The organism is Serratia ficaria (genome assembly GCF_900187015.1).
In the GTDB taxonomy this organism is placed as follows: Bacteria; Pseudomonadota; Gammaproteobacteria; order Enterobacterales; family Enterobacteriaceae; genus Serratia; species Serratia ficaria.
In genome coordinates this window covers 230130-287800 of record NZ_LT906479.1, presented here as the reverse complement: position 1 = coordinate 287800, position 57671 = coordinate 230130, and the positions used below count along the sequence as shown (strand labels likewise).

Here is a 57671-nt window from a genome sequence, read left to right as displayed (position 1 = left end):
CGCCGATGGCCTCGCCTTTGTTGATGATGTGGCCACGTGCCAGGTCGCGACCGTAGCAGTTTGCACACACACCAAAGTCGGTTTCACAGCTAACTACGGAACGGACTTTAACGCTGTCGACAGAATTCTCTTCCAACAGGTCACAGGTCTTCTCGTTCAGCAGGGTGTTGCGCGGCACCAGGATGTCAGCCGTACCCGGCTTGATGACATCTTCTGCAGTCACACGACCCAGAACGCGTTCGCGCAGCGGCTCTTTAACGTCACCACCTTCGATAACCGGAGTCATCAGGATGCCGTTGTGAGTGCCACAGTCGTCTTCGGTCACTACCAGGTCCTGCGCCACGTCAACCAGACGACGGGTCAGATAACCGGAGTTTGCCGTTTTCAGTGCGGTATCCGCCAGACCTTTACGCGCACCGTGCGTGGAGATGAAGTACTGGAGTACGTTCAGACCTTCACGGAAGTTCGCGGTGATTGGCGTTTCGATGATGGAGCCGTCCGGCTTCGCCATCAGACCACGCATACCGGCCAGCTGACGAATCTGAGCGGCGGAACCACGCGCACCGGAGTCGGCCATCATGAAGATGCTGTTGAAGGAAACTTGCTGTTCCACTTCGCCGTCACGGTTAACCACGTCTTCTACCGACAGGTTTTCCATCATCGCTTTGGCAACGCGTTCGTTCGCCGCAGCCCAGATATCGATCACTTTGTTGTAGCGTTCGCCGGCGGTAACCAGACCAGACTGGAACTGCTCCTGGATCTCGGCAACTTCGGTTTCCGCTTCTTCGATGATCTCCGCTTTCTTGGCCGGGATAACCATGTCGTCGATACCTACGGAAGCGCCTGAACGGGCCGCATAGGCAAAACCGGTGTACATGATCTGGTCGGCAAAGATAACGGTCGGCTTCAGGCCCAGGATGCGGTAACAGGTGTTCAGCATCTTGGAGATCGCTTTCTTGCCCAGAGGCTGGTTAACGATCGAGTACGGCAGACCTTTAGGTACGATCATCCACAGGATGGCGCGACCGATAGTGGTGTCGATAATGCTGGTCTGGGTCGTCCACTCGCCTTCTGCGGTTTTGACGTCTTCGGTGATACGCACTTTAACGCGCGCATGCAGCGACGCCAGACCGGCACGGTAAACGCGCTCGGCTTCTTTCGAACCGTTCAGCACCATGCCTTCGCCTTTGGCGTTAACACAGTCGCGGGTCATGTAGTACAGACCCAATACAACGTCCTGAGAAGGAACGATGATTGGCTCGCCGTTCGCTGGTGACAGAATGTTGTTGGTGGACATCATCAGCGCACGCGCTTCCAGCTGGGCTTCCAGCGTCAGCGGTACGTGAACGGCCATCTGGTCACCATCGAAGTCGGCGTTATAGGCCGCACACACCAGCGGGTGCAGCTGGATAGCTTTACCTTCGATCAGAACCGGTTCAAACGCCTGGATACCCAAACGGTGCAGGGTTGGCGCACGGTTCAGCAGTACCGGGTGTTCGCGGATAACTTCGTCCAGGATATCCCAAACGACGGCTTCTTCGCGCTCAACCATTTTCTTGGCGGCTTTGATGGTGGTGGCCAGGCCACGCAGCTCCAGCTTGCCGTAGATGAACGGTTTGAACAGCTCCAGCGCCATTTTCTTAGGCAGACCGCACTGATGCAGACGCAGGTATGGACCTACGGTGATAACAGAACGACCGGAGTAGTCAACGCGTTTACCCAACAGGTTCTGACGGAAACGACCCTGCTTACCTTTGATCATGTCGGCCAAAGATTTCAGAGGACGCTTGTTGGAACCGGTGATGGCACGACCGCGACGGCCGTTATCCAGCAGGGCGTCTACCGCTTCTTGCAGCATACGCTTTTCGTTGCGCACGATGATGTCAGGCGCGGCCAGATCCAGCAGGCGTTTCAGACGGTTGTTACGGTTGATCACGCGGCGATACAGATCGTTCAGATCCGAAGTCGCGAAACGACCGCCATCCAGCGGAACCAGCGGACGCAGATCCGGCGGCAGTACCGGCAGCACGGTCAGGATCATCCACTCCGGCTTGTTGCCAGACTGTACGAACGCTTCCAGCAGCTTGATACGCTTGGTCAGCTTCTTGCGCTTGGTTTCGGAGTTGGTTTCGTTCAGCTCTTCACGCAGCTGCTCGCACTCGGCTTCCAGATCCATGTTTTTCAACAGGGCCTGAATGGCTTCCGCACCCATCTTGGCGTCGAATTCGTCACCGAACTCTTCCAGCGCGTCCAGATACTGCTCTTCAGTCAGGATCTGACGGCGCTCGAGGTTGGTCATGCCGCCTTCAACCACCACATAGGATTCGAAGTACAGCACGCGTTCGATGTCACGCAGCGGCATATCCAGCAGCAAACCGATGCGCGAAGGCAGCGATTTCAGGAACCAGATGTGCGCAGTCGGCGAAGCCAGCTCGATGTGCCCCATGCGCTCACGGCGCACTTTGGTCTGGGTCACTTCAACGCCGCACTTCTCGCAGATCACGCCGCGGTGTTTCAAGCGCTTGTACTTACCGCACAGGCACTCGTAGTCTTTTACCGGCCCAAAGATACGGGCGCAGAAAAGGCCGTCGCGTTCAGGCTTGAACGTACGGTAGTTAATGGTTTCCGGCTTCTTAACTTCGCCGAACGACCACGAACGGATCATGTCTGGCGATGCCAGAGCAATCTTGATCGCATCAAACTCTTCGGTCTTAGTTTGCGCTTTCAGAAACTTCAATAAGTCTTTCACGGATTGGCTCCTGTCGGAGTTAAACCTGTTGGGTACCCACAACCGCAGTAGGTACCCGTGTGACCTGAACAACCACCCTCAGGCTCCCTAAGGCCGGGAGCCTGAGCCGGAACGACGATTACTCGTCTTCCAGTTCGATGTTGATACCGAGCGAGCGGATTTCTTTCAACAGTACGTTGAAGGACTCCGGCATGCCTGGTTCCATGCGGTGATCGCCATCCACGATGTTTTTGTACATCTTGGTACGGCCGTTAACGTCATCCGACTTAACGGTGAGCATTTCCTGCAGGGTATAAGCCGCGCCGTATGCTTCCAGTGCCCACACTTCCATCTCACCGAAGCGTTGACCACCGAACTGCGCTTTACCACCCAGAGGCTGCTGAGTAACCAAGCTGTAAGAACCGGTTGAACGGGCGTGCATTTTATCGTCAACCAAGTGGTTCAGTTTCAGCATGTACATATAGCCGACAGTAACCTGGCGCTCGAACTGCTCACCGGTACGGCCATCGAACAGCGTAATCTGACCGGAGGTCGGGATCCCGCCCATTTCCAGCAGCTGCTTGATTTCAGTCTCTTTCGCACCATCGAACACCGGCGTTGCGATCGGCATACCTTTTTTCAGGTTCTCTGCCAGACGCAGAACTTCGTCGTCGGTGAAGGTGTTCAGGTCAACTTTCTGGCAAACGTCGTCGCCCAGATCGTAGGCCTTCTGGATGAACTCACGCAGCTTGGCCACTTCCTGCTGCTGCTTCAGCATTTGGTTGATCTTCTCACCAATGCCTTTCGCAGCCATACCCAGGTGGGTTTCCAGGATCTGACCGATGTTCATACGTGATGGTACGCCCAGCGGGTTCAGTACGATGTCTACCGGCGTGCCGTTTTCATCGTAAGGCATATCTTCGATCGGGTTGATCTTGGAGATAACGCCCTTGTTACCGTGGCGGCCTGCCATCTTGTCACCCGGTTGGATCTGACGTTTAACGGCCAGATAAACCTTGACGATTTTCAGCACGCCCGGTGCCAGATCGTCGCCTTGGGTGATCTTGCGACGCTTGGCTTCCAGTTTCTTCTCGAAGTCGGATTTCAGTTCGTCGTATTGCTCCGCCAGCTGTTCCAGCTGGTTTTGCTTCTCTTCGTCGGTCAGGCCCAGTTCCAGCCAGCGATCGCGTGGCAGCTTGCTCAGCTTCTCGGCTTCGACGCCGCCGGCAACCAGCACCGCGTGGATACGCGCAAACAGACCGGCTTCCAGGATCTGCAGTTCTTCAGTCAGGTCTTTCTTCGCCTGCTTCAGCTGCATCTCTTCGATTTCCAACGCACGCTTGTCTTTTTCCACGCCATCGCGGGTGAAGACCTGCACGTCGATAACCGTACCGGAAACGCCGTTTGGTACGCGCAGAGAAGAGTCTTTAACGTCAGACGCTTTCTCACCGAAGATCGCACGCAGCAGCTTCTCTTCCGGCGTCAGCTGGGTTTCGCCTTTCGGCGTGACCTTACCGACCAGAATGTCGCCACCGGTCACTTCAGCACCGATATACACGATACCGGATTCATCCAGCTTGGAGAGCGCAGCTTCACCCACGTTAGGGATGTCGGCGGTGATCTCTTCAGGCCCCAGCTTGGTGTCGCGAGACACGCACGCCAGTTCCTGGATGTGGATGGTGGTGAAGCGATCTTCCTGCACCACGCGCTCGGAGACCAAGATGGAGTCTTCGAAGTTGTAGCCGTTCCAAGGCATGAAGGCTACGCGCATGTTCTGGCCCAGCGCCAGTTCGCCCAGATCCGTAGAAGGGCCATCCGCCAGCACGTCGCCGCGCTCGATTGGCTCGCCCAGGTTCACACACGGCATCTGGTTGATGCAGGTGTTCTGGTTAGAACGGGTGTACTTGGTCAGGTTATAAATGTCGATGCCTGCTTCGCCCGGGTACATCTCGTCTTCGTTAACCTTGATAACGATACGGGAAGCATCCACGTACTGGATCACGCCGCCGCGTTTGGCCACGGCGGTAACGCCGGAGTCAACCGCTACAGCACGTTCCATACCGGTACCTACCAGCGGCTTGTCGGCGCGCAGGGTTGGAACCGCCTGACGTTGCATGTTCGCACCCATCAATGCACGGTTGGCGTCATCGTGTTCCAGGAATGGAATCAGTGAGGCACCAACGGAGACAACCTGCTGGGTCGATACGTCCATATAGTCAACCTGGTCGCGGCTGAACAGGCTCGATTCGCCTTTGCTACGACAGGTGACCAGGTCTTCTACGAAGCGGCCTTCATCATCCAGGTTGGAGTTCGCCTGAGCGATAACGAAGTTGCCTTCTTCAATAGCAGACAGGTAGTTGATTTCATCGGTCACCACGCCGTCGCGCACGCGGCGGTACGGGGTTTCCAGGAAGCCATACTCGTTAGTCTGTGCGTACACGGACAGGGAGTTGATCAGACCGATGTTCGGGCCTTCCGGCGTTTCGATTGGGCACACGCGACCGTAGTGAGTCGGGTGTACGTCTCGAACTTCAAAGCCGGCGCGTTCACGGGTCAGACCGCCCGGGCCCAGTGCGGAGATACGGCGCTTGTGCGTGATCTCGGACAACGGGTTGTTCTGGTCCATAAACTGAGACAGCTGGCTGGAGCCGAAGAACTCTTTCACCGCCGCCGAAATCGGCTTGGCGTTGATCATGTCCTGAGGCATCAGGGTATCCAGATCGCCCAGGGACAGACGCTCTTTCACCGCACGCTCAACGCGCACCAGACCGACGCGGAACTGGTTCTCGGCCATTTCGCCGACGGAACGGATACGACGGTTGCCCAAGTGGTCGATATCGTCCACTTCACCTTTACCGTTACGGATATCGATGAGCTTCTTCATCACTTCGATGATGTCGTCTTTGCTCAGGATGCCCGAACCTTCGATCTCGTCACGCAGCAGAGAACGGTTGAACTTCATGCGGCCAACCGCGGACAGGTCGTAGCGGTCTTCGGAGAAGAACAGATTCTCGAACAGGCTTTCGGCGGCTTCGCGCGTCGGCGGCTCACCAGGGCGCATCATGCGGTAGATTTCTACCAGCGCACTCAGACGATCGTTGGTTGGGTCGACGCGTACGGTCTCGGAAATGTACGCACCGTGGTCCAGATCGTTGGTGAACAGCGTTTCGATACGCTTGTGGCCAGACTGGCTCAGCTTGGCCAGCAGATCCAGCGACAGCTCCATGTTGGCTGTGCAGATCAGTTCGCCGGTATTGGTATCGATATAGTCTTTCGCGACCACTTTGCCCGCGATGTACTCAACCGGTACTTCAATACTTTGAATTTCGTCTTTTTCGAGCTGACGGATATGACGAGCGGTGATGCGACGGCCTTTCTCTACGTAGATCTTGCCGTTGGCTTCGATATCGAACGAAGCGGTCTCACCACGCAGACGCTCTGGAACCAGCTCCATCTGCAGCTTGTTATCGCGGATCTCGAAAACAATTTTGTCAAAGAACAGGTCGAGGATCTGTTCAGTGGTGTAGTTCAACGCGCGCAGAATGATGGTCGCAGGCAGTTTGCGGCGACGGTCAATACGCACGAACAGGTTGTCTTTCGGGTCAAACTCGAAATCCAGCCATGAACCGCGGTAAGGAATGATACGTGCGTTATACAGCACTTTACCCGAGGAGTGGGTTTTACCCTTATCGCTGTCAAAGAATACGCCAGGGCTACGATGCAGCTGAGATACGATAACCCTCTCAGTACCGTTGATTACAAAGGTACCGTTTTCGGTCATGAGCGGAATTTCGCCCATATAGACTTCTTGTTCCTTGATGTCTTTGACCGTACCTTCCGGAGCTTCACGCTCATAGATGACCAGGCGCAGTTTTACGCGCAGCGGTGCAGAGAACGTCACACCACGGATCTGGCACTCTTTGACGTCGAAGACCGGCTCACCAAGACGGTAGCTAACGTATTGCAGCTCCGAATTGCCACTGTAGCTCTGGATAGGGAAAACAGAACGGAAGGCGGCTTCTAAGCCGTACTGCCCTTCTGGGTCTTGCTCGATGAACTTCTGGAACGAGTCAAGCTGGATAGAAAGGAGATATGGTATGTCCAGAACTTGTGGACGCTTACCAAAATCCTTACGAATACGTTTTTTCTCGGTATAGGAGTAAACCATAGGGTTCCTCAGCTCGCTGGAAAGTCGAACCTATCTGTCCGTCCGGATAGGGGACGGTTCATGCAACACCGTTTTGTCGACCGGAAAGCGGGAACACTTTCCGCAATACCTCTTTTCTATCACTCTTAAATCATTTCATTGCGCCGTGCGGCAGATTCGGCTGCGGCAAAAAGGAGCAGTATATTAAGTCGTCGATAGAAAAAGATATTGGGGTTAGCCAGTAGCCAAACAGTGTGAAACTCTACTGACGCCCTACAGCGCAAAAAGGCTGGTGACCAAAAAGTCACCAGCCATCAGTCTGTTAAGCCAGACTGTACTCTGAGAAGTTAAACTTATTTAACTTCAACAGAAGCACCAGCTTCTTCCAGAGATTTTTTCAGAGCTTCAGCGTCGTCTTTGCTGATGCCTTCTTTCAGTACTGCTGGAGCAGATTCTACCAGGTCTTTGGCTTCTTTCAGGCCCAGACCGGTTGCGCCACGTACTGCTTTGATAACAGCAACTTTGTTGCCACCAACAGCAGACAGTACAACGTCGAACTCAGTTTTTTCTTCAGCAGCTTCAGCTGGACCTGCAGCAACAGCTACAGCGGCAGCAGCAGACACGCCGAATTTTTCTTCCATAGCGGAAACCAGTTCAACAACGTCCATTACGGACATAGCGGCAACTGCTTCCAGGATTTGGTCTTTAGTGATAGACATAACAATTGTTCCTAAAATTCAGAAATAGTTTAAATACGTTAGCAAAGGCTAAGAAAGACAGTGGCTTATGCCGCTTCTTTCTGATCGCGCAGTGCAGCCAGAGTGCGAACCAGTTTGCCGGCAGCGGCTTCTTTCATGGTTGCCATCAGGCGTGCGATTGCTTCATCGTAAGTAGGCAGCGTTGCCAAGCGGTCGATTTGTGCCGCAGGGATCAGCTCACCTTCAAAGGCCGCAGCTTTAACCTCGAACTTTGCATTCGCTTTCGCGAACTCTTTGAACAGACGAGCAGCAGCGCCCGGGTGTTCGTTAGAGAATGCAATCAAGGTAGGACCGACAAACGTGTCTTTCAGGCATTCGAATGGAGTGCCTTCAACTACGCGACGCATCAGGGTGTTGCGAACAACACGCATGTAAACGCCAGCTTCACGACCTGCTTTACGCAGTTCAGTCATTTTATCAACGGTAACGCCGCGAGAATCCGCAACAACCGCAGACAGCGCGCCTTTGGCTACTTCGTTGACTTCAGCAACAATCGCTTGTTTGTCTTGAAGATTTAATGCCATTAGCTTTTTGCTCCTGGATTAGCCGGGGAAAATCCCCGGAACTCACTTCACTCAGCACCTTGTGAAACACGCGGTGAGAGCGCTGAAACACGGTGAGCAGAATCCAGCAAAGACCATTCTTTTATAAAAAAGAAAAAAATTCTTTAGGCTCTGTCACCGTCTACGCAGGAAGATTAAGTACCTTTCGATACACCTGCGGTCTTGGACGGAGGCCTGGATAGGCCAGGCTCCAACCGAAAATTCTGTTGTTTCGCTTTAGGCAAGCCAATAGCAAAACCTTGGGGCATAAGATTCTAGACAAATCTTGGCCCCAAGTCAAAGCGATAATCGCAGGGCGATTAGTTCGCTACGGCAGTCAGGCCGCTTTGATCGATAGCAACGCCAGCACCCATGGTGGTGGAGAGGCTAACTTTCTTGATGTACACGCCTTTCGCCTGAGATGGTTTTGCTTTTTTCAGCGCAACCAGCAGGGCTTCCAGGTTTTCTTTCAGCTTGTCTGACTCGAAATCAACCTTACCGATAGTGGTATGGATGATGCCGTTTTTGTCGTTACGGTAACGAACCTGACCTGCTTTAGCGTTTTTCACTGCTTCAGCAACGTTCGGCGTCACGGTACCCACTTTCGGGTTCGGCATCAGGCCACGTGGACCCAGGATCTGGCCCAGTTGACCTACAACGCGCATTGCATCCGGGGAAGCAATAACAACGTCGAAGTTCATTTCGCCTTTCTTGATCTGGTCTGCCAGATCGTCCATACCTACCAGCTCTGCGCCAGCAGCTTTAGCTGCTTCAGCGTTAGGGCCCTGGGCAAATACGGCAACGCGAACGGAACGACCGGTGCCGTGTGGCAGAACGGTAGCGCCACGAACGTTTTGGTCAGATTTACGCGCGTCGATACCCAGGTTAACGGATACGTCTACGCTTTCTACGAATTTAGCGGTGGCCAGCTCTTTCAGCAGAGCAACAGCTTCGGTGATGTCATACTGTTTAGTAGCATCAACTTTGTCACGGATCACGCGCATGCGCTTGGTCAGCTTAGCCATCTCTTAATCCTCCACTACCAGGCCCATGGAACGAGCAGTACCTTCGATGGAGCGAATCATCGCTTCAGCGTCAGAACCAGTCATGTCCGCAGCTTTGGTTTCTGCGATTTCACGTACCTGAGCACGAGTCACTTTACCTACTTTGTCTTTGTTCGGCTTGCCGGAACCAGACTTGATACCAGCCGCTTTTTTCAGCAGAACTGCTGCCGGCGGGGTTTTGGTAACGAAAGTGAAGGAGCGATCAGAATAAACGGTAATAACAACCGGGATCGGCAGGCCTTTCTCAACGCTGTCAGTCTTAGCGTTGAATGCCTTACAGAATTCCATGATGTTAACGCCTTGCTGACCCAGAGCTGGACCGACTGGCGGGCTCGGGTTAGCCATACCGGCTGCAACCTGCAGCTTGACGTAGGCTTGTACTTTCTTGGCCATTTAAATTTCCTCGGTTTGGGTAGTATCGCCTCGCGAGAGGCTCCCCGTGTTTCGCCCCGCTCAATGCGATCGAGCAAGGCATCTAAAAACAAAAGGCGCGAAATTATAGTTCAATTTCGCGCCTCTGACAAGTGGCAAAACGCCGCTCGCTGCTGATTAATTGATCAGCCTTTTTCGACCTGGCTGAAGTCCAGTTCCACCGGCGTTGCACGGCCAAAGATGGAGACGGACACTTTCAGGCGGCTCTTTTCGTAATCCACTTCTTCGACCACGCCGTTGAAGTCGGCAAACGGGCCATCGTTAACGCGGACCAGTTCACCCGGTTCGAACAGCGTTTTCGGACGCGGCTTATCACCCACCTGCTGCAGGCGGTTCATAATCGCATCAACTTCTTTATCGCTGATCGGCGCCGGACGGTCTGAGGTGCCGCCGATGAAACCCATAACGCGCGGAACGCTGCGCACCAGGTGCCAGCTGGCGTCGTTCATTACCATCTGCACCAGCACGTAGCCCGGGAAGAATTTACGTTCGCTCTTGCGGCGCTGGCCGCCACGGATTTCAACCACTTCTTCCGTAGGCACCATGACTTCGCCGAACAGCTCTTCCATATCGTGCAGTTTGATGTGCTCACGCAGCGATTGCGCTACGCGACCTTCAAAACCGGAAAACGCCTGAACGACGTACCAACGTTTTTTTGGAGCTTCAGACATTTTAGAACCTCAGGCCAGTAATAAACGATACCAGACGGACCAGAATACCATCCAGCCCCCACAGAATCAGTGACATCACGGCGGTTACCGCGGCAACGATCAACGTGGTGTGTAGCGTTTCCTGACGAGTTGGCCAAATCACTTTGCGTACTTCGGTACGCGCTTCGCGAGCAAACGCGACGGTGGCTTTGCCTTTGGTGGTCATCAGAGCCACTGCACCTGCAACGGCGATGATCAGTACAACTGCCAGCGCGCGCAATGGCAGGCTTAAATCACGGTAGTAATAGTTACCGACAATAGCCACAACCAACAGCACGGCGACGATCAGCCACTTAGCCGCTTCCAGGCCGCGCCCGCTCCCTTGAGCCTCGGTATTCGCACTCATAAACCAACCTGTCACAATGATTCAGAACAAACAACTTTGCCTCGCAGTGCGAGGCAAACCAAACCGATCAGATGCCGTTCGCCGGCATCTCGGTGTTTTACGCTATGACGTATCTCAGTCAATACGGTTTAAGAGCCCATCTCACCAATGATTATGACTGCAAAATCGCTGATGAGATAGGTTCTAGTTCACAGCGTAGAAAAAGGGCATCAAATGATGCCCTTTTACCGCATGTCGCGTCAAACGTTATCAGCGATTAAGCGATAACTTTGGCAACAACACCAGCGCCAACGGTACGGCCGCCTTCACGGATTGCGAAACGCAGGCCGTCATCCATCGCGATTGGGTGGATCAGGGTGACTTTCATGTTCACGTTGTCGCCAGGCATTACCATCTCGACGCCTTCTGGCAGTTCGATGGTACCGGTCACGTCAGTAGTACGGAAGTAGAACTGTGGACGGTAGCCTTTGAAGAATGGCGTGTGACGACCACCTTCTTCTTTGCTCAGGATGTACACTTCTGAATCGAACTGAGTGTGCGGCTTGATGGAACCTGGTTTAGCCAGAACCTGACCACGTTCGATGTCTTCACGCTTGATACCACGCAGCAGAACACCTACGTTCTCACCGGCACGGCCTTCGTCCAGCAGTTTGCGGAACATTTCAACGCCGGTACAGGTAGACTTGACGGTGTCTTTGATACCAACGATTTCAACTTCTTCGCCAACTTTGATGATACCGCGCTCAACACGACCGGTAACCACGGTACCACGACCGGAGATGGAGAATACGTCTTCGATTGGCAGCAGGAACGGCTTGTCGATAGCGCGCTCTGGTTCTGGGATGTAGGAATCCAGCGCTTCGGCCAGCTCGATGATTTTAGCTTCCCACTCGGCTTCGCCTTCCAGCGCTTTCAGCGCGGAACCGCGGATCACCGGCAGGTCATCGCCAGGGAAGTCGTAAGCGGACAGCAGTTCGCGAACTTCCATTTCTACCAGTTCCAGCAGCTCTTCATCATCAACCATGTCGCATTTGTTCATGAACACGATGATGAAAGGAACGCCAACCTGGCGACCCAGCAGGATGTGCTCACGGGTCTGAGGCATTGGGCCGTCAGTCGCAGCAACAACCAGGATAGCGCCGTCCATCTGCGCAGCACCGGTGATCATGTTTTTCACGTAGTCGGCGTGCCCTGGGCAGTCGACGTGCGCGTAGTGGCGAGTCGGGGTGTCATACTCAACGTGGGAAGTGTTGATGGTGATACCACGAGCTTTTTCTTCTGGCGCGTTATCGATCTGGTCGAAAGCACGTGCAGCACCGCCGTAGGTTTTAGCCAGAACGGTAGTGATAGCTGCAGTCAGGGTAGTTTTACCATGGTCAACGTGGCCGATAGTACCGACGTTAACGTGCGGTTTTGTACGTTCAAACTTTTCTTTAGACATCGATTGTCCCTCTAAGACACGGATAAATCGGTGGTATCACCACATCAACCAAGCATTTGCTCGTTGAATCCAGAACAGAAAGAAAATCAGGGGGCGAGAAATTAAGAAGTGGTGCTGATAGGCAGATTCGAACTGCCGACCTCACCCTTACCAAGGGTGCGCTCTACCAACTGAGCTATATCAGCACATCTTGGAGCGGGCAGTGGGAATCGAACCCACATCATCAGCTTGGAAGGCTGAGGTAATAGCCATTATACGATGCCCGCATCCTGGAACTCGGCTACCTGATTTTTCTGTAGAATTTTGGGATGGAGAAGGATTGTTCGTCGCTTGGCTCTCATCCTTCGAGCCGGCTGCGCTTAGCGCTGCACAACCCGAACCTTGCCGAAGACTTTCGTCTTCCCCTTCCGCATCAACCGCTGCGATTAGGTATCGCGTTACAGTCGGCTGCCGAAGGCAAGATTTGGTGGTGGGGGAAGGATTCGAACCTTCGAAGTCTGTGACGGCAGATTTACAGTCTGCTCCCTTTGGCCGCTCGGGAACCCCACCAGATTTTAACTACTGTGACTTGAATGGTGCCGGCTACCGGAATCGAACTGGTGACCTACTGATTACAAGTCAGTTGCTCTACCAACTGAGCTAAGCCGGCATCAAGTGCAGCGCATTCTAGGTAGAGCTGACGGCCTATGCAACAAAAAAATTGCGTTCCGCGCACTTTCGCTCATAAATCAGTCAATTTTGCATGCTGTCTGGCAATTCACAGCCTGTAGCGTGCAAACATTCATCAATCGCAGACATCATTCTGAACAACTTCATCCACTTTTTGCAAGCCTTGAGCGCGCTTTTCTCCGTGTCGGCCGTCGCAACTCGCTTAACCCGATGCCTGAAACTGTGAGCGGGATCGATGCACCATAAAAGGGAAGGATGCCCCGTTCAACGGCATAAACTACAATCAGCCTTCAGCGCTTTAGGCGCCAGGCCCCGGGCCGTGTTTCTGGCGCAGTTATTGCTTGTCTTCATTACCCCCTCACCCAGGAGGAATGACCGATGAAAATTGTACCGATTAACGCCGCCACGTTGCCCATTTACCGCGATGAACTGGCTCGCCTGCTGACCGATGCCGTTACGCACGGCGCCTCCGTTGGCTATGACACGCTGATCCCGCACGAAGATGCCGAAAGCTACTTCCACAGCCTGAGGCCCGCCCTCGCCAAGGGGGAACTGCTGCTGTGGATCGCCAGAGACGAGCGCGGCGTGATCGGCACCGTTCAGCTCGAGCTGTGCCAGAAGCCGAACGGGCGCAACCGCGCGGAGGTGCAAAAGCTGTTGGTTCACAGCCGCGCACGGCGCAACGGCGTGGGGCAGGCGCTGATGAAGGCGCTGGAACAGTCCGCGCTGCAGCAGCAACGCGGGCTGCTGTACCTGGACACCCAGGCCGGTTCCGCCGCGGAAGCGCTGTATCGCTCCCTGGGCTATCGTTGCCTGGGAGAACTGCCCGACTACGCCGCCGCCCCTGATGGTTACTATCATCCGACGGTCATTTATTACAAACGCCTGTTTGCGGTCAACCAGCCTTCCCGCGCCATCGCCAGCTAGCATGGAAGCGGTATCATCGCCCGGTGATACCGCTTTGCAACGCCTCTGCAATCAACTGCGCGCCGCTTCTCACAATTGACATAAACTGCTGCCAATCGACAACTTTTGCGAAAAAAGTCTACGCCAAAAACGAAGCTGTCTATAATATGCAGCTTGTTTATTATCTGGAGTTGGCGTCCGGCGCCTTTCCCAACCTGCGTTAACAGGCAGAATTTGGCTTATGATAAAAAGAGATCAATCTTTAGCGACGCCTTATCTTCAGTTCGATCGTACCCAATGGGCTGCGTTGCGAGATTCGGTGCCGCTGACGCTGTCGGAAGAAGAGATCGTTAAACTGAAAGGGATTAACGAAGATCTCTCTTTGGAAGAAGTGGCGCAGATTTATCTGCCGCTATCGCGACTGCTGAATTTTTATATCAGTTCTAACCTGCGCCGCCAGGCCGTGCTCGAACAATTCCTCGGCACCGACGGGCAAAAAATCCCCTATATTATTGGCATTGCCGGCAGCGTAGCCGTTGGCAAGAGTACCACCGCGCGTCTGCTGCAGGCGTTGCTCAGCAGCTGGCCGGAACACCGCAGCGTAGAGCTGATCACCACCGACGGCTTCCTGCACCCCAACAGGGTGCTGAATGAACGCGGCCTGATGAAGAAGAAAGGCTTCCCGCAGTCTTACGATATGCATAGCCTGGTGAAATTCGTTTCGGAAGTGAAGTCCGGCGCCAAGCGAGTCACCGCTCCGGTCTATTCCCACCTGATTTATGACGTGGTTCCCGAAGGCAATAAGATTATAGAACAGCCGGATATTCTTATTCTGGAAGGGCTCAACGTATTGCAAAGCGGAATGGATTATCCTCACGATCCGCACAGGGTATTTGTTTCTGACTTCGTTGATTTCTCTATATACGTCGATGCGCCGGAAGCCCTGCTGCAAAGCTGGTATATCAACCGCTTCCTGAAGTTCCGTCAGGGAGCGTTCTCCAACCCTGATTCTTATTTCCATAACTATTCCAAACTGCCGGAACCTGAGGCAATCAATATCGCCACACAGCTATGGAATGAAATTAACGGATTGAATCTTCAGGAAAATATACTTCCAACGCGTGAGCGCGCCAGTTTAATCATGACCAAAAGCGCCAACCATGCGGTAGAAAGCGTACGCTTAAGAAAATAACCTTATCAGTAATAAGGGGACTTTCGTCCCCTCGTTAACATCCCTATTCCGCACTTCGCAGTGATATTTCCCCGCCAATAAAAGGCTTGATTGCCCCGTCTTGTTCGAGCAATAAAGCGCCCTGTTGATCGATGCCCCGGGCGATGCCGAAGATTTGCTGCTCGCCAATCAACAACTTGACCGGCCGGTCGATAAAGTTATCCAATGCGCGCCAACGCGCCACGAACGGAGCCAATCCGTCAATTTCAAACTGCTTGAGCGATTGACGCAGCTCATTAAGCAGGGTGGCGGCAAGCTCATTGCGATCGATGCTGATCCCGGCTTCCTGCAGGTTGATCCAGCCCTGATTAATGGCGCCGGCATTGGTATCACGCATCGCCAGGTTAATGCCGGCCCCCATCACCAGTTGCGCCGCATCGCCGGTTTTCCCCGTCAGTTCGACCAGGATCCCCGCCAGTTTGCGATCGTTGAGGTATAAATCATTTGGCCACTTGACCCGGACATCCTCCGCGCCAAGGCGCTGCAAGACTTCCGCCATCACAATGCCGATAACCAGGCTGAGCCCCATAGCGGCCGCCGGCCCCTGTTCCAGCCGCCAGAACATCGACAGATACAGATTGGCGCCGAACGGCGAGATCCACTGCCGCCCGCGGCGCCCGCGGCCCGCCTGCTGATATTCGGCAACGCAGGCGTCACCGGACTGCAGCTCGCCGATGCGATCCAGTAAATATTGGTTGGTAGAGTCAACCACCGGCAGTACGGTGACGCGCTTGTCTCCCAGCAGCCTGAGTATGCGCTCGGCTTCCAGCAGCTGGATTGGGTTGGGAAGACTGTATCCCTTGCCCGGCACGGTAAACACGTCCAACCCCCATTCGCGGATGGTCTGGATATGTTTGTTAATCGCTGCGCGGCTCATGCCTAAGGATTCGCCAAGGTGCTCCCCCGAGTGGAAACCGCCATCGGCTAACAACGCAATCAGCTTCAAAGGGACTTTGGTGTCTTTCACGATAATACCTCTACGGCATTCAGCTCGCCTGTCGCGCCGATAAAGCGGACCTCAGGTTCCAACCCTACGTCGAACCTGGAGGAGACGGTATTGCGTACATGGCGCGCCAGTGCGACGACATCCTGGCTGGTCGCATTATCCACATTCACCAACACCAGCGCCTGCTGGCGATGTACGGCGGCGCCGCCAATCCGATAGCCTTTCAGCTCACATTGATCGATCAACCAACCGGCGGCCAGCTTAACCTGCCCATCAGCCTGCGGATAATGCGGCATGCCCGGGTACTGCGCAATCAGCTCTGCGGATTTTTCTGCGCTCACCAGCGGGTTCTTGAAGAAGCTGCCGGCATTGCCGGTCTCGCGGGGATCCGGCAACTTGCTGCGGCGCATCGCGCAAACGGCATCGAATATCTGGCCAGAGGTTACGGTCGCCGGATCCAGCTTGGTCAAATCGCCATAGTCCAACATCGGGCGCCACTGCTTGCTCAGCCGCAGACCCAACCCGACAATGATGTAGCCGGTCTGGAACTGATGTTTGAAAATACTTTCGCGATAACCGAACCCACACTCGGCAGCCGGAATGCGATCGATAGCGCCGGTAGAGAAATCCAGCAGATCGACATATTCGCAAACGCTTTTCAGTTCGATGCCATAGGCGCCGATATTCTGAATGGGGGCAGATCCCGCCAGCCCGGGGATCAACGCCAGGTTTTCCAGCCCGGGAATGCCGGCCTGCAGCGTGTAACAAACCAGATCGTGCCAGTTCTCGCCGGCACCGACATGAAGGTGCCAGGCATCCGGCTCCTCTCTGACGTCGATACCTTTGAATTGGTTGATCATTACCGTACCGGCAAAATCTTCAAGAAACAGCACGTTACTGCCTTCGCCAAGCACCAGCAGCGGCTCTTTACGCTTTTGCGTTTGTTGCCAGACCTTGAGCATTAATTCAATTCTATCTGCCATGATCAGGTGCGCTGCGCTAGCCGGGAGCGCAAAAGTATTGTGGTTTTTTAAAGACGCGCTTTCAGTAGACATAACGTTCAATACCCATACGGAAATAATCTTCTGACTAGTCTACTCGATTCGACGCTGCTGGCTAATATTTGTTTTGACTACTGCCGCTTTAATCGGATTATTACCTGATGAAATAAGGACTTTTCCGGTTTGATCAGCTTATTCTTATATAAGAAACAAGGGAGTCAGGAAGAGTATTACTAAAATAATCTATTAATTAACTAATCTATCAACTTCACTATATGTATTTCACTTTATTTAACAACATTAAACATTTTATATTGGTATATGCTCTGGTTTAACGCTCGCTAAAAAATTGTTATCCCAATAAAGGCGACACCGGCCTAAATTCTTACTTTTTTGCACATAACAAAAAGCCCCATGCTTTCGCATGGGGCTTGTCGTTTTATTTGATGCCTGGCAGTGTCCTACTCTCGCATGGGGAGACCCCACACTACCATCGGCGCTACGGCGTTTCACTTCTGAGTTCGGCATGGGGTCAGGTGGGACCACCGCGCTATTGCCGCCAGGCAAATTCTGTTTCATTCTTGGCCGTTACTCGCGTAACCACCAGAACCAATCTAAGAACTTCGCTGAAAATTATTCGTCTCTCTAAAACACCTTCGGTGTTGTAAGGTTAAGCCTCACGGATCATTAGTACTGGTTAGCTCAATGCATCGCTGCACTTACACACCCAGCCTATCAACGTCTTAGTCTTAAACGTTCCTTCAGGGGCCTTAAAGGCCCAGGGAAGACTCATCTCGAGGCAAGTTTCGCGCTTAGATGCTTTCAGCGCTTATCTTTTCCGCACTTAGCTACCGGGCAGTGCCATTGGCATGACAACCCGAACACCAGCGGTGCGTTCACTCCGGTCCTCTCGTACTAGGAGCAACCCCTCTCAATCTTCCAACGCCCACGGCAGATAGGGACCGAACTGTCTCACGACGTTCTAAACCCAGCTCGCGTACCACTTTAAATGGCGAACAGCCATACCCTTGGGACCTACTTCAGCCCCAGGATGTGATGAGCCGACATCGAGGTGCCAAACACCGCCGTCGATATGAACTCTTGGGCGGTATCAGCCTGTTATCCCCGGAGTACCTTTTATCCGTTGAGCGATGGCCCTTCCATTCAGAACCACCGGATCACTAAGACCTACTTTCGTACCTGCTCGAGCCGTCACTCTCGCAGTCAAGCTAGCTTATGCCTTTGCACTAACCTCACGATGTCCGACCGTGATTAGCTAACCTTCGTGCTCCTCCGTTACTCTTTGGGAGGAGACCGCCCCAGTCAAACTACCCACCAGACACTGTCCTCACCCCAGATTATGGGGCCGAGTTAGAACATCAAACATTAAAGGGTGGTATTTCAAGGTTGGCTCCACGCAGACTGGCGTCCACGCTTCAAAGCCTCCCACCTATCCTACACATCAAGGCTCAATGTTCAGTGTCAAGCTATAGTAAAGGTTCACGGGGTCTTTCCGTCTTGCCGCGGGTACACTGCATCTTCACAGCGAGTTCAATTTCACTGAGTCTCGGGTGGAGACAGCCTGGCCATCATTACGCCATTCGTGCAGGTCGGAACTTACCCGACAAGGAATTTCGCTACCTTAGGACCGTTATAGTTACGGCCGCCGTTTACTGGGGCTTCGATCAAGAGCTTCGCCTTGCGGCTGACCCCATCAATTAACCTTCCAGCACCGGGCAGGCGTCACACCGTATACGTCCACTTTCGTGTTTGCACAGTGCTGTGTTTTTATTAAACAGTTGCAGCCAGCTGGTATCTGCGACTGGCTTCAGCTCCATCCGCGAGGGACTTCACCTACGCGCCAGCGTGCCTTCTCCCGAAGTTACGGCACCATTTTGCCTAGTTCCTTCACCCGAGTTCTCTCAAGCGCCTTGGTATTCTCTACCTGACCACCTGTGTCGGTTTGGGGTACGATTCTGTGTTACCTGATGCTTAGAGGCTTTTCCTGGAAGCTTGGCATCAACTACTTCTGCACCGTAGTGCATCGTCATCACGCCTCAGGGTTGATAGCGTTCCGGATTTACCAGGAACACCCCCCTACACGCTTAAACCGGGACAACCGTCGCCCGGCTAGCCTAGCCTTCTCCGTCCCCCCTTCGCAGTAACACCGAGTACAGGAATATTAACCTGTTTCCCATCGACTACGCTTTTCAGCCTCGCCTTAGGGGTCGACTCACCCTGCCCCGATTAACGTTGGACAGGAACCCTTGGTCTTCCGGCGAGCGGGCTTTTCACCCGCTTTATCGTTACTTATGTCAGCATTCGCACTTCTGATACCTCCAGCAACCCTCACAGGCCACCTTCAACGGCTTACAGAACGCTCCCCTACCCAACAACGCCTAAGCGTCGCTGCCGCAGCTTCGGTGCATGGTTTAGCCCCGTTACATCTTCCGCGCAGGCCGACTCGACCAGTGAGCTATTACGCTTTCTTTAAATGATGGCTGCTTCTAAGCCAACATCCTGGCTGTCTATGCCTTCCCACATCGTTTCCCACTTAACCATGACTTTGGGACCTTAGCTGGCGGTCTGGGTTGTTTCCCTCTTCACGACGGACGTTAGCACCCGCCGTGTGTCTCCCGTGATAACATTCTTCGGTATTCGGAGTTTGCATCGGTTTGGTAAGCCGGGATGGCCCCCTAGCCGAAACAGTGCTCTACCCCCGAAGATGAGTTCACGAGGCGCTACCTAAATAGCTTTCGGGGAGAACCAGCTATCTCCCGGTTTGATTGGCCTTTCACCCCCAGCCACAAGTCATCCGCTAATTTTTCAACATTAGTCGGTTCGGTCCTCCAGTTAGTGTTACCCAACCTTCAACCTGCCCATGGCTAGATCACCGGGTTTCGGGTCTATACCTTGCAACTATTCGCCCAGTTAAGACTCGGTTTCCCTACGGCTCCCCTATACGGTTAACCTTGCTACAAAATATAAGTCGCTGACCCATTATACAAAAGGTACGCAGTCACACCACGAAGGTGCTCCCACTGCTTGTACGTACACGGTTTCAGGTTCTATTTCACTCCCCTCGCCGGGGTTCTTTTCGCCTTTCCCTCACGGTACTGGTTCACTATCGGTCAGTCAGGAGTATTTAGCCTTGGAGGATGGTCCCCCCATATTCAGACAGGATGTCACGTGTCCCGCCCTACTCATCGAACTCACAGTCAATGCGTTTTAGTGTACGGGGCTATCACCCTTTACTGCGCGACTTTCCAGACGCTTCCACTAACACAAGAACTGATTCAGGTTCTGGGCTGCTCCCCGTTCGCTCGCCGCTACTGGGGGAATCTCGGTTGATTTCTTTTCCTCGGGGTACTTAGATGTTTCAGTTCCCCCGGTTCGCCTCGTCAAGCTATGTATTCACTTAACGATAGTGCAACGAATTGCACTGGGTTTCCCCATTCGGGTATCGCCGGTTATAACGGTTCATATCACCTTACCGACGCTTTTCGCAGATTAGCACGCCCTTCATCGCCTCTGACTGCCTAGGCATCCACCGTGTACGCTTAGTCACTTAACCTCACAACCCGAAGATGTTTCCATCGTTCGCGCTGCAAACATTTGAGAGACTCTATGACAGGTTACTCCTCATCCCAATATTTCTACGGAGGGACAAGTTTCAGCCGTCATGTTTCAATTTTCAGCTTGTTCCAGATTGTTAAAGAGCAATATCTTAAACACGACTCGCAAGAGTCATCTTTAAGATTTTTTGGTCACGCATGACCGGTGATAATGTCTTTCACTCATTATCGGAATGGCGTCCCCAAGGGGATTCGAACCCCTGTTACAGCCGTGAAAGGGCAGTGTCCTAGGCCTCTAGACGATGGGGACACGAAAATCCGATTAAACTGAACGTTTTAATCGGTTCGCATCAGCATGAGTCAGAGACTCATTACATCAACAGGTGCGCATTGCTCGTTACTTTTTCATCAGACAATCTGTGTGAGCACTTCACGCGAATCGATATCATTAGGTAAGGAGGTGATCCAACCGCAGGTTCCCCTACGGTTACCTTGTTACGACTTCACCCCAGTCATGAATCACAAAGTGGTAAGCGCCCTCCCGAAGGTTAAGCTACCTACTTCTTTTGCAACCCACTCCCATGGTGTGACGGGCGGTGTGTACAAGGCCCGGGAACGTATTCACCGTAGCATTCTGATCTACGATTACTAGCGATTCCGACTTCATGGAGTCGAGTTGCAGACTCCAATCCGGACTACGACGTACTTTATGAGGTCCGCTTGCTCTCGCGAGTTCGCTTCTCTTTGTATACGCCATTGTAGCACGTGTGTAGCCCTACTCGTAAGGGCCATGATGACTTGACGTCATCCCCACCTTCCTCCGGTTTATCACCGGCAGTCTCCTTTGAGTTCCCGACCGAATCGCTGGCAACAAAGGATAAGGGTTGCGCTCGTTGCGGGACTTAACCCAACATTTCACAACACGAGCTGACGACAGCCATGCAGCACCTGTCTCAGAGTTCCCGAAGGCACCAATCCATCTCTGGAAAGTTCTCTGGATGTCAAGAGTAGGTAAGGTTCTTCGCGTTGCATCGAATTAAACCACATGCTCCACCGCTTGTGCGGGCCCCCGTCAATTCATTTGAGTTTTAACCTTGCGGCCGTACTCCCCAGGCGGTCGATTTAACGCGTTAGCTCCGGAAGCCACGCCTCAAGGGCACAACCTCCAAATCGACATCGTTTACAGCGTGGACTACCAGGGTATCTAATCCTGTTTGCTCCCCACGCTTTCGCACCTGAGCGTCAGTCTTCGTCCAGGGGGCCGCCTTCGCCACCGGTATTCCTCCAGATCTCTACGCATTTCACCGCTACACCTGGAATTCTACCCCCCTCTACGAGACTCTAGCTTGCCAGTTTCAAATGCAGTTCCCACGTTAAGCGCGGGGATTTCACATCTGACTTAACAAACCGCCTGCGTGCGCTTTACGCCCAGTAATTCCGATTAACGCTTGCACCCTCCGTATTACCGCGGCTGCTGGCACGGAGTTAGCCGGTGCTTCTTCTGCGAGTAACGTCAATGCGATGCCGTATTAAGACATCGCCCTTCCTCCTCGCTGAAAGTGCTTTACAACCCGAAGGCCTTCTTCACACACGCGGCATGGCTGCATCAGGCTTGCGCCCATTGTGCAATATTCCCCACTGCTGCCTCCCGTAGGAGTCTGGACCGTGTCTCAGTTCCAGTGTGGCTGGTCATCCTCTCAGACCAGCTAGGGATCGTCGCCTAGGTGAGCCATTACCCCACCTACTAGCTAATCCCATCTGGGCACATCTGATGGCGTGAGGCCCGAAGGTCCCCCACTTTGGTCCGTAGACGTTATGCGGTATTAGCTACCGTTTCCAGTAGTTATCCCCCTCCATCAGGCAGTTTCCCAGACATTACTCACCCGTCCGCCGCTCGTCACCCAGAGAGCAAGCTCTCTTGTGCTACCGCTCGACTTGCATGTGTTAGGCCTGCCGCCAGCGTTCAATCTGAGCCATGATCAAACTCTTCAATTAAAAGCTTGATTTGCTTCAACTCGTGAAGCGATGCTCAAAGGTTACTGCATGAATTTTACTTCAGTTAGTCACTCTTCAAGACTTGATATTTTTTCGCATCCGAAGATGCTGGATATCGTCTTGTGGAGTGCCCACACAGATTGTCTGATAAATTGTTAAAGAGCAGTGAGTTAGCCGCGTTGGCTTGCTAACTCGAGGTGGCGTATACTACGCTTCTCACCTCACAGAGTCAAGCGATTATTTCGCTTTTCTCTTTCCGACCCGGCGACTTGTCAGTCGTTGTTCCCGGTCAGTGGAGGCGCATTATAGGGAGTTCTCGGCGGGCCGCAACCCCTAAATTCAAAAAACTTTTCAAACGCGGCTTTTTTCGGCAAAACGCTGCCCAAGGCAGCATTTTTGTCACTTTTCGTACTGGAGCTGGCTAAATTCCTGGGCGAAACGTTCGACCTGTTGCCAATCTGTGTACTCCACTTCCTTGCTGGTGTCCGTTTCCCCGCCGGTCATGCGCATAATAAATTGAATCATGATACGGTCAAACCAACGATAACGGGGATAACGCAGCGCGCCGGCGAATACCGCACACTGTTTCGGCTGCCAGGGAGAGGCCAACAAAAACTTGCGGGTATAGACATTGGTCTGCGGCGAACGCTTTTCCGGTTTGCGGGCTGTCAGGTTAACGGCAAAGAACGCACTCGGCATGCGATTCAGCTGCTCCGCATGGCGTTTGACGAACTTATCCAGAGCCGGATTGAAATGGCCATAGCGAATAGAGGCGCCGAGCATCACCTGCTGATACTGGCTAAGGTCAACATTCTGCGCCTGCAGCAGATCGATAACGTCACAGCGCAGCGTATCCTGAACTTTGCTTGCTATATAAGAAGCGATCGAACGCGTTTGCCCGTCACGGCTTGAATAAAGTATCAGTGCCTTCACGGCGTTACTCCTTCTATCGGGATCATTCGCGCCAGAAGGTCGGCGTGAACAGAACCAGCAGTGTAAATACTTCCAGGCGCCCGAACAGCATGGTTACCACCAGGACCCACTTGGCCGCGGCCGGCATGGTGGTGAAATTGTCCGCCACCACGCCCAACCCCGGCCCCAGGTTATTCAGCGTCGCCGTTACGGCAGCAAAAGCGGAGAAATCGTCGACGCCGGTGGCGATAATCGCCAGCATGCTGACGATAAACACCAATGCATAGGCCGAGAAGAAGCCCCACACCGCCTCAAGAATGCGCTCCGGCAACGCGCGGTTGCCCAATTTGATGGTGTAAACCGCATTCGGGTGAACCAGCCTTTTCAGCTCGCGCGAGCCCTGCAGGTAAAGTAACAGTATGCGGATCACTTTCAGGCCACCGCCGGTCGAACCGGCGCAACCGCCGATAAAGGCGGAACACAGCAGCAGCATAGGCAAGAAGAGCGGCCACTTGGCAATGCTGTCGGTGGTAAAGCCGGCGGTGGTAGCCATCGATACCACCTGGAAGAACGCCTGATTGACCGTTTCCATACCGGTCTTGTAAACGCCGTGGCCCCATAGCACCAGCGTACAGACCACCACCAGCGTCAGTTGCACGAAGATAAACATGCGGAATTCAGGATCCCGCCCGTAGACCTTCAGGCTGCGCCCGCTCAATAAAGCAAAGTGCAAACCATAGTTACAGCCGGAGATCAGCAGGAAAACGGCAATAATGGTGTTGATGGTTGGGCTGGCGTAATAACCGATGCTGGCGTCATGGGTAGAAAAGCCGCCGATGGCGATAGTCGAGAAGCTGTGGCCGATAGCGTCGAACACCGACATTCCCGCGCCCCACAGCGCCAGCGCGCAGGCGATGGTCAGCAACACATAGATCAGCCACAGGGTTTTGGCGGTTTCGGCGATCCTCGGCCGCATCTTGTTATCTTTCAGCGGGCCGGGCATCTCCGCCCGATAAAGCTGCATGCCCCCGACGCCGAGTATCGGCAGTATCGCCACCGCCAACACGATGATCCCCATCCCCCCCATCCATTGCAGCATCTGCCGATAAAACAGGATGGCCTTCGGCAGCGAGTCCAGCCCCACCAGCGTGGTGGCACCGGTGGTCGTCAGACCGGAGAAGGATTCAAAGAAGGCGTCGGTCAGCGACAGGTTCGGCCGCTCCGAGAACAGAAAGGGCAATGCCCCTACGCTGCCCAGCACGGTCCAGAACAGCACCACGATCAGGAATCCCTCACGCGGCTTCAGCTCATGCTTTTGCTTGCGGTTGGGCCACCACAGCATCAGCCCGATAGTGACCGCCACAAAGAAGGTCTGACTGAATGCCCGTCCCGCCCCGTCGCGGTATATCAATGCCACCAGGCCGGGAATAAACATCGTCCCGGAGAACAAGATGACCAGCAGACCCACGATGCGGGTTATGGCGCGAAAATGCATTTCAGCACGATCCTTAGCAATTCAATTGGGAGGAATTATTGCGAAATGGGGGTTAAATGCAAATTACCGCGACTGAGATCACGTAATTTATTCCCAAACAGCTCAACGCCGGTTGCCGGCAAAGCCAGGTGCAGCAAGACGTCAGCGCCATATTCGCCCTGCAGGATGCGGCCATCGGTTTGCTGTAACAGATTCTCCACCAGCGGCAACTGCGCATAGTCGCACTGCAAAGTATATTCGACCTGCGGAACCTTGTGCGCCAGGGGCAACTGTTTTAATGCCTGTTGCACGCCGCTGCCGTAGGCTTTTACCAGGCCACCGGTACCCAATTTGATGCCGCCGTAATAACGCACGACCACAGCGGTGATTTCCCCAATTCCGCTGCCCATCAGCTGCGCGAGGATCGGTTTGCCCGCTGTGCCGGAAGGTTCGCCATCGTCGGAAAACCCCAGCTGCTGCGAATCATCCGGCGCCCCGGCCACAAACGCCCAGCAATGATGCCGGGCCGCCGGGTGCTCGTCACGCACCTGCTGCACGAACGCCTTCGCCGCCGCTACCCCGCTGGTCGGCGCCAGCAGGGTGATAAAGCGGCTTTTCTTGATTTCCTCGCTGACGCTGATGGAAGCAGCCGGTATCGGGTAAGGCTGCATCAGGCCAGATTCAGATCGCGCGTCATGTTCTCGGTGCGCTTATCATGGATCACGACATTGTCCTCGATGCGGATGCCACCATAAGGCTTCAGCGCATCGATACGATCCCAGGCGAAGTGTTGCTTGAATTCACCGCTGCGCCACGGCGCCAACAACGATTCGATAAAGTACAGGCCCGGCTCGATAGTCAACACCATGCCCGGCTGCAATACCCGGGTGCAGCGCAGGAACGGGTATTTGGACGGTGCGGCCAGGTGCGTACCTTGCTCGTCCTGCATAAAGCCGGCGGCGTCATGCACCTGCAGGCCCAAAGGATGGCCCAGGCCGTGCGGCAGAAACGGCGTGGTGATGCCCTGTTCAACCATCGCCTCTTCGCTGATGCCGCTCACCAGCTTGTGGCTCTTGAGCAGCTTGGCGATACGCTGGTGCATCTGCACGTGATAGTCGGTATAGCGTACGCCGGCCTTGAGGGTGTCAATCAGCGCCAGCTGTTCGTCGTTCAGATCCTTCACCAACTGCGCAAACGCGCCGCCGCTCTGCGCCGCATAGGTGCGCGTCAGGTCGGCGGCGTAACCGTTATATTCCGCACCGGCGTCAAGCAGGAAGCTCAGCGACTCGGCCGGCGGCTGGTGATCCAGCTTGGTGTAATGCAGCACCGAAGCGTGTTCGTTCAGCGCCACGATATTGTCGTAAGGCACGTCGGTATCGCGATGGCCGGTAGCGGTCAGATAAGCCTGATTGATATCGAACTCGCTCATGCCGGACAAAAAGGCTTCATGCGCCGCGCGGTGGCCCATAACGGCGGTCTTCTGCGCTTCACGCATGCAGGCCAGCTCGTAGCCGGTCTTGATTGAGCGATGGAAATCGAGGTAGTTCAACACCGCTTTCGGGTTGACGTTTTCCGAGGCGATACCGAGATCGCGGGCGCGCTGCGGCGCATAGCCGATATAGCCCACGCGCTCTCGCTGCGCCGGCAGCTGCTGCGCGATATCATCGGCGTTGGCCAATGGCATCATCTCAATGGATTTGGTCCAGAAACTGTCCGGCAGCGGCTCCACGCTGTGCCAATAATCGACCGGTGAATAGAACCACAGCTTCGGTTTGTTAACGCCGTCGACCCACAGCCAGCAATTCGGTACCGAGGTGACCGGCACCCAGGCTTTAAAGTTCACGTTCACTTTGAACGGATAGCTATGGTCGTCGAGAAAGACCTTTTGCAGTTCGCCGGAGTGAATCAGCAGCGCATCCAGCTTGTTGCGCTCCAACACTTCACGTGCGCGTTTCTGCATTTCTGCCAGGTGGTCGTTATACAAAGAAGCCAGCGTTTCCATTACAGTACCCTTAATGCCCTTAGCACGAAAAAAATCATCTTAACACAGCGCCCCGGCGCACCAACCCCATAGCGTTGGTCATGCGGGGCAGTTCGCAATTCGCGGTGAAACCCGTTACATCCGCAGTTTAACCATCAGCCAGCCCAGCAGGCCGAGCAGCGCAATCGCCAGCGCCCACAGCCCCTGATGCTCGAGCAACACCGCCCCTGCGGCGGCGACGCCAGCCAGACACTGTTGCAGGAACCCGCACAGCGCCATCGCATAGGCGCCATAGGCTCTGGCATCGCTGACCGCCATCGCCATGCTGTTGGGAAACAGCACCGCCTGGCCAAAAATCGTCAGGCAGTACAGTGCGATAAACACCGTCATGCCGGACAGGCCGACCAACAATCCGCTCCACCACAGCAGCATGATCGCCGCCGTCGCCAACGCGACAATGCCGCTGCCGATCTGCATCAGCCGTTTGCCGCCAACGCGCGCCACCGTGCGGTTTACCGCCATCGCCCCGCTAAAATAGGCAATGCCGATCACCAATCCCAACGCACCGAAGGCCGTGACGTTGAGACCGAACCCCTGCTGCATCACGAACGGGCTCACTTCCTGCAGCGTCACCGCGATGGCGAACCCCAGCCCGCCAACGCAGGCCGGCCAGAAAAAACCCGGCCGCCGCAGGATGGCGAAATAGGTCGCCGCCATCGGCGGACGCTGCCCCGCCGGGCGCCCCGCTTCCAGCGGCAGCGTCGCCATCAGCAGCAGGATCGCCAGGCCGGTGAGGCCCATCAGCACGAAGCCCATTTGCCAGTGCGCATACTGACTGAGCAGCCCGCCGATAAACTGCCCGCCGCCCAGCGCGGCGATAAAAGCGACCGACAGCACCGACAGGCGTCGCGCCAGCTCGTCGCCGCTCCAGTTATCACGCACGATAATACGCGCGATGATCGCCGCTCCGCCCGCGGCGACGCCTTGCACTGCGCGCAGCGTCAGCAGCTGAACGCCATTATGGCAAAAGGCCAGCAATCCGCTGCAGGTGATGAACAACACCAGAGAGAGCGTCAAGGGCAGGCGTCGGCCAAAACGGTCGGCCGCCGCGCCCCAAAACAGCACCGGCAGAGCGGCGCCGATCACAAAGATGGAGATGGAAAGCTCGGTGGCGCGGCGGCTCATCGCCAACTCCCGCATCACCGTCGGTAACGCGGGCAGGTACACCGTGGTCGCCATCTGCGCCATGAACACCAGCAGACACGCCAGCGTCATCGTTCTGGCGGGAATGCTCCATAAAACGTTGCGTTTCGCACATGCCGCCTTACTCATCCTGAACCTCGCGTAGGTAATGAACTGCCTGGGGCAAGTGTATGGGGGGCTATAGATTCCGGCAAATGCCGATAGCACATAAAATATAACTTCGTTTTAAATCAAAAAATTAATCAGATGGCATGTGATCAGACCAGCAAAATCGCAATCTCTTATTTGCATATTGTTAACATAAAAACCACACTCCTCATCATCTGGTCATACCAGATCAAACGCTGATTCAGGAGATAGACATGCTCTACCAAGGCGAAACATTACAACTGCACTGGCTCGACAACGGCATCGCCGAGCTGGTGTTCAACGCACCGGGCTCGGTCAACAAGCTGGATACCAGCACCGTCGCCAGCCTGGGCGAAGCGCTAGACGCGCTGGAAAAGCAGACCGAGCTGAAAGGGCTGCTGCTGCGGTCCAGCAAGGCCGCCTTTATCGTCGGCGCCGATATCACCGAGTTCCTGTCGCTGTTTGCCGCCCCGGCCGAAAAGCTGCTGGAATGGCTGGCCTTCGCCAATTCCGTCTTTAACCGGCTGGAAGATTTGCCGGTGCCGACCATTTCGGCGATTAACGGCTATGCGCTCGGCGGCGGTTGCGAATGCATTCTGGCGACCGACTTCCGCGTCGCCTCGCCGGACGCGCGCATCGGCCTGCCGGAAACCAGGCTGGGCATCATGCCGGGCTTCGGCGGTTCGGTTCGTCTGCCGCGCCTGTTGGGCAACGACAGCGCGCTGGAAATCATCGCCGCCGGTAAGGACGTCAGCGCCAAAGACGCGCTGAAAGTCGGCCTGGTGGATGCGGTTGTCGCACCGGAAAAACTGACCGATGCGGCGTTGAACATGCTGCAACAGGCGATCGACGGCAAACTGGACTGGCGCGCGGCCCGTCAGCCGAAGCTGGAGCCGCTGAAACTCAGCCCCATCGAAGCGGCGATGAGCTTCACCACCGCCAAAGGCATGGTGCTGCAAACCGCAGGCAAACACTACCCCGCGCCGATGACCGCGGTGAAAACCATCGAAGCCGCTGCAAAATTGGGCCGCGACGCCGCATTGAAGCTGGAAACCGCCAGCTTTGTGCCGTTGGCGCGCTCCAACGAAGCGCGCGCGCTGGTCGGCATTTTCCTCAACGATCAGTTCGTGAAGGGTCAGGCGAAAAAGCTGGCCAGGAATGTGGAAGCGCCCAAGCAGGCCGCCGTGTTGGGCGCCGGCATCATGGGCGGCGGCATCGCCTACCAGTCCGCGCTGAAGGGCGTGCCGGTGATCATGAAGGACATCAGCGAAAAATCGCTGACGCTGGGCATGAACGAAGCCGCCAAGTTGCTCAATAAACAGCTGGAGCGCGGCAAGCTGGACGGCCTGAAAATGGCTCAGGTATTGTCGACCATTCAACCTACGCTGGACTACGCCGGCATCGAACGCGCGCAGGTCATTGTCGAAGCGGTGGTGGAAAATCCGAAGGTAAAGGCCGCCGTATTGTCTGAAGTGGAAAACCTGATCGGTGAAGATACCGTTCTGGCCTCCAACACCTCGACCATTCCGATTAATCACCTGGCGAAATCGCTGAAACGCCCGCAGAACTTCTGCGGCATGCACTTCTTTAACCCGGTGCACCGCATGCCGTTGGTCGAAATCATCCGCGGAGAGCAAACCAGCGACGGCACTATCGCCGCGGTTGTGGCCTACGCCACCCGCATGGGCAAAACGCCTATCGTGGTGAACGACTGCCCGGGCTTCTTCGTCAACCGCGTGCTGTTCCCTTACTTCGCCGGCTTCAGCCTGCTGCTGCGTGACGGCGCCGATTTCCGCCAGATCGACAAAGTGATGGAAAAACAGTTCGGCTGGCCGATGGGCCCCGCCTATCTGCTCGACGTGGTGGGCATCGATACCGCGCACCACGCCCAGGCGGTGATGGCGGCCGGTTTCCCGGAGCGCATGAACAAGGACTATCGCGACGCCATTGACGTGATGTTCGACAACCAGCGCTTCGGCCAGAAGAACCAACTGGGCTTCTACCGCTACAGCCAGGACAACAAGGGCAAACCGCGCAAAGACAACGACGAGCAGACCGACGCGCTGCTGGCCGAAGTGAGCCAACCGCGCCAGACCGTCAGCGACGAAGAGATCATCGCCCGCATGATGATCCCGATGATCAACGAAGTGGTGCGCTGCCTGGAAGAAAACATTATCGCCAGCCCGGCGGAGGCCGATATGGCGTTGGTTTACGGCATCGGTTTCCCGCCGTTCCACGGCGGGGCGTTCCGCTACCTGGACACGCTCGGCACCGCCAACTACGCCGAGCTGGCCCAGCGTTATGCGCACCTTGGCGCGCTGTATCAGGTGCCTGCCGGCCTGCGCGCCAAAGCCGAACGTAACGAAAGCTACTACCCGGTGGCTGCGCCGCTGTCCGACGTCGCCACCCGCCAACCGGCATGAGGTCATAAAGATGGAAAACGTAGTTATTGTTGATGCCGTACGCACGCCGATGGGCCGCTCCAAAGGCGGCGCCTTCCGCCAGGTACGCGCTGAAGATCTTTCCGCTCACCTGATGCGCGCGGTGCTGAGCCGCAACCCGGCGCTGGATGCCGCCGAGATCGATGATATTTACTGGGGCTGCGTGCAGCAGACGCTGGAGCAGGGTTTCAACATCGCCCGCAACGCCTCGCTGCTGGCGGAGATCCCGCATACCGTGCCGGCGGTGACCGTTAACCGCCTGTGCGGCTCCTCGATGCAGGCGCTGCACGACGCGGCGCGCGCCATCATGGTCGGCGACGCGCAGGTCAGCCTGATCGGCGGCGTAGAGCACATGGGCCATGTGCCGATGAATCACGGGGTGGATTTCCATCCCGGCCTGAGCCGCAGCGTGGCCAAGGCCGCCGGCATGATGGGCCTGACCGCCGAAATGCTGGCTAAAATGCACAATATCAGCCGTCAGATGCAGGACGAGTTCGCCGCCCGTTCGCACCAACGCGCACATGCCGCAACCCTGGCCGGCCATTTCAAAAACGAGATCGTTCCGACCAGCGGCCACGACGCCGACGGCGTGCTGACCCGTTATGACTTCGACGAAGTGATCCGCCCGGAGACTACCGTCGAGAGCCTGGCCGCGCTGCGCCCGGCGTTCGACCCGGTCAACGGCACCGTCACCGCCGGCACCTCTTCCGCCCTGTCGGACGGCGCTTCCGCCATGCTGCTGATGAGCGAATCGCGCGCCAAGGCCCTCGGGCTGAAAGCGCGCGCCCGCATCCGCTCGATGGCGGTGGTGGGCTGCGATCCGTCCATCATGGGTTACGGCCCGGTGCCGGCCAGCCGGTTGGCGCTGAAGCGCGCCGGTCTGAGCGTGCAGGATATCGATCTGTTCGAACTGAACGAAGCCTTTGCCGCCCAGTCGCTGCCCTGCATCAAGGATTTGGGGCTGCTGGACAGCCTCGACGACAAGGTCAACCTGAACGGCGGCGCCATCGCCCTCGGCCACCCGCTGGGCTGCTCCGGTTCGCGCATTTCGACCACCCTGCTGAACAACATGGAGCGCCGCGACGTGCAGTTCGGCCTGGCGACCATGTGCATCGGCCTGGGCCAGGGGATCGCCACCGTCTTTGAACGCGTTTAGCCGTGTCTATCTTGGGATGACCGCGTCACCGCTTAAAACCGCGGCGTCCCGCCAAGTTTAGTTGCCGTACTTCCCGCCTGTCAGGGGCGGGTTTTTTTATGCCCGCCATTCGCCGACGCCCCAATAAAAACGGGGCGACCACTGGCCACCCCGTTGTTATTGCGCCTCTCGCCGGTCAGATAAACGAGAAAGCGTCGCCAAACATATGCGCTTCCTGCGCGCCGCGTTCGGCGCAGAAACGTTCGCGGGCGATTTTCGCCATTTCGAAACGGCCGGCGATGTAGATATCGTGCTCCGCCAGGGTGCCGAAATCCTGCAGCACCGCGCTGAGCACGGTGCCGCTGCGGCCGCGCCATTCGTCTTCCGGCTGTTCCACTACCGGGATCACCTTCAGGTTCGGGTGCTGCAGCGACAGCGCTTCCAGCTCGCTCAGATCGTACAGGTGCTTCAGCTCGCGCCCGCCCCAGTAGATCGAAATATCGCGATCCGGCTGCTGCGCCAGCGCGGTCAGCAAAATCGAACGCGCATAGGAGAACCCGGTACCGCCGGCGATCAACACCAGCGGGCGGCTGCCCTCTTCGCGCAGCCAGGCGTCGCCGTGCGGAATATCGACGGTGATCGCCTGCTCTTTCAGAATGCGATCCATCACCGCCATGGCGTACAGATTCAGTTCCGAAGCGCCGATGTGCAGCTCGATGTATTCCTGTTGCGTCGGCGTTGACGCCAGAGAGAACGGGCGCTTGTCGCGCTCATCCATCACTACCATCAGGTATTGCCCTGCCTTGAACGAAAACGGCGCCTCAGGCACCAAACGTACCCGATAAACCGTATCGGTAATGGCCTCTACCGAGGTCACTTTACAGCTCAATATTGTCATGCGTTCCCTCTGTCGGGTCATCAATGCAAAACTGAGAACAGAGCCTGACGTTAAAGCGTCGGTTCCCTGTCACTGAAGATTGCGAGCTCATCCCAGATTTCGTCGACGCGCGCACGCACCTTTTCATCCATCTGAATCGGACGGCCCCATTCGCGCTCGGTTTCACCCGGCCATTTATTGGTGGCGTCCAGCCCCATCTTCGAACCCAGTCCGGAAACCGGCGAGGCGAAGTCCAAATAGTCGATCGGCGTATTCTCCACCAAAACGGTATCCCTTGCCGGATCCATTCGGGTGGTTATCGCCCAGATCACGTCATTCCAGTCGCGCGCGTTGACGTCATCGTCACAGACGATAACAAATTTGGTGTACATAAACTGACGCAGGAACGACCAGACGCCCATCATCACGCGCTTGGCGTGGCCGGCATACTGTTTTTTGATGGTCACTACCGCCAGACGGTACGAACAGCCTTCCGGCGGCAGGTAAAAATCAACAATTTCCGGGAATTGCTTTTGCAGGATCGGCACAAACACTTCGTTCAGCGCCACGCCCAAAATCGCCGGTTCGTCCGGTGGACGGCCGGTATAGGTGGAGTGATAAATCGCATTGCGGCGCTGGGTGATGTGAGTCACGGTGAACACCGGGAAACTGTCTATCTCGTTGTAATACCCGGTGTGATCGCCATACGGGCCTTCCGGCGCCATTTCCCCCGGCTCGATGTAACCTTCCAGCACGATTTCCGCGCTGGCCGGCACTTCAAGATCGTTGGACAGGCACTTGACCACTTCGGTTTTGTTGCCGCGCAGCAGCCCGGCGAAGGCGTACTCGGAAAGGGTGTCCGGCACCGGCGTCACCGCGCCGAGGATCGTAGCGGGGTCGGCGCCCAGCGCCACCGCGACCGGGAAACGCTCACCGGGATGCGCCTGGCACCATTCCTGGTAATCCAGCGCGCCGCCGCGGTGCGACAGCCAGCGCATGATCACTTTATTCCTGCCCAGCACCTGCTGGCGGTAGATACCCAGGTTCTGCCGCTCTTTATGCGGCCCGCGGGTGACCGTCAGCCCCCAGGTGATCAGCGGCGCGGCGTCTTCCGGCCAGCAGTGCATCACCGGAATACGGCTCAGATCGACGTCGTCGCCCTGCCACACCTGCTCCTGGCAAGGCGCGGAACCCAGCACCTTGGTCGGCATGTTCAGCACCTGCTTGAACTTCGGCACCTTGTCGAACAGATCGCGGAACCCCTTCGGCGGCTCGGGTTCTTTGAGGAACGCCAGCAGCTTGCCCACTTCGCGCAGCGCGCTGACATCCTCCTGGCCCATGCCCATCGCCACGCGGTTGGCGGTACCGAACAGGTTGCACAGCACCGGCATGTCGTACCCTTTCGGGTTTTCAAACAGCAGCGCCGGGCCGCCCGCACGCAGGGTGCGATCGGCAATTTCTGTCATTTCCAGATAGGGATCAATCGGCTGGCTGATGCGTTTTAGTTCCCCTCTCTTTTCCAGCAACGAGAGGAAATCGCGTAAGTCACGGTATTTCATGCTGATCATTATAACGGCCAGTGAGGAGGGCATTATAAGCCCTCTTCACGCTTGTTGCTGCAATTTTGTTAAACGCCGCCCAATACCGGGCGACCCTCAGCGGCAGATGAAGGGCACCAGCGCGGCCAAAGCCCGCGTATCCTGATACTCGCGGGTCTCTTCGCCGTGGCGGAATACCTTGAACCCCTGCTGCCTGGCGCTGAAATAACTCAGTTCATCGCCCTCGACGTGCAGCAGGCTGCCTTCGCGCAGCGCCACCACCGATTCGCTCGGATTGACCACGCAGAACTCCGCCAGGCGCTCGTCGCGGGTTTCCCCCATATGACCGCTGATATGGGCGTCGATATAGTGCGGGTTAATCTGCACCGGGAACAGCCCCAGCGCCGGCAACACCACGCTGCAGCGCACCGGCATGTCATTGGTGGTGCGGATGCTCGGCGTCGCCACGTTGCAGCCGGCGCTCCAGCCGACGTAGGGCACGCCGCGCTCGCGCACCGCACGCTGGATAGGCACGATCAGCCCCTGCTCATGCAGCATCTGGTTCAGCATCCAGGTATTGCCGCCGCTGACCAAAATACATTCCGCTTCGGCGATCGCCGCCGCCGGGGAGGCCGCGTGATGAATGCTGGCGACCTCGATGCCCAGGGTCTGCGCCAGCTCCTGCGCGCGCTGGTCATAGTCATTGCGGAGCATCGCGTAAGGGATAAATACCGCGGATTTAACGCCGCGGCGCTCAATCATCGCCAGCAGCCGGCTCTTGGCGTACCCCAGCAGTTCGGCTTCGTCAGGCAGCTTGCCGTTGCTCAACAGAAATAACTCCATCTCTCCCCCAAATCAAAAACGATGAATAGCGTCACATCTGGCGGCGCCGGGCCTTGCCATACTGTGACGGTAACAAATTTTTAGCCCTCTGTTATACCCGAGCCGTGCAGACAAGTGTGTGACCCTCCGCTAATAGCCAACTATTCATGGAGATAGCGCCGGTTACAAGCTGAAACCTGCATCACTATGTATCCGTAATAGCTTTTGATATGCTTACCGGCTGGCAGAAAGGCATGTGAAATTATGGAATCCTGGTACTTACTCTATTGCAAACGCGGCCAGCTGTTACGGGCGCAGGAACATCTGGAACGGCAGGAAGTGAACTGCCTCAGCCCGATCATCACGCTGGAAAAAATCGTGCGCGGCAAACGCATCGCGGTCAGCGAACCCCTGTTCCCCAACTACCTGTTCGTGCAGTTCGACCCGGAGCGCATTCACACCACCACCATCAGCGCCACCCGGGGCGTCAGCCACTTCGTGCGCTTCGGCTCGCTGCCGACCACCATTCCGCACAAGGTGATCGAAGAGCTGCAAACGCACGCCAGCGAGGCTTACGTCGATCCGGAAACGCCGCAGCCGGGGGACACCGTGCTGATCGTCGACGGCGTATTCGAGGGGGGCTGCAGGCCATTTATACCGAACCGGACGGCGAAGCGCGCTCGATGCTGTTGCTGAACCTGATCAACAAGCAGGTCAGCCAAAGTCTGGACAATCGGCAGTTCCAGAAGCTGTAATGCAGAAAGGCGCCCGCGGGCGCCCTTCGTTTTTATGCGGTCAGCGCTTAGCGCTGCATCGCCTCATCATGCAGCCACTGGGCGACCCGCTTGGCGAAGTAAGTCAGCACGCCATCGGCGCCGGCGCGTTTGAAGCACATCAGGGATTCCATCACCGCAGGCCGTTCCTGCAGCCAGCCATTCTGGATCGCCGCCATGTGCATGGCATATTCGCCGGACACCTGGTAAGCGAAGGTCGGCACGCCAAAGGTGTCTTTCACCCGGCGCACCACGTCCAGATACGGCATGCCCGGCTTCACCATCACCATGTCCGCGCCTTCCTGCAGATCCTGCGCAATCTCTTGCAGCGCTTCGTCGCTGTTGGCCGGATCCATCTGGTAGGTCTTCTTGTTGCCGCCCTTCAGGTTGCCGGTGGAACCCAGCGCATCGCGGAACGGGCCGTAGTAACAAGAGGCATATTTGGCGGAATAGGCCATGATTTGGGTATTCACCAGGCCTTGCAGCTCCAGGCGATCGCGTATCGCACCGATGCGGCCATCCATCATGTCGCTTGGCGCCACGATTTCCGCCCCGGCTTCGGCATGAGACAGCGCCTGACGCACCAGAATCTCTTTGGTGACGTCGTTAATCACATAGCCTTGTTCATCGATCACCCCATCCTGCCCGTGGGTGGTGTAAGGGTCGAGCGCGACGTCGGTCAGAATGCCCAGCTCCGGCACCGCGTCCTTCAGCGCGCGCACCGTGCGCTGCACCAGACCGTCCGGATTATAAGCCTCTTCCGCATGCAGCGATTTCAGGCCCGACTCGATGACCGGGAACAGGGAGATCACCGGCACGCCGAGCTTGGCGATGGCTTCCGCTTCCTTGATCAACAGATCGATAGTCATGCGCGATACGCCGGGCATCGATGAAACCTCTTCCTGGCGGTTGCTGCCTTCCATGACAAATACCGGATAGATCAGGTCGTTGACCGTCAGCTGGTTCTCGGCGACCAGACGGCGACTGAAGTCATGACGGCGCACGCGGCGCATACGGCGACCAGGGAAGGTGCCCGGAAATGCATAGCTCATAGTTTTCTCCTAACTCAAACCAGCCGGAATAGCCGGCGGGCGTTCTCATCGGTTTTTTGCCCCAGCCATTCAGGATCTTCCTGGCGCCAGGCGGCCACCTGACGAACGATATGGGGCAGAAAACCGGGTTCGTTGCGGCGAGATGCAGGTTTAGGGTGTAAATCCCGGGGCAACAGATAGGGGGCGTCGGTTTCCAGCAATAAACGCTCCGCCGGGATCCGCGGCAGCAAGGCGCGCAGCTCCAGGCCGCGCCGCTCGTCGCATACCCAACCGGTGATCCCGATCGACAGGCCCAGCGACAGGCAGCGGTCTAATTCTTCGGCGGTGCCGGTAAAACAGTGCACCACGGCCGCGGGCAGTTTATCCAACCAGGGCGCCAGCAGCGCGGCAAAACGTGCGTGTGCGTCGCGACAATGCAGAAAAACCGGCATCGCCAGTTCCGCCGCCAGCGCCAACTGGGCGCTGAATGCCGCCTCCTGCTGCTCCGGCGTAGAGAAATTGCGGTTGAAATCCAGCCCGCACTCGCCGATCGCCGCCACTTCGGAACGCGTGGCCAGCGCATGGATCTGCTCGGCGCTCTGCGCATCCCAGCCGCTGGCGTAATGCGGATGCACGCCGGCGGTCGACCAGCAATAGCCGGCATCCTGCTGAGCCAATTCACTGGCCTCGCGACTCTCCTGCAGATCGGTGCCGGTGATTAGCAGCCCGGTCACCCCGGCGGCGCGCGCGCGCTCCACCACCTGCCGGCGGTCTTTGGCGAACTGGGGGCTGGTGAGGTTCACGCCGATATCAAACATGGTTTTTCCCAAAGCAAAAGCCGCCCAGCGGGCGGCTCGGAAACACAATACGGACTACGCGGCCGGGGGGTCTTCACCCTCGTCTTCTTCTTCCGGCTGCGGACGACGTTTGCCGGTATAGAAGCGGGCGAAGAACACCCCCACTTCAAACAGCAGATACATGGGTATCGCCAGCAGGGTTTGCGAAAATACGTCCGGCGGCGTCAGCAACATACCGACCACAAAGGCGCCGACCAAAACGTAAGGCCGTTTTTTCTTCAGATCTTCCGGCGACGTAACCCCGCTCCAGCACAGCAGAATGATGGCGACCGGCACTTCGAAGGCCACGCCGAACGCCATAAACAGCGCCATGACGAAGTCGAGGTAGTTATTGATGTCGGTGGCGATCATCACCCCTGCCGGCGCAGTCTTGGCGAAGAAACCGAAGGCCAGCGGGAACACGATGAAGTAAGCGAAGGCCATGCCGAGATAAAACAGCAGGCTGCTGGAAACCAGCAGCGGCATCATCAACCGGCGTTCATGCTTATACAGCGCCGGCGCGATAAAGGCCCAAACCTGATACAGGATCACCGGCGCCGAAACGAACACCGAGACGATCATGGTCAGTTTGATCGGGGTAAAGAACGGTGACGCCACGTCGGTGGCGATCATGCTCGCGCCCGCCGGCAGCTGCTTGATCAACGGCGCGGACACCAGCTGATAAATGTCGTTGGCGAAATAGACTAACGCCAGAAAGATCGCCAGTACGCTGATGATCGAGTTTAACAGCCGCTTACGCAGTTCTATCAGATGACTGATAAGGGGTTGGGTATCTTCAACAGCCATGTTTTAACGATCGCCACTAGGTTGGTGAGACGCTGGGGTTTTATCCGCAACAGGTTCGGCCGCCGCTTCAACGGCAACCGGCTTTTTGACCGGCTGCGCGACGACGGGCGCTTCCGCCGGCGTCACGCCGTCGTCGTGAATGGCTTCCGGGTCAGTGGCCAGCGGGTTATGGATGGTATGCGCCAGTTCGTCCTTTTCGCCCTGATAGGTGCGCTTCAGCGACTCTGCGGCGTCTTTCAATTCATCCATTGACGCCTTCAGTTCCGGCGTCAAATTCTGCAAACCGGCCTTCTCGGCTTTTTTCAGGCTGTCCTGCAGCTCCTGCAGCTTCAGCTCCTGAGAAAGCTCGTGCTGCACCGAAGCCGCCAGCGAGCGCAGCGCGCGGATCCAGCCCGAAACGGTTCTGACCGCTACCGGCAACCGTTCCGGCCCGAGCACGACCAGGCCGATAACCAGCACCAACAGCAGCTCACTAAACCCAATGTCAAACACGGTTTATACCTGCTCTTTGTTCTTCGACTCTTCGGTTTTCACTTCCGGCTGCTTATCGGTAATAGGCTTGGCCGTGAAGTCAGCGTCGTCCAGGCTGCTTTTCTCAGCCGTATTGGTCGGCGGTGGAGTTTCGTCGCCGATCGCCTTTTTGAAACCCTTGATTGATGCACCGAGATCGGAGCCCAGCGTGCGGAGCTTTTTGGTGCCGAACAGCAGCACCACGATCACTGCGATGATCAACAATTGCGTAATACTAATACCGCCCATTCCAATTACCTCTAATTTTAAAAGGGTATTTCAAAGCCAGCCGCATTATAGGGCAGACTTTACCAGAGTATCGAGTCAATTCAGGTGGTTCGCTTCCAGCCAATCACCCAGCATACGATGCCGGCGGCCATCATCCAGGCGGGGAATACCTCGACCTGGCCCAGCAGCAGCAACGTACCGCTTACTAACAGTGTAGCGCCAACGCCGAACAGATAACGCGATTGCCCTTGGCGAACCCGCTGGGCCTGCATTTGGTTGGTCAGCTTATCAACGCTTTGTTGCAGCAGTTTATGTTGCTGCAGGCTGTCGTAAAACAATTCAGGCAGCTCGGGCAGCTTCTCCGCCCAGAACGGCGCCTTTTCTTTCAGCGCGCGTATTACCGCCGGAATGCCGACCTGATCGCGCAGCCAGCTCTCGAGGAACGGCTTGGCGGTGGTCCACAGATCCAACTGCGGGTAGAGCTGGCGGCCCAGACCTTCAACATACAGCAAGGTCTTCTGCAATAACACCAGTTGCGGCTGCACTTCCATATTGAAACGGCGCGCCGTATTGAACAGGTTCAGCAGCACGTTGCCGAACGAGATCTCCGCCAGCGGCTTCTCGAAAATCGGCTCGCAAACGGTGCGGATGGCGAATTCGAAATCTTCTACGTTGGTGTCGCGCGGCACCCAGCCGGAGTCGACGTGCAGCTCTGCCACCTTGCGATAATCGCGGTTGAAGAAGGCGATGAAGTTTTCCGCCAGATAACGCTTGTCGTCCTTGTTCAACGAGCCGACGATGCCGCAGTCGATGCCGATATAGCAGGGATCTTCCGGGTGTTCGTAGCTGACGAAAATATTACCGGGATGCATGTCCGCATGGAAGAAGCTGTCGCGGAATACCTGGGTAAAGAACACCTGTACGCCGCGCTCCGCCAGCAGTTTCATGTTGGTGCCCTGCTGTTCCAGCGTGGCGATGTCCGATACCGGAATGCCGTAAATCCGCTCCATCACCAGCACGCTTTCGCGGCAGTAATCGGAGTAGACTTCGGGCACGTACAGCATCGGGCTGCCTTCAAAATTGCGGCGCAGCTGAATGGCGTTGGCCGCTTCGCGCAGCAGGTTCAGTTCGTCCAGCAGGGTCTTTTCGTACTCGCGCACCACTTCGCGCGGGCGCAGCCGGCGGCCGTCCGGCATCAGCATCGGCACCCAGCCGGCCAGCCGGTACATCAGGCGAACGTCGGCCTTGATGATCGGCCCGATATCCGGTCGAATCACTTTCAGCACCACTTCCTGGCCGGTGGTTTTCAGCCGGGCGGTATGCACCTGCGCAATGGAGGCCGACGCCAGCGCCTGCTGGTCAAAATCGTCAAACCAGGTCTCCAGCGGGCCGCCCATCGCCTGTTCTATATGCTTGCGCGCCAGCGCGCCGTCAAAGGGCGCTACCCGGTCCTGCAGCAGCGTCAGCTGATCGGCGATGTGCGGCGGGAACAGGTCACGGCGGGTCGACATCATCTGACCGAATTTGATCCACACCGGGCCCAGCTCCTGCAGCGCCAGCCGCAAACGCTCGCCCAGGGGTTTATCCTTGTGGCGATTCGGCATCCAGAACAGCAGCCGGCGGCCAAAGCGCAGCGGCAGGGTCAGCCGCATTTTAGGGATCAGTTCATCCAGACCATAGCTGAGAAAAACGCGGACGATCAAATACAGGCGGCGCAGTTCGCCAGGGGTCATCGCTTGCCCTCCAACTTGTCCATGCGGGCGAGCAGCGCTTGCGCGCTGCGGGTGACGGCGTCAACTTCCTCGTTGAACCACACCACTTCCAGCGGCCCCGGCGCCAGGCGCCATTCTTCGGTCAGGGTTTCCGCCACATCTTGTTGCCGACGCTGCACACCGGCCTTCAGCAGGCCGGCGCCTTTGCCCAGCGCCTGGGTAATGCCCTGCGCGGCGATATCGCCGATATAAGGCGCCAGCCATTCGGCCGGATCCCATTCCGCCAGATCCAACAGCCCGACCAGCTGTTGCACCACCTGGATGTCGCCTTCCACCGTCAGCTCGCCGCTGCGCATCAGCACTGGCAACTGTTGGCGATCGCGCAGCTTGAGCAGCGCCGGAATGCGGCTGCGCACCTTGCAGTCGGCGTCGTCTTCGGACTGCCCCAGCACGTCGACCCGCAGCTCGCTGAACACCAGCACCAGCGGCGAGGCCAGCTCTTCCAGTTCGATACGCAGCACCTTGCCCGCCAAGCGCTGCCGGGCGGCTTTCATGCTGCGGTCGCGAAACAGCAGGCTGTTCAGCGAGGTTTCCAGCGCCCCGGTCAATAGCGGGGTAAACAGCATCGGCATATTCATATCAGAACTTGAAGCCCCGATGCAGCGCCACAATGCCGCCGGTCAGGTTGAAATAGGTCACGTTATCGAAGCCGGCGTTGCCCATCATGCCCTTCAGGGTTTCCTGATCGGGGTGCATGCGGATCGACTCGGCCAGATAGCGGTAGCTGTCCGGATCCTTCACCACCAGCTCGCCGATTTTTGGCAGCACGTGGAAAGAATAAGCGTCGTAGGCCTTGCTCAGCGGCGCCAGCAGCGGCTTGGAGAACTCCAGCACCAGCAGGCGGCCGCCCGGCTTCAGCACGCGGAACATCGAACGCAGCGCCTTGTCCTTGTCGGTCACGTTGCGCAGGCCGAAAGAGATGGTGATGCAGTCGAAGTAGTTGTCGGGGAACGGCAATGCTTCGGCATTGGCCTGCACATAGTTGATGTTGCCGACGATGCCGCGATCGCGCAGCTTTTCGCGCCCCATCTTCAGCATCGAATCGTTGATGTCCGCCAGCACCACCTGCCCCTGCTCACCGACCATGCGGGAGAACTTGGCGGCCAGGTCGCCGGTGCCACCGGCCAGATCCAGCACCCGCTGCCCGCGGCGCACGCCGCTGCAGTCAATGGTGAAACGCTTCCAGATGCGGTGGATGCCGAACGACATCAGGTCGTTCATCACGTCATACTTGGCCGCTACCGAATGAAAAACGTCCGCCACCATGGCCTGTTTTTCGTCTCTAGCGACGGTGCGAAAACCGAAATCGGTGGTTTCCTGCGGTTGTTCTGCCATTGTCCTGCCTGCTATTCAGTCAATTTTGTGGGGTTGAGTGTACCAGAACCCCAAGGAATACCCCACCTCGCCGCGGCGTTCAGCCATGCGAAACGGAGCCTGGTTCTTCGGCGGGATTGTCATCTTCCGCCTGCGGCACTGCGGCGGCCTCGTCGTCGTCCGCCGCCGCATCGGCTTCATCTTGCTGCGCGCCGGCCTGCTGCGCCAGCAGCGGGTTGATAGGTCGCTTCACTTCAACCCCCAGCGCGCGGAAGCCCTCGGTCTGGCCGATAAGATTACCACGGCCTTCGCTCAGTTTGTTCATCGCCTGGCGATAACTGCCCTGCGCTTTATCCAGGCTTTGCCCCAGCGCGGACATGTCGTCCACGAACAGCCGCATCTTGTCGTACAGCTTCGCCGCCCGGTCGGCGATGCGCTGGGCATTTTGGCTCTGATGTTCGTAGCGCCACAGGTTGGTGATGGTGCGCAGCGCCACCAGCAGCGTGGTGGGGCTGACCAGCATAATGTTGTGCTTGAGCGCCTCGCTGATCAATTCGGGCTCGCGGTCGATCGCCAACAGGAAGGCCGGCTCGACCGGAATGAACATCAGCACGTAATCCAGCGAACGCAGGCCGGGCAACTGCTGGTAGTCCTTGCGCCCCAGCAGCCGGATATGGCCGCGCAGCGAGGCGATATGCTCATTCAGCGCCGCTTCGCGCTCCGCCTCGTCTTCCCCGTTGAAATAGCGTTCGTAGGCGATCAACGACATCTTGGCGTCGATCACCACGTCCTTGCCCTGCGGCAGCCGGACGATGACGTCTGGCTGCATGCGGCTCTGGTGGTCCACCCGTACGTTGACCTGGGTTTCATACTCGTGGCCTTCGCGCAGGCCGGAGGCCTCCAGCACCCGGCTAAGCACCACCTCGCCCCAGTTGCCCTGGGTTTTATTGTCCCCCTTCAGCGCCTTGGTGAGGTTGATGGCTTCGCGCGCCATCTGCGCATTGAGCTGCTGCAGATTACGGATTTCGTGCGTCAACGTATGGCGCTCGCGTGCTTCCTGGCCAAAGCTGTCCTGCACCTGGCGGCGGAAGCCGTCCAGCTGTTCGCGCAGCGGCAGCAACAGGCGATCCAGGCTCTGCCGGTTCTGTTCATCCACCTTGCGCCCGCTGTGTTCGAAAATGCGGTTGGCCAGGTTTTCGAACTGCGTGGTGAGGCGCTGTTCGCTGTTGATCAGCAGGCGCTGCTTTTCTTCCGCCGCCATGCGGGTCTCCTCCAGACGGATGGTGACCTCGCGCAGTTCGGCTTCCTGCACGCCGTTGACCTCGCGCTGGGCGCGCAGCTCCTGATTGAGCAGTTCGCACTCGTTGCGCCAGTGATTGAGCTGTTGCAGCTTTTCGTGCCCGGCCGCCAGCTGGCTGTGCAAATTGCGCAGCTCCAGATCGCTCTGGCGCATCTGTTGTTCCTGGCGCTGCAGCGTCTCCTGCCGGGCCGTCGCTTCCTGTTGCGCCTGCAGCAGCGATTGCTCCAGCAAGCGCAGCTCGGTTTCATGCTGCGCGCCGGCCTGCTGCGCCCGCAGGCTGGCGATCAGCCACCCCAGCAGCATGCCGATAACCACCCCACCCATACCGTAAACCAGACTGGTATCCACCCTGCCTCCTGTTGCGCCTTGCCGTTCCGGCGTTTCACTCGCCCGTTGCCCGTCACGTTAAGGGGATGCTGTATGGATGTCCAGCCTGATTTTGCACGCTGCGGGCAATATTGCGCGCCGGCGCGCAACTCAGGCGAAAGTCAGCCCAACCATTGGCTTAACCACTTGATGCCGAACGCCCCGGGCGCCAGAATGCCAAACGCCCAGATCATCGCCGAAGTGATGTTCGCCAGTTGGAAATAGCGCTGCGGCATGCCGCATATGCCCCCCACCAGCGGCACCACGGCGCGCAGCGGGCCGAAGAAGCGGCCGATGAAAATGCCCACTACGCCCCAGCGCTCAAAAAACGCATGGCCGCGCGTCAATAACTGCGGATTGCGCGACAGCGGCCACATGTGCGCCACCCGGTCCTGATAGTGATAGCCGATCCAATAGGAGATCCAGTCGCCGAAGAAGGCGCCGGCGGCGGCGGCGGCCCAGATCGGCCAAAACGCGATGCCGCTTTCGCCGATCAACGCGCCCAGCGCCAGCAGGATCACCGTGGCCGGCAGCAGCAGCGACAAAAACGCCAGCGACTCGCCGAACGCCAGGAAGAAGATAATGGGAAGGGCCCAGCCCTCGTGCTGACGCACGACGTCGCTGACCCAGTTGATAACGTCATTGAGGCTCAATACGGGGCTCCTGATACGCGATATTCCACCGCCAAGGATACGCAATGTCAGCCGGAACGAGTTAAACCCCGGCTAAACATCAGGCGGTTTACTCGAGGTAAAACGCCTGCAGCGTTTCGCGCTGGGCCGCCCCCAGACCGTACTCCGCCTCCAGCCAGCGATCGGTAGAGCCGTATTGTTCGCGGATGCAGCTCAGGGCGGTCATCAGAAACTCTTCGCGCGCGCTCAGCACGTAGGCGAACTGCCCGAGCGCGGCCGCGTTCAAGCGGATCGACAGCTGATCCAACATCTGCTCGCGAAAGGTCGCCAGCGTGGTTTCGGTCAGCAGGTAATCTTCGGTCACCGTCGCTTCGTCGGCGCCCAGCGCAAACAGCACCAGCGCCGAACCTATCCCGGTGCGGTCTTTACCCACCGCGCAGTGCTGCACAATCGCGCCGTCGCCGGGGTTGCTCAGCAGCTGCGCCAGCCGCTTGTAGGCCGCATTGCCGAACGGCAGGCGGCGATACAGCTCCAGCATGAACGCCCGGGCGTCAAAGCCGGCCAGCGTTTCGCTGGTGAGCTTTTCCAGGTTGGCGTTGACCTCGTTGCTCAGCGGGTTGGCCGGCACGTGGTGATAATCGGCGCCGCGCCACAGGATATCCGGCTTGGCCTGCACCTCGTCGGCGTCGCGGTAGTCCAGCACCGATCGCACCGGCACGCCGGCCAGAAACTCGCAGTCTTTCTCCGTCAGCCGCTCGAGCGAGCCGGAACGGAACAGCAGGCCGCGTTTGATGCGGCGCCCATCGGCCACGCCGTTGCCGCCAAAATCGCGAAAGTTGATACCGCCGTCGAGCGGCGCAAGCGAAGGGTGAAGCAGGATTTGGGCGGTCATAAACGTCCTCATTGTTATGGTTTGACAACGCGCTGCGGCGGCGGCCAACATGCAATAACGCTGCGGCCGTCGGCGTGACGCCGATGGCTATAACCGTAACAGATTAACCGCGAATGGAAAAACGGGCCGCAGAGCGACCCGTTGAACAACAGGGGATTACAGCAGGCGGCGCGCGGCGTCCACCACGATCTGCACCGCTTTGCTTTCGGTGTTTTTCATGGTTTCCGCGTTCGGGATCTCTTGCTGGGTACGGTTGACGATCACCCCGGCGACCATACCGGCGCGCAGGCCCTGGCTGGCGCACATGGTCAGCAGGGTGGCGGATTCCATTTCATAGTTCATCACGCCCATCGCCTGCCATTCTTCCATCGAGCCTTTGAAACGGCTGACCACGCGGCCGGAGTAAGTGTCGTAGCGCTCCTGGCCCGGGTAGAAGGTATCGGAAGACGCGGTCACGCCAATATGGGTAGTGGCGCCGCTGGCTTTGGCCGCTTCCACCAGCGCGGTGGTGCAGGCAAAGTCCGCGACCGCCGGGAACTCCATCGGCGCGAAGTGCAGGCTGGCGCCGTCAAGACGCACCGCCGCGGTGGTGACCAGCACATCGCCGACGTTGATGTCGGACTGAATGGCGCCGGTGGTGCCGATGCGCAGGAAGGTGCGAATGCCCAGCTGCGCCAGCTCTTCCACCGCAATCGAGGTGGATGGGCCGCCGATGCCGGTAGAGCAGACGATCACCGCCTTGCCGTCCAGCTCCGCGCGCCAGGTGGTGAATTCACGATGGGAGGCCAGATGCACCGGATTTTCCATCAGCTTGGCAATTTTCTCTACGCGCTGCGGATCGCCCGGCACGATGGCAAGCTGAGCCCCTTGTAAATCACTTTTGGTGAGGCCGAGATGAAAAACGTCAGATTGAGACATACGAGACTCCTCATGGATCATGTTTATTGGGAGGAACAAAAAAGCACTCTACTGAAAACTGCCGGTCAATTTCGTGACGGCAATCACCATGAGCAAAGAAACAGAAATCAAACTACATAATAATTGTGATTTTTATCACAAAAATCAGGTTAACGCCCCAACGATAAACACCACCAGCCTAGCCGACGAACCCACTTCGCCGCTGTCCTGCGCGCTGCCCCACCGAGGCGGCCGCCCGCCTGCCGAAATCCTTTGGCCGCAGGGAGGGAATAACCGCATTCTATCGGTGACTTAGCGACAAAAAAGGCGCCTAACGCACCTTATGGCACTTACAGGGGCCAAAATGCGCAATAGCATGATAAAAAGGGCTTAAAAATGCCGTAAAGCCAGATAATTAGCCGTTTTTTACCGACTTGGCCGAAAGTGCTCCACTCGATGCCAATAACGGGTAATCTTTCCTATAGTTAATCTCAGCGTTTTTTTCTATTGCACGGAGACCGCAATGAAAACCGACCACGTGATGACATTACAACAGGCCGCGGGGGGATTCGCCCCGGCCGCCGCACCGTTGGCCGCCTCCGCTATTCTCACCGACGAACAGGGCATTCACGCCGGGCAAACCACCATCCCTTCCCAGGGCGATGAACTGCCGGCCTACATCGCCAAACCCGCCGACCACGGTGGCCCCTTCCCGGTGGTGCTGGTGGTGCAGGAAATCTTCGGCGTGCACGAACATATTCAGGATCTGTGCCGCCGCCTGGCCAAGCAGGGTTATCTGGCAATAGCGCCGGAACTCTACTTCCGCCAGGGCGACGCCAACGACTACAGCGACATCGGCGAGCTGTTCCAGCAGTTGGTGACCAAGGTGCCGGACCGCCAGGTGCTGTCGGATCTGGACCATGCCGCCCACTGGGCAACGCGCCACGGCGGCGACGCCGGCAAACTGGCGATAACCGGCTTCTGCTGGGGCGGCCGCATCACCTGGCTGTACGCCGCGCACAACCCGCAGCTGAAAGCCGCGGTCGCCTGGTACGGCAAGCTGGTGGGTGAAAAAACGCTGAATTCGCCGAAGCAGCCGGTGGACGTTGCGACCCAGCTGTCGGCGCCGGTGCTGGGGCTGTATGGCGGGCAGGACGACAGCATTCCGCAGGAGACGGTGGAAACCATGCGTCAGGCGATCCGCGCCGCCAACGCCGAGGCGGAAATCGTGGTCTACCCCGAGGCAGGGCACGCCTTCAACGCCGATTATCGTCCGAGTTATAACGCCGAAGCGGCGGCGGACGGCTGGCGACGCATGCTGGACTGGTTCGCGCAGCACGGCGTGGCCGGCGTCGAGTAATCCCCTCCTCGGCGGCTGCGGCGGCCGTCTGCAGACATAAAAAGGGGCGCCTGGGCGCCCAATATCATCACACCAGAACCTCAATGCACGGCGGCCCCGATGCCCGACCGCCGCGCCGCGATCAGGCTCGTTGCTCGCGCAGGCGCTGCGCCGCCAGCACCATGTTGGCCAACGACTGCCGGGTTTCCGGCCAGCCGCGGGTTTTCAGGCCGCAGTCCGGGTTTACCCACAGGCGCTCCGCCGGGATGTTCTGCGCGGCTTTGCGCAGCAGCGCTTCGATCCATTCCACGCTCGGCACGTTCGGCGAGTGGATGTCGTACACGCCCGGGCCGATTTCATTCGGGTATTCGAACTCCTTGAAGGCTTCCAGCAGATCCATATCGGAACGCGAGGTTTCGATGGTGATTACGTCGGCATCCAGCGCCGCGATGGAGTCCATGATGTCGTTGAACTCGCAGTAACACATATGGGTGTGGATCTGGGTATCATCCCGCGCCACAGCGGCGTTCAGTTTGAAAGCGTCCACCGCCCAGTTCAGGTAAGCGGCCCAGTCGGATTGGCGCAGCGGCAGGCCTTCGCGCAGCGCAGGCTCGTCGATCTGGATGATGCCGATGCCGGCTTTCTCCAGGTCTGCCACTTCGTCGCGCAGCGCCAGGGCGATCTGCCTGGCGATCACTTCACGGGTCACGTCCTCACGCGGGAACGACCAGCACAGGATGGTCACCGGCCCGGTCAGCATGCCTTTCACCGGTTTTTCGGTCAGCGACTGGGCGTATTTCGCCCACTCGACGGTGATGGCTTCCGGGCGGCTGATGTCGCCGATGATCACCGGCGGCTTCACGCAGCGGGAACCGTAGCTCTGCACCCAGCCGTTCTGGGTGAAAACGAAGCCGTCGAGGTTCTCGCCGAAGTATTCCACCATGTCGTTGCGCTCGGCTTCGCCGTGCACCAGCACGTCCAGCCCCAGGCGCTCCTGCTCGACGATCGCCTGTTTGATGTGTTCGCCGATGCTGGTGCGGTAGTTGTTGCCGTCCAGTCGCCCCTGTTTGAAGTCCAGGCGCAGGCTGCGGATCTCGGTGGTCTGCGGGAACGAGCCGATGGTGGTGGTCGGCCAGGCCGGCAGGTGGAAGCGCTCACGCTGCGCCTGGGCGCGCTCGGCGTAAGGGCGCCGGCGCTCGCTGTCCTGCGCGGTGATCGCCGCCAGACGTTGTTCCACCTGCGCATTGTGCACCCGACTGGACTGGCGGCGGGCGCGGATTGGCGCGCTGTAGGCGTCCAGTTCGGTCTGTTTCGCCGCACCCGGCGCATTCAGCGCCGAGCTCAGCAGCGCCAGTTCGGCGCATTTCTGCAGCGCGAAGGCGAACCAGCTCTTCACTTCGTCGTCCAGGCGGCTTTCCACGCTCAGGTCGATCGGGCTGTGCAGCAGCGAACAAGAGCTGCCGATCCACAGCGGGCGGCTACCCACCAGCGGCTGCAGGCGTTCGAACCAGTCGCTCAGATCGGCGCGCCAGACGTTGCGGCCGTTGATCGCGCCCAGCGACAGCAGCCACTCTTTTGGCAGCGCGTCGTTCAAGGCGGCGATATCGTCGTGGCCGGCGACCAGATCGACGTGCAGCCCCTGCACCGGCAGGGCGCGGACCGTCTCGAGGTTATGGCCGACGCTGTCGAAATAGGTGGTCAGCAGCAGCTTGGCCTGGCCCTGCAGCGCGTCGTAAGCCGGCTTGAAGGCGGCCAGCCATTCCTGCGGCAGCTCCAGCACCAGTGCCGGTTCGTCGATCTGCACCCATTCGACGCCGCGCCTGGCCAGCTCGGCCAGCACCTGTTGGTAAACGGGCAGAATGTCCTTCAACAGCGACAGGCGGTCGAACTGCTCGCCCTTCACTTTGCCCAGCCACAGGTAAGTTACCGGGCCCAGCAACACCGGCTTGATCTTGTGGCCCAGCGCCAGCGCTTCGTCAACTTCGTCCAGCAGCTGGGTCCAGCCCAGTTTGAACTGCTGGCCCTGGTGAAACTCAGGCACCATGTAGTGGTAGTTGGTGTTGAACCACTTGGTCATTTCCGCCGCCGCCGCCGGTTCGCCGCTCGGGGCGCGGCCGCGGCCGATGCGAAACAGCGTATCCAGATCGATAGCGCCGTCCGCATTCTGATGACGCGCCGGCACGTTGCCCAGCAGCAGGCTGGTGGTCAACACGTGGTCGTACCAAGCGAAATCGCCGACCGGCACCAAATCCACTCCGGCCTGCTGTTGCTGTTGCCAATGGCGAGCGCGCAGCTCGCGGCCAACCGCCAGCAGTTCTTCCTGCGTTGAGTTGCCAGCCCAGTAGCTTTCCTGAGCTTTTTTCAGTTCACGTCGTAGCCCAACGCGCGGAAAACCCAGCGTGTGATTTAAAATTGCCATCGTCATATTCCCCATTTAGCCGTCCAGATGTTTACACATCCATAATCCGCAGGTACTGTATTAACCACAAGCGCAATTTATTCACTGTCACTGTGAAGGACTCTCATGATCGAACTGAAACACTTACGGACGCTGCAGGCTCTGCGCAACACCGGTTCGCTGGCGGCGGCGGCGGCCCAACTTCACCAGACGCAATCTGCCCTGTCGCATCAGTTCAGCGATCTGGAGCAGCGCCTGGGCTTCAAGCTGTTCGTTCGCAAAAGCCAGCCGCTGCGCTTCACCGCGCAGGGCGAGATCCTGTTACAGCTGGCGGAGCAGGTGCTGCCGCAGATCCAGCAGGCGCTGCTGGCCTGCCACGAACCGCACCAGGCTACGTTGCGCATCGCGATTGAATGCCACAGCTGCATCCAGTGGCTGACGCCGGCGCTGGACAACTTCCGCCTCCGCTTCCCGCAGGTGGTGATGGATTTCAAGTCCGGCGTAACCTTCGATCCGCAGCCGGCGCTGCAGCAGGGCGAGCTGGATCTGGTGCTGACCTCGGACATCTTGCCGCGCAGCGGCCTGCATTATTCGCCGATGTTTGATTTTGAGGTGCGGTTGGTGCTGGCGCCGGACCATCCGCTGGCGAGCAAGCCGCACATTGAGCCGGAAGATCTCAGCGATGAAACGCTGCTGATTTACCCGGTGCAGCGCCAGCGGCTGGACATCTGGCGGCATTTCCTGCAGCCGGCGGGCGTCAGCCCGGCGCTGAAAAGCGTGGATAACACGTTGCTGCTGATTCAAATGGTATCGGCGCGGATGGGGATTGCGGCGCTGCCGCACTGGGTGGTGGAAAGCTTTGAGCGCCAGGGGCTGGTGGTCACCAAAACCCTGGGCGACGGCCTGTGGAGCCGCCTGTATGCCGCGGTGCGCGACGGCGAGCAGCGTCAGGCGGTGACGGAAGCCTTTATCCGCTCTGCGCGCCAGCACGCCTGCGACCATCTGCCGTTCGTGCGCGACGCGGCGCGCCCCATCCCCGGCGGCGCCGGCGTCAAAGGGCTGGGCTCGCAGCCATAACGCTTCGGGCCGCCTGCGCTTGGGCGGCCCGTCGCTTCAGCCGACCTGCTTCGGCGCCACCCAGCGGCGATGTACCCACAGCGACGCGACGATCACCGCCCCGCCGATGATAAAGCTGGGCCAATGCGGTTGCTGCTGCCAGATGGCCAGGTTCACCAACAGCCCGGCCGGCACATGCATGTTATTCATGATGCCCAGCGTGCCTGCATCCACCTGGGTCGCGCCGTAGTTCCACATGAAGTAACCCAGCCCGGAAGCCACCGCCCCCAACCAGATCAGCACTCCCCATTGCAGGTTGGTGGTCGGCAGCTGCTGCGGATTGCCCCACAGGCACCAGGCCACCACCGCCACCGCCAACGCCCCCAGGTAGAACCAGGAGAACGCGGTGTGCTGCGGCAGCGGGTGCACCTCCATCAGGCGCTTATAGCCGACCATGCCGATGGCGAAGCTGATGTTCGCCGCCTGCACCAGCAGCAGGCCCCACCAGAAATGCTCGCTCAGCTGATGGTAACGGATGATAGCCGCCCCCAGCACCGCCAGCAGCGCGCTGAACACATAGCCCCAGCGCAGGCGCCGGCCGCTGAGCAGATCGTAAATCAGCGTGACGTACAGCGGGGTCAGCACGGTGAACAGCAGGAACTCCGGCACCGTCAGGTACAGATAGGCGCGGAAGCTGAACAGGTACATGATGCCGAGCTGGCAGGCGCCCACCAGCATATACAGCAGGATCACCTTTGGCCGAATGTTGCGCCAGCGCAGGAACGGCAGAAATACCAGCGCCGCCAGCCCGATGCGCATCAGCACCGAGAACCAGCTATCGACATGGCCCGCCAGATATTCGCCGATCAGGCTGAAAGAGAACGCCCACAGAATGGTAGTCATCACCAGAAGCAGCACGATGGGTTCACCCTAAAAATTCAGAAAGGGCGATTGTAACGGAAGGCGCGGCGCGGGGTAACGAAAAGGCGGTTGACGTCTGCTCGAAATGCAAACTGTCGGCAAATTTTCACCTTTGGATTAGGCTTAATGGAAAGGCGAGGTAAATATCATGAAAACTTATCACATTCTGTTCGGCCTGCTGCTGCCCGGTCTGGCGGCCGCGGCCAACGGCGTCACCGAGCTCGACTCACAGCAGCAGTTGCTCAACCAGCGCAGCCAGCAGGCGCAGCAGCAGCGCATGCTGAACAATCAGCAGCTGGACCAGCGCCGCCTGCAGCAACAGCGGCAGTTCGACAACCACCAACAGCGGCTGCTGAAAACCACGCCAAACGGCGGCCAGCCGCTGCCAAACGGCAATCAGCCGCGCGATCCGTTCCAACGCACGGCGCCGGCGGTGCCGCAGGCGCCGTTGCCGGCTACGCCCGCACGCCCATAACGGTGAGGATTAAAGGGGTGGTGATCGCCGCCAGCGCGGTGGACATCACCAGGCTGGTGGCGGCCGGGCCGGTGAGCACGTTGAACTGACGCGACATCAGATAAACGTTCACCCCCACCGCCATCGATCCCAACAGCACCACCACGCGGGTTTCCATCGGCGGCAGGTCCATCATCCAGGCCAGCAGCCAAACCACCAGCGGCTGCACAAGCAGCTTGAGGAAACAGATGGCGCTGCTCAGCTGCCAGCCTTCGCCAATGCGATATTCCGCCAGCCCCATGCCGAGCACCACCAGCGACAACGGCGCCGCCACCTGGCCGAGCATGCTGACCGGCTGATCGACGAACGCCGGCAGCGGCAGCCCGGTGAGGCTGAACAGGGTGCCGGACAGGATGCCGATGATCAGCGGGTTAGTCAGTACGCTGCGGGCGGTTTTGATGAAGCCGTGCAGCGTCGGCGAACCGTTGCGCGCCCATTCAATGGAAACGGTCACCAGCGTCCACAGGATCAGGCCGTTGAACACCAGCACCAGCGCCACCGACGGGATCGCCGCCTCACCGAGCATGACGCTGGCGATCGGCAGGCCGAGCATCACGTTATTGGAGAAAATGCCGCCCAGCGCGAACACCGAACCTGACACGCCGTCCAGGCCGAACAGCCGGCGGGCGGCGATGCGGCCGACGACGAACACCACCAGGCAGCTGCCGAAGAAGGCGATCAGCAGCCGGGCGTCCACCGCCGGCCGCTGCGAGAAATCGCACATCATGCGGAACAGCATGGCCGGCAGCGCGAGGGAGAAAACGAAGCGGGTCAGGCCGTCGGTGACTCCTGCAGGCCATTTCCCCCAGCGAATCAGGCCGTATCCCAGCACGATCAACACAAATAACGGTAAAGACAGCACTATCTGGTGCCACAGTGAAACGATAAAGGCGGACATCACATTCCTTCCGGTGGCGCGGCGGCGGGCAATGTCGTCGCGGGTTTCAACGGGCGCCGTTATTCCTCAATGCTCTGCAATTCAGAAATCCGGGCCGATCAAATCTATCCGGTCGGTACAAATGCAGTCAACGCCCCAGTCCAGCAGCAAGCGCGCGCGTTGCGGCTGATTGACGGTATACGCCAGAATGCGCAACCCGGCGCCTTTCAGCGCCGCCACCCGTTCAGCGGTCAGCTCTTTATGGTTGATATGCAAGGAGACGCAGCCCAATCGTTCGGTGAGTTCACGCCAGTTGTCGTCCCATTCGTCCAGCAACAGCCCGCGCGGCAGGTCCGGTACGGTGCGCTGCGCCGCCGCCAGCGCCTCAACCGAGAACGAGGACAGCAACGGGTCGGTCTGCCCCTGCCACAGCAGGCGCGCCGCCAGCGCCACTACCCGGCCGGTTTCGTCGTCGCTGCCGGTGGTGGGTTTGATTTCGATATTGGCCATCAGCCCGTGTTGCCGACAACGCTCCGCCACGTCCGACAGCAGCGGCAGCCGCTCGCCCTTGTAGGCCGAGCTGTACCAGTTGCCGGCGTCGAGCTGCACCAGCTTGTCCCACGGCAGTTCGCCCGCCACGCCCCAGCCGTTGCTGGTGCGATCCAGGGTATCGTCATGCAGCAGGAAGATTTGCCCGTCCTGCGCCAGCTTGGCGTCAAACTCGATCATTTTATGGCCGTGGCGCGCGCCGACGTCGATCGCCGCCAGGGTGTTTTCCGGCGCCAGAGAACCGCCGCCGCGGTGGGCGACGATATGAGGATAAGACCAGGCTGTGGTCATCATTCCATCCTTAATCCGCTGTGGGTATCAAAAAAGTGCAGCGCCTGTGCAGGCAGCTGCAAATATAGCGTACTGCCCGCCGCCGGCAAGGTTTCATGCGTCAAACGCGCGATCACCCCGTGGCCGCCCCACTGCCCGTGCGCCAGGTTGTCGGCGCCCAACAGCTCCAGCGTTTGCAGCTGCAGCGGCACGCCGCCCTGCTCGCGCGTGGCCAGTCGAATATGCTCCGGGCGGATGCCCAACGTCAACTGGCGCCCCGCCCACTGAGGTTTGGCCTGCGGCAAGGTCAGCGTCATGCCGCCCGCCAGCTGCAGTTGGCCGCCGTCGGCGCTCAGGCTGCCCGGCAGCAGGTTCATCGCCGGCGAGCCGATAAAGCTGGCGACGAACAGCGACGCCGGGCGCTGATACACTTCGCTCGGGGTGCCGATTTGCTCCGCCACCCCTTTGTTCATCACGATCACCCGCTGCGCCAGGGTCATCGCCTCCACCTGGTCGTGCGTCACGTACAGGCTGGTGGTTTTCAGCCGGCGATGCAGCTGCTGCAGCTCGAGGCGCATCTGCACCCGCAGCTTGGCGTCCAGGTTGGACAGCGGTTCGTCGAACAGAAACACCGCCGGTTCGCGCACGATGGCGCGCCCCATCGCCACCCGCTGGCGCTGGCCGCCGGACAGCTCGCGCGGCTTGCGCCGCAGCAGCGGCTCCAGCTCCAGAATGCGCGCCGCCTCCTCAACCCGCTGACGGATATGATCCTTGCCGAACCCGCGGATCTTCAGGCCGTAGGCCATGTTGTCGTACACGCTCATGTGCGGGTACAAGGCGTAGTTCTGGAACACCATCGCGATGCCGCGATCCTTCGGCTCCAGATCGGTGACCCTTTGGCTATCGATATAAATATCGCCGCTGGTGGTGCGCTCCAGCCCGGCCACCATGCGCAGCAGCGTGGATTTGCCGCAGCCGGACGGGCCGACCATCACGATAAACTCGCCGTCCGCCACATCGAGGTCGATCTGTTTGATCACCGGCGTTTTGCCGTCGTAAGACTTGGTGACCGCCTGTAGTTTTAAACCTGCCATGTGAAAATTTCTCTCGTTACTTCTCGCTGTCGACGAGACCGCGCACAAACCAGCGCTGCATCAGAAGAACCACCGCCAGCGGTGGGATTAAGGTCAAGATCATCGCCGCCATCACCTGATTCCACTGGGTCGGCGCGCCGGAGGTGGAGATCATGCTCTTGATGCCCGCCACTGCGGTGCCCATCGAGGCGTCGCTGGCGATCAGGATCGGCCACAGGTACTGGTTCCAACCGTAGATGAAGGTGATGACGAACAGCGCCGCCAGGTTGGTCTTCGACAGCGGCAGCACGATGTCCCAGAAAAAGCGCATCGGCCCGGCGCCGTCGATGCGCGCCGCTTCCAGCAACTCGTCCGGCAGCGTCATGAAGAACTGGCGCAGCAGGAAGGTGGCGGTGGCCGAGGCCATCAGCGGCAGCGTCAGGCCGGTGTAGCTGTCCAGCAGGTTGAGGTTGGAGATCACCTCCACCGTCGGGAAGATGCGCACCTCTACCGGCAACATCAGGGTGAGGAAGATCAGCCAGAAAAACAGGCTGCGCAGCGGAAAACGGAAGTAAACGATGGCGTAAGCCGACAGCACCGACACCACAATTTTGCCGAAGGTGATCGCCAGCGCCATGATCACGCTGTTCAGCAGCAGCAGCGAGAACGGCACCTTGAGGTTGCCCACGCCGCCCTGCCAGATATTGCGGATGTTCTCCCACAGGTGGCCGCCCGGCACCAGGGTCATCGGCACCTGGAACACCTGTTTGTCGTCCAGCGTGGCGGCGACAAAGGCCACGTACAGCGGGAACAGCACCACCAGCACGCCGATTATCAGCATCACATGGCTGAAGATATCCAGCCCGCGTCGATTCTCAATCATTGGTAGCGCACCTTACGTTCTACGAAACGGAACTGGATCACCGTCAGACCGATCACCAGCAGCATCAGGATCACCGACTGCGCGGCGGAGCTGGACAGATCCAGGCCGGCGAAGCCTTCGCGGTAGATCTTGTAGATCAGCGTGGTGGTGGACTGCACCGGCCCGCCGCCGGTGGCGGCGTCGATCACCGGGAAGGTGTCGAAGAAGGCGTACACCAGATTGACCACCAGCAGGAAGAAGCTCACCGGGGTGATCAACGGCAATACCAAATTGAAGAAACGCCGTACCGGGCCGGCGCCGTCGATAGCGGCGGCCTCCACCAGCGAGCGCGGAATAGACTGCAACGCCGCGAGGAAAAACAGAAAGTTATAGCTGATCTGCTGCCATACCGAGGCCAGCACCACCAGGAACATCGCCTGTCCGCTGTTTTGCGCATGGTTCCAGCTGTAGCCCAGCCCGTTGAGGAAATGGGTGATCAACCCCAGCCCCGGGTTGAACAGGAAGATCCACAGCACCGCCGCCACCGCCGGCGCCACCGCGTAAGGCAGGATCATCAGCGTGCGGTAGATGCGGCTGCCGCGCAGTACGTAATCCACCAGCGCGGCGAAGAACAGCGACACCACCAGCCCGATGCCCGCCACCAGCAAGCTGAAAATCAGCGTGGTGTAAAACGAATCGAGGTAGTAAGGGTCTTGGAACAGCTGGGTAAAGTTATCCAGCCCGACAAACTGGCTGGACAGGCCGAAGGGATCGAGGCTCTGGACCGAGTACCACAGCGCCTCGCCGGCGGGCCACAGAAAGAAGATTGCGGTAATCAGCAGCTGCGGCAGCACCAACACATAGGGCAGCCAGCTGCAGCCGAAACCGGGACGATGTGAGCTCATAATCTAGGACTCATGCAGACAAAGATGGGCAATTCGAAACGAGGCGAAGTGCGGTAGCCAAAAATCATGACTGCAATAATTCCAGTTGACGTTGCGAGCGCCGCCAGATTGGGTGCGGACAGCGCACAGGATCCGGAGCGTACACGTAGTACGTGAGGAGTCCGAGCACTGCCCAATCCCAAGATGGCAAGCGCAGTAGTCAAATGGGATTATTGCGTCGAAGATTCGAAGCGGCGCAGCAGTACATCACCGCGCTGTACGGCGGCATCCAGCGCCTGCTGAGGCGTTTTCTTGCCGGTCCAGACGCTTTCCAGTTCTTCATCCACCACGCTGCGGATCTGCGGCATATTGCCCAGGCGCAGGCCCTTGGTGAACGGCAACGGCGGCTTGTTCAGCATCTGGCGCGTGGCGACGTCGGCGCCCGGGTTCTTGTCGTAGAATCCCTGCTGTTGGGTCAGGTCGTAAGCGGCGGTGGTGATCGGCAGATAGCCGGTCTTCTGGTGCCACTCGGCGGCGATCTCCGGCTGCGCCAGATACTGCAGGAAC

46 protein-coding genes, 5 tRNA genes, 3 rRNA genes, 1 other RNA gene and 1 pseudogene (2 of these 56 cut by a window edge) are annotated in these 57671 nt (G+C 58.1%); 8 read left to right on the top strand and 48 right to left on the bottom strand.

Features of this window, described 5'->3' with window-relative positions:
* From rpoC to CKW09_RS01245, 14 genes are all read right to left on the bottom strand, one after another.
* On the bottom strand, positions 1-2749 hold the 5' portion of the coding sequence (rpoC, locus tag CKW09_RS01310) for a DNA-directed RNA polymerase subunit beta' (protein WP_061800422.1). 1478 nt of this gene lie to the left of the window's left edge; the window shows 2749 of its 4227 coding nt (coding positions 1-2749); it begins with the start codon at positions 2747-2749; its stop codon lies beyond the left edge, outside the window.
* A gap of 118 nt (positions 2750-2867) precedes the next feature.
* Positions 2868-6896, bottom strand: coding sequence for a DNA-directed RNA polymerase subunit beta (gene rpoB / locus CKW09_RS01305; protein ID WP_061800420.1), 4029 nt, complete (start codon positions 6894-6896; stop codon positions 2868-2870).
* A gap of 332 nt (positions 6897-7228) precedes the next feature.
* Positions 7229-7594, bottom strand: coding sequence for a 50S ribosomal protein L7/L12 (gene rplL, locus CKW09_RS01300; protein WP_004957744.1), 366 nt, complete (start codon positions 7592-7594; stop codon positions 7229-7231).
* Between the two features lie 65 nt (positions 7595-7659).
* Complete coding sequence (gene rplJ / locus CKW09_RS01295; protein WP_020828745.1) at positions 7660-8157, bottom strand: 50S ribosomal protein L10; 498 nt, start codon at positions 8155-8157, stop codon at positions 7660-7662.
* A 338-nt stretch (positions 8158-8495) separates the two neighbouring features.
* Positions 8496-9200, bottom strand: coding sequence for a 50S ribosomal protein L1 (gene rplA, locus CKW09_RS01290; RefSeq protein ID WP_061800419.1), 705 nt, complete (start codon positions 9198-9200; stop codon positions 8496-8498).
* A gap of 3 nt (positions 9201-9203) precedes the next feature.
* Positions 9204-9632: a 50S ribosomal protein L11 gene (gene rplK / locus CKW09_RS01285; RefSeq protein WP_061800418.1), complete on the bottom strand. Its 429-nt coding sequence runs from the start codon at positions 9630-9632 to the stop codon at positions 9204-9206.
* 164 nt (positions 9633-9796) lie between these two features.
* Positions 9797-10342: a transcription termination/antitermination protein NusG gene (nusG, locus tag CKW09_RS01280; protein ID WP_004929914.1), complete on the bottom strand. Its 546-nt coding sequence runs from the start codon at positions 10340-10342 to the stop codon at positions 9797-9799.
* Between the two features lies 1 nt (position 10343).
* Positions 10344-10727 (bottom strand): preprotein translocase subunit SecE, encoded by a 384-nt coding sequence (secE, locus tag CKW09_RS01275; RefSeq protein ID WP_004929916.1) that lies wholly within the window; start codon positions 10725-10727, stop codon positions 10344-10346.
* Between the two features lie 256 nt (positions 10728-10983).
* Entirely contained in the window at positions 10984-12168 is a 1185-nt protein-coding gene (gene tuf / locus CKW09_RS01270) for an elongation factor Tu (protein ID WP_095095107.1), read from the bottom strand.
* 109 nt (positions 12169-12277) lie between these two features.
* Positions 12278-12353, bottom strand: a tRNA-Thr gene (locus CKW09_RS01265).
* A 6-nt stretch (positions 12354-12359) separates the two neighbouring features.
* Positions 12360-12434: transfer RNA gene (locus tag CKW09_RS01260), tRNA-Gly, on the bottom strand.
* 36 nt (positions 12435-12470) lie between these two features.
* A non-coding RNA gene (locus CKW09_RS01255) (RtT sRNA) lies at positions 12471-12586 on the bottom strand.
* Positions 12587-12632: 46 nt separating this feature from the next.
* A tRNA-Tyr gene (locus tag CKW09_RS01250) sits at positions 12633-12717 on the bottom strand.
* A 24-nt stretch (positions 12718-12741) separates the two neighbouring features.
* Positions 12742-12817 (bottom strand) — tRNA-Thr (locus CKW09_RS01245).
* Between the two features lie 398 nt (positions 12818-13215).
* Here CKW09_RS01245 and CKW09_RS01240 point away from each other — a divergent pair.
* Positions 13216-13764, top strand: a complete 549-nt coding sequence (locus CKW09_RS01240) for a GNAT family N-acetyltransferase (RefSeq protein WP_061800735.1) — start codon at positions 13216-13218, stop codon at positions 13762-13764.
* Between the two features lie 220 nt (positions 13765-13984).
* Positions 13985-14935 carry a type I pantothenate kinase gene (gene coaA, locus CKW09_RS01235; protein WP_061800733.1) on the top strand — a complete coding sequence of 317 codons (951 nt, stop codon included), beginning with the start codon at positions 13985-13987 and terminating at the stop codon, positions 14933-14935.
* Between the two features lie 43 nt (positions 14936-14978).
* Here the strand turns inward: coaA and birA are convergent, their stop codons facing one another.
* The 11 genes from birA to CKW09_RS01180 all read right to left on the bottom strand — a co-directional run bounded on the left by birA (position 14979) and on the right by CKW09_RS01180 (position 28190).
* Positions 14979-15941, bottom strand: coding sequence for a bifunctional biotin--[acetyl-CoA-carboxylase] ligase/biotin operon repressor BirA (birA, locus tag CKW09_RS01230; protein WP_095095100.1), 963 nt, complete (start codon positions 15939-15941; stop codon positions 14979-14981).
* A complete protein-coding gene (murB, locus tag CKW09_RS01225; RefSeq protein WP_061800729.1) occupies positions 15938-16975 on the bottom strand; it encodes a UDP-N-acetylmuramate dehydrogenase in 1038 nt (345 codons plus the stop codon). Before murB ends, birA begins: the two co-directional genes overlap by 4 nt.
* Positions 16976-17369: 394 nt before the next feature.
* Positions 17370-17485 (bottom strand): 5S ribosomal RNA (gene rrf / locus CKW09_RS01220).
* A gap of 102 nt (positions 17486-17587) precedes the next feature.
* Positions 17588-20495, bottom strand: a 23S ribosomal RNA gene (locus CKW09_RS01215).
* 235 nt (positions 20496-20730) lie between these two features.
* Positions 20731-20806 (bottom strand) — tRNA-Glu (locus CKW09_RS01210).
* Between the two features lie 143 nt (positions 20807-20949).
* Positions 20950-22491: ribosomal RNA gene (locus CKW09_RS01205) — 16S ribosomal RNA — on the bottom strand.
* The 16S, 23S and 5S rRNA genes sit together here with 1 tRNA gene alongside, the layout of an rRNA operon.
* 399 nt (positions 22492-22890) lie before the next feature.
* Complete coding sequence (gene hemG, locus CKW09_RS01200) at positions 22891-23424, bottom strand: menaquinone-dependent protoporphyrinogen IX dehydrogenase (protein ID WP_095095098.1); 534 nt, start codon at positions 23422-23424, stop codon at positions 22891-22893.
* Positions 23425-23446: 22 nt separating this feature from the next.
* On the bottom strand, positions 23447-24898 hold the full coding sequence (gene trkH / locus CKW09_RS01195) for a Trk system potassium transporter TrkH (protein ID WP_061798710.1): 1452 nt from the start codon (positions 24896-24898) through the stop codon (positions 23447-23449).
* Positions 24899-24933: 35 nt separating this feature from the next.
* On the bottom strand, positions 24934-25548 hold the full coding sequence (locus CKW09_RS01190) for an IMPACT family protein (protein WP_061798713.1): 615 nt from the start codon (positions 25546-25548) through the stop codon (positions 24934-24936).
* Positions 25548-26879, bottom strand: a complete 1332-nt coding sequence (gene pepQ / locus CKW09_RS01185) for a Xaa-Pro dipeptidase (RefSeq protein WP_061798714.1) — start codon at positions 26877-26879, stop codon at positions 25548-25550. The genes CKW09_RS01190 and pepQ overlap by 1 nt, the downstream gene beginning before the upstream one ends.
* A 114-nt stretch (positions 26880-26993) precedes the next feature.
* The gene (locus CKW09_RS01180) at positions 26994-28190 is read right to left on the bottom strand and encodes an MFS transporter (protein ID WP_061798716.1); all 1197 of its coding nucleotides are present in this window, start codon (positions 28188-28190) and stop codon (positions 26994-26996) included.
* A gap of 233 nt (positions 28191-28423) precedes the next feature.
* Here CKW09_RS01180 and fadB point away from each other — a divergent pair, with 233 nt between their 5' ends.
* Positions 28424-30613 (top strand): fatty acid oxidation complex subunit alpha FadB, encoded by a 2190-nt coding sequence (gene fadB, locus CKW09_RS01175; RefSeq protein WP_061798718.1) that lies wholly within the window; start codon positions 28424-28426, stop codon positions 30611-30613.
* 10 nt (positions 30614-30623) lie between these two features.
* Positions 30624-31787, top strand: coding sequence for an acetyl-CoA C-acyltransferase FadA (gene fadA, locus CKW09_RS01170; protein WP_095095096.1), 1164 nt, complete (start codon positions 30624-30626; stop codon positions 31785-31787).
* A gap of 175 nt (positions 31788-31962) precedes the next feature.
* Here fadA and fre read toward each other — a convergent pair whose 3' ends face one another.
* The 3 genes from fre to pepE all read right to left on the bottom strand — a co-directional run bounded on the left by fre (position 31963) and on the right by pepE (position 35024).
* Positions 31963-32664, bottom strand: coding sequence for an NAD(P)H-flavin reductase (gene fre / locus CKW09_RS01165; RefSeq protein WP_061798723.1), 702 nt, complete (start codon positions 32662-32664; stop codon positions 31963-31965).
* 50 nt (positions 32665-32714) lie between these two features.
* Positions 32715-34211, bottom strand: coding sequence for a 4-hydroxy-3-polyprenylbenzoate decarboxylase (gene ubiD, locus CKW09_RS01160; protein WP_095095094.1), 1497 nt, complete (start codon positions 34209-34211; stop codon positions 32715-32717).
* 87 nt (positions 34212-34298) lie between these two features.
* Positions 34299-35024: a dipeptidase PepE gene (pepE, locus tag CKW09_RS01155; RefSeq protein ID WP_061798727.1), complete on the bottom strand. Its 726-nt coding sequence runs from the start codon at positions 35022-35024 to the stop codon at positions 34299-34301.
* Positions 35025-35267: 243 nt separating this feature from the next.
* On the opposite strand from pepE, the pseudogene rfaH reads away from it, so the two are divergent.
* A pseudogene (gene rfaH / locus CKW09_RS01150) lies at positions 35268-35758 on the top strand (transcription/translation regulatory transformer protein RfaH).
* 47 nt (positions 35759-35805) lie between these two features.
* Here the strand turns inward: rfaH and hemB are convergent.
* The 12 genes from hemB to udp form a co-directional block, all read right to left on the bottom strand.
* A complete protein-coding gene (hemB, locus tag CKW09_RS01145; RefSeq protein WP_061798731.1) occupies positions 35806-36828 on the bottom strand; it encodes a porphobilinogen synthase in 1023 nt (340 codons plus the stop codon).
* 14 nt (positions 36829-36842) lie between these two features.
* On the bottom strand, positions 36843-37625 hold the full coding sequence (gene tatD, locus CKW09_RS01140) for a 3'-5' ssDNA/RNA exonuclease TatD (RefSeq protein WP_061798733.1): 783 nt from the start codon (positions 37623-37625) through the stop codon (positions 36843-36845).
* Positions 37626-37679: 54 nt separating this feature from the next.
* Positions 37680-38450, bottom strand: a complete 771-nt coding sequence (tatC, locus tag CKW09_RS01135) for a Sec-independent protein translocase subunit TatC (RefSeq protein WP_061798735.1) — start codon at positions 38448-38450, stop codon at positions 37680-37682.
* 3 nt (positions 38451-38453) lie between these two features.
* On the bottom strand, positions 38454-38942 hold the full coding sequence (gene tatB / locus CKW09_RS01130; protein ID WP_095095092.1) for a Sec-independent protein translocase protein TatB: 489 nt from the start codon (positions 38940-38942) through the stop codon (positions 38454-38456).
* 3 nt (positions 38943-38945) lie between these two features.
* The gene (tatA, locus tag CKW09_RS01125) at positions 38946-39209 is read right to left on the bottom strand and encodes a Sec-independent protein translocase subunit TatA (protein WP_061798738.1); all 264 of its coding nucleotides are present in this window, start codon (positions 39207-39209) and stop codon (positions 38946-38948) included.
* Positions 39210-39289: 80 nt separating this feature from the next.
* A complete protein-coding gene (gene ubiB / locus CKW09_RS01120) occupies positions 39290-40921 on the bottom strand; it encodes a ubiquinone biosynthesis regulatory protein kinase UbiB (RefSeq protein WP_061798740.1) in 1632 nt (543 codons plus the stop codon).
* The gene (ubiJ, locus tag CKW09_RS01115; protein WP_061798847.1) at positions 40918-41526 is read right to left on the bottom strand and encodes a ubiquinone biosynthesis protein UbiJ; all 609 of its coding nucleotides are present in this window, start codon (positions 41524-41526) and stop codon (positions 40918-40920) included. The genes ubiB and ubiJ overlap by 4 nt, the downstream gene beginning before the upstream one ends.
* A 13-nt stretch (positions 41527-41539) precedes the next feature.
* Positions 41540-42295 (bottom strand): bifunctional demethylmenaquinone methyltransferase/2-methoxy-6-polyprenyl-1,4-benzoquinol methylase UbiE, encoded by a 756-nt coding sequence (ubiE, locus tag CKW09_RS01110; RefSeq protein ID WP_061798741.1) that lies wholly within the window; start codon positions 42293-42295, stop codon positions 41540-41542.
* 79 nt (positions 42296-42374) lie between these two features.
* The gene (gene rmuC / locus CKW09_RS01105) at positions 42375-43922 is read right to left on the bottom strand and encodes a DNA recombination protein RmuC (protein WP_061798743.1); all 1548 of its coding nucleotides are present in this window, start codon (positions 43920-43922) and stop codon (positions 42375-42377) included.
* A gap of 140 nt (positions 43923-44062) precedes the next feature.
* The gene (locus CKW09_RS01100) at positions 44063-44593 is read right to left on the bottom strand and encodes a DedA family protein (protein WP_061798745.1); all 531 of its coding nucleotides are present in this window, start codon (positions 44591-44593) and stop codon (positions 44063-44065) included.
* A gap of 88 nt (positions 44594-44681) precedes the next feature.
* A complete protein-coding gene (locus CKW09_RS01095) occupies positions 44682-45464 on the bottom strand; it encodes a tyrosine-protein phosphatase (RefSeq protein ID WP_061798747.1) in 783 nt (260 codons plus the stop codon).
* Between the two features lie 156 nt (positions 45465-45620).
* A complete protein-coding gene (udp, locus tag CKW09_RS01090; RefSeq protein ID WP_061798748.1) occupies positions 45621-46382 on the bottom strand; it encodes a uridine phosphorylase in 762 nt (253 codons plus the stop codon).
* Between the two features lie 502 nt (positions 46383-46884).
* Between udp and CKW09_RS01085 the strand changes: the two genes are divergently transcribed.
* A complete protein-coding gene (locus tag CKW09_RS01085) occupies positions 46885-47721 on the top strand; it encodes a dienelactone hydrolase family protein (protein WP_095095089.1) in 837 nt (278 codons plus the stop codon).
* A 121-nt stretch (positions 47722-47842) separates the two neighbouring features.
* Here the strand turns inward: CKW09_RS01085 and metE are convergent, their stop codons facing one another.
* Positions 47843-50134: a 5-methyltetrahydropteroyltriglutamate--homocysteine S-methyltransferase gene (gene metE / locus CKW09_RS01080; protein WP_095095087.1), complete on the bottom strand. Its 2292-nt coding sequence runs from the start codon at positions 50132-50134 to the stop codon at positions 47843-47845.
* 90 nt (positions 50135-50224) lie between these two features.
* Here metE and metR point away from each other — a divergent pair, with 90 nt between their 5' ends.
* The gene (gene metR, locus CKW09_RS01075; RefSeq protein WP_061798753.1) at positions 50225-51175 is read left to right on the top strand and encodes an HTH-type transcriptional regulator MetR; all 951 of its coding nucleotides are present in this window, start codon (positions 50225-50227) and stop codon (positions 51173-51175) included.
* A 36-nt stretch (positions 51176-51211) separates the two neighbouring features.
* Here metR and CKW09_RS01070 read toward each other — a convergent pair whose 3' ends face one another.
* Positions 51212-52072 carry a carboxylate/amino acid/amine transporter gene (locus tag CKW09_RS01070; RefSeq protein ID WP_095095084.1) on the bottom strand — a complete coding sequence of 287 codons (861 nt, stop codon included), beginning with the start codon at positions 52070-52072 and terminating at the stop codon, positions 51212-51214.
* Positions 52073-52223: 151 nt separating this feature from the next.
* Between CKW09_RS01070 and CKW09_RS01065 the strand changes: the two genes are divergently transcribed.
* The gene (locus CKW09_RS01065) at positions 52224-52550 is read left to right on the top strand and encodes a hypothetical protein (protein ID WP_061798757.1); all 327 of its coding nucleotides are present in this window, start codon (positions 52224-52226) and stop codon (positions 52548-52550) included.
* Here CKW09_RS01065 and CKW09_RS01060 read toward each other — a convergent pair.
* The 6 genes from CKW09_RS01060 to ugpB all read right to left on the bottom strand — a co-directional run.
* Positions 52531-53487, bottom strand: coding sequence for an AEC family transporter (locus tag CKW09_RS01060; RefSeq protein WP_095095081.1), 957 nt, complete (start codon positions 53485-53487; stop codon positions 52531-52533). The two genes, CKW09_RS01065 and CKW09_RS01060, sit on opposite strands and share 20 nt — an antisense overlap.
* Positions 53488-53568: 81 nt before the next feature.
* The gene (gene ugpQ, locus CKW09_RS01055; protein WP_061798849.1) at positions 53569-54306 is read right to left on the bottom strand and encodes a glycerophosphodiester phosphodiesterase; all 738 of its coding nucleotides are present in this window, start codon (positions 54304-54306) and stop codon (positions 53569-53571) included.
* On the bottom strand, positions 54306-55379 hold the full coding sequence (locus tag CKW09_RS01050; protein WP_061798761.1) for a sn-glycerol-3-phosphate import ATP-binding protein UgpC: 1074 nt from the start codon (positions 55377-55379) through the stop codon (positions 54306-54308). Before CKW09_RS01050 ends, ugpQ begins: the two co-directional genes overlap by 1 nt.
* 16 nt (positions 55380-55395) lie before the next feature.
* Positions 55396-56241 carry a sn-glycerol-3-phosphate ABC transporter permease UgpE gene (gene ugpE, locus CKW09_RS01045; protein WP_061798762.1) on the bottom strand — a complete coding sequence of 282 codons (846 nt, stop codon included), beginning with the start codon at positions 56239-56241 and terminating at the stop codon, positions 55396-55398.
* Complete coding sequence (gene ugpA, locus CKW09_RS01040; protein ID WP_095095078.1) at positions 56238-57125, bottom strand: sn-glycerol-3-phosphate ABC transporter permease UgpA; 888 nt, start codon at positions 57123-57125, stop codon at positions 56238-56240. Before ugpA ends, ugpE begins: the two co-directional genes overlap by 4 nt.
* 209 nt (positions 57126-57334) lie before the next feature.
* Positions 57335-57671, bottom strand: partial view of a sn-glycerol-3-phosphate ABC transporter substrate-binding protein UgpB gene (gene ugpB / locus CKW09_RS01030; RefSeq protein WP_095095075.1) — the final stretch only. The gene runs 983 nt beyond the window's last position; 337 of the gene's 1320 nt are visible here — the last part of the coding sequence; its start codon lies off the right edge, out of view; the stop codon is at positions 57335-57337.

What these genes read in the sequence shown, in the direction of transcription:
- rpoB (WP_061800420.1), bottom strand. Translation starts at nt 6,896, where the DNA reads ATGGTTTACTCCTATACCGAGAAAAAACGTATTCGTAAGGATTTTGGT.
- tatA (WP_061798738.1), bottom strand. Translation starts at nt 39,209, where the DNA reads ATGGGCGGTATTAGTATTACGCAATTGTTGATCATCGCAGTGATCGTG.
- rplJ (WP_020828745.1), bottom strand. Translation starts at nt 8,157, where the DNA reads ATGGCATTAAATCTTCAAGACAAACAAGCGATTGTTGCTGAAGTCAAC.
- CKW09_RS01180 (WP_061798716.1), bottom strand. Translation starts at nt 28,190, where the DNA reads ATGAGTAAGGCGGCATGTGCGAAACGCAACGTTTTATGGAGCATTCCC.
- trkH (WP_061798710.1), bottom strand. Translation starts at nt 24,898, where the DNA reads ATGCATTTTCGCGCCATAACCCGCATCGTGGGTCTGCTGGTCATCTTG.
- ubiE (WP_061798741.1), bottom strand. Translation starts at nt 42,295, where the DNA reads ATGGCAGAACAACCGCAGGAAACCACCGATTTCGGTTTTCGCACCGTC.
- fadB (WP_061798718.1), top strand. Translation starts at nt 28,424, where the DNA reads ATGCTCTACCAAGGCGAAACATTACAACTGCACTGGCTCGACAACGGC.
- rplL (WP_004957744.1), bottom strand. Translation starts at nt 7,594, where the DNA reads ATGTCTATCACTAAAGACCAAATCCTGGAAGCAGTTGCCGCTATGTCC.
- ugpQ (WP_061798849.1), bottom strand. Translation starts at nt 54,306, where the DNA reads ATGACCACAGCCTGGTCTTATCCTCATATCGTCGCCCACCGCGGCGGC.
- ubiB (WP_061798740.1), bottom strand. Translation starts at nt 40,921, where the DNA reads ATGACCCCTGGCGAACTGCGCCGCCTGTATTTGATCGTCCGCGTTTTT.
- metR (WP_061798753.1), top strand. Translation starts at nt 50,225, where the DNA reads ATGATCGAACTGAAACACTTACGGACGCTGCAGGCTCTGCGCAACACC.
- ugpA (WP_095095078.1), bottom strand. Translation starts at nt 57,125, where the DNA reads ATGAGCTCACATCGTCCCGGTTTCGGCTGCAGCTGGCTGCCCTATGTG.
- CKW09_RS01190 (WP_061798713.1), bottom strand. Translation starts at nt 25,548, where the DNA reads ATGCAGCCTTACCCGATACCGGCTGCTTCCATCAGCGTCAGCGAGGAA.
- fadA (WP_095095096.1), top strand. Translation starts at nt 30,624, where the DNA reads ATGGAAAACGTAGTTATTGTTGATGCCGTACGCACGCCGATGGGCCGC.
- CKW09_RS01060 (WP_095095081.1), bottom strand. Translation starts at nt 53,487, where the DNA reads ATGTCCGCCTTTATCGTTTCACTGTGGCACCAGATAGTGCTGTCTTTA.
- ugpE (WP_061798762.1), bottom strand. Translation starts at nt 56,241, where the DNA reads ATGATTGAGAATCGACGCGGGCTGGATATCTTCAGCCATGTGATGCTG.
- nusG (WP_004929914.1), bottom strand. Translation starts at nt 10,342, where the DNA reads ATGTCTGAAGCTCCAAAAAAACGTTGGTACGTCGTTCAGGCGTTTTCC.
- tatC (WP_061798735.1), bottom strand. Translation starts at nt 38,450, where the DNA reads ATGGCTGTTGAAGATACCCAACCCCTTATCAGTCATCTGATAGAACTG.
- CKW09_RS01065 (WP_061798757.1), top strand. Translation starts at nt 52,224, where the DNA reads ATGAAAACTTATCACATTCTGTTCGGCCTGCTGCTGCCCGGTCTGGCG.
- fre (WP_061798723.1), bottom strand. Translation starts at nt 32,664, where the DNA reads ATGACAATATTGAGCTGTAAAGTGACCTCGGTAGAGGCCATTACCGAT.
- metE (WP_095095087.1), bottom strand. Translation starts at nt 50,134, where the DNA reads ATGGGGAATATGACGATGGCAATTTTAAATCACACGCTGGGTTTTCCG.
- CKW09_RS01050 (WP_061798761.1), bottom strand. Translation starts at nt 55,379, where the DNA reads ATGGCAGGTTTAAAACTACAGGCGGTCACCAAGTCTTACGACGGCAAA.
- udp (WP_061798748.1), bottom strand. Translation starts at nt 46,382, where the DNA reads ATGTCTCAATCTGACGTTTTTCATCTCGGCCTCACCAAAAGTGATTTA.
- tuf (WP_095095107.1), bottom strand. Translation starts at nt 12,168, where the DNA reads ATGTCTAAAGAAAAGTTTGAACGTACAAAACCGCACGTTAACGTCGGT.
- CKW09_RS01240 (WP_061800735.1), top strand. Translation starts at nt 13,216, where the DNA reads ATGAAAATTGTACCGATTAACGCCGCCACGTTGCCCATTTACCGCGAT.
- tatD (WP_061798733.1), bottom strand. Translation starts at nt 37,625, where the DNA reads ATGTTTGATATCGGCGTGAACCTCACCAGCCCCCAGTTCGCCAAAGAC.
- CKW09_RS01085 (WP_095095089.1), top strand. Translation starts at nt 46,885, where the DNA reads ATGAAAACCGACCACGTGATGACATTACAACAGGCCGCGGGGGGATTC.
- murB (WP_061800729.1), bottom strand. Translation starts at nt 16,975, where the DNA reads ATGTCTACTGAAAGCGCGTCTTTAAAAAACCACAATACTTTTGCGCTC.
- coaA (WP_061800733.1), top strand. Translation starts at nt 13,985, where the DNA reads ATGATAAAAAGAGATCAATCTTTAGCGACGCCTTATCTTCAGTTCGAT.
- rplK (WP_061800418.1), bottom strand. Translation starts at nt 9,632, where the DNA reads ATGGCCAAGAAAGTACAAGCCTACGTCAAGCTGCAGGTTGCAGCCGGT.
- ubiD (WP_095095094.1), bottom strand. Translation starts at nt 34,211, where the DNA reads ATGATCAGCATGAAATACCGTGACTTACGCGATTTCCTCTCGTTGCTG.
- pepQ (WP_061798714.1), bottom strand. Translation starts at nt 26,879, where the DNA reads ATGGAAACGCTGGCTTCTTTGTATAACGACCACCTGGCAGAAATGCAG.
- pepE (WP_061798727.1), bottom strand. Translation starts at nt 35,024, where the DNA reads ATGGAGTTATTTCTGTTGAGCAACGGCAAGCTGCCTGACGAAGCCGAA.
- hemB (WP_061798731.1), bottom strand. Translation starts at nt 36,828, where the DNA reads ATGAGCTATGCATTTCCGGGCACCTTCCCTGGTCGCCGTATGCGCCGC.
- rplA (WP_061800419.1), bottom strand. Translation starts at nt 9,200, where the DNA reads ATGGCTAAGCTGACCAAGCGCATGCGCGTGATCCGTGACAAAGTTGAT.
- ubiJ (WP_061798847.1), bottom strand. Translation starts at nt 41,526, where the DNA reads ATGCTGTTTACCCCGCTATTGACCGGGGCGCTGGAAACCTCGCTGAAC.
- secE (WP_004929916.1), bottom strand. Translation starts at nt 10,727, where the DNA reads ATGAGTGCGAATACCGAGGCTCAAGGGAGCGGGCGCGGCCTGGAAGCG.
- CKW09_RS01095 (WP_061798747.1), bottom strand. Translation starts at nt 45,464, where the DNA reads ATGACCGCCCAAATCCTGCTTCACCCTTCGCTTGCGCCGCTCGACGGC.